The 57,671-nt window shown below is 48.9% G+C and carries 53 protein-coding genes and 2 tRNA genes (2 of these 55 only partly in view); 23 read left to right on the forward strand and 32 right to left on the reverse strand.

Going from position 1 to position 57,671, the window contains the following annotated elements:
• Positions 1–148 carry the 5' end (the start) of an STAS domain-containing protein gene (locus HQN79_RS11400; RefSeq protein ID WP_173286651.1) on the reverse strand. Its footprint begins 167 nt before the window's first position, so 148 of the gene's 315 nt are visible here — the first part of the coding sequence; the start codon lies at positions 146–148; the stop codon falls past the left edge of the window.
• A 372-nt stretch (positions 149–520) separates the two neighbouring features.
• Here HQN79_RS11400 and HQN79_RS11405 point away from each other — a divergent pair, with 372 nt between their 5' ends.
• Positions 521–1,567: an NADP(H)-dependent aldo-keto reductase gene (locus HQN79_RS11405; RefSeq protein WP_173286653.1), complete on the forward strand. Its 1,047-nt coding sequence runs from the start codon at positions 521–523 to the stop codon at positions 1,565–1,567.
• Between the two features lie 119 nt (positions 1,568–1,686).
• On the opposite strand, the gene HQN79_RS11410 is transcribed toward HQN79_RS11405, so the two are convergent.
• Positions 1,687–2,538: a sulfurtransferase gene (locus HQN79_RS11410; protein ID WP_173286655.1), complete on the reverse strand. Its 852-nt coding sequence runs from the start codon at positions 2,536–2,538 to the stop codon at positions 1,687–1,689.
• 410 nt (positions 2,539–2,948) lie between these two features.
• Here HQN79_RS11410 and HQN79_RS11415 point away from each other — a divergent pair, with 410 nt between their 5' ends.
• Entirely contained in the window at positions 2,949–4,742 is a 1,794-nt protein-coding gene (locus HQN79_RS11415; protein ID WP_173286657.1) for a hypothetical protein, read from the forward strand.
• 4 nt (positions 4,743–4,746) lie between these two features.
• Here the strand turns inward: HQN79_RS11415 and HQN79_RS11420 are convergent, their stop codons facing one another.
• Positions 4,747–5,166, reverse strand: a complete 420-nt coding sequence (locus HQN79_RS11420; protein ID WP_173286659.1) for a hypothetical protein — start codon at positions 5,164–5,166, stop codon at positions 4,747–4,749.
• A gap of 137 nt (positions 5,167–5,303) precedes the next feature.
• On the opposite strand from HQN79_RS11420, the gene HQN79_RS11425 reads away from it, so the two are divergent.
• On the forward strand, positions 5,304–5,783 hold the full coding sequence (locus tag HQN79_RS11425) for a hypothetical protein (protein WP_173286661.1): 480 nt from the start codon (positions 5,304–5,306) through the stop codon (positions 5,781–5,783).
• 126 nt (positions 5,784–5,909) lie between these two features.
• Here HQN79_RS11425 and HQN79_RS11430 read toward each other — a convergent pair.
• From HQN79_RS11430 to HQN79_RS11440, 3 genes are all read right to left on the reverse strand, one after another.
• Positions 5,910–5,993: transfer RNA gene (locus HQN79_RS11430), tRNA-Leu, on the reverse strand.
• Between the two features lie 5 nt (positions 5,994–5,998).
• Positions 5,999–6,074: transfer RNA gene (locus HQN79_RS11435), tRNA-Phe, on the reverse strand.
• Positions 6,075–6,290: 216 nt separating this feature from the next.
• A complete protein-coding gene (locus tag HQN79_RS11440; protein ID WP_173286663.1) occupies positions 6,291–6,716 on the reverse strand; it encodes a response regulator in 426 nt (141 codons plus the stop codon).
• Positions 6,717–7,123: 407 nt separating this feature from the next.
• Between HQN79_RS11440 and HQN79_RS11445 the strand changes: the two genes are divergently transcribed.
• Positions 7,124–7,744 (forward strand): Hpt domain-containing protein, encoded by a 621-nt coding sequence (locus HQN79_RS11445; RefSeq protein WP_173286665.1) that lies wholly within the window; start codon positions 7,124–7,126, stop codon positions 7,742–7,744.
• A 47-nt stretch (positions 7,745–7,791) separates the two neighbouring features.
• On the opposite strand, the gene HQN79_RS11450 is transcribed toward HQN79_RS11445, so the two are convergent.
• Positions 7,792–8,658, reverse strand: a complete 867-nt coding sequence (locus HQN79_RS11450; RefSeq protein WP_173286668.1) for a response regulator — start codon at positions 8,656–8,658, stop codon at positions 7,792–7,794.
• A 259-nt stretch (positions 8,659–8,917) separates the two neighbouring features.
• Between HQN79_RS11450 and HQN79_RS11455 the strand changes: the two genes are divergently transcribed.
• The 4 genes from HQN79_RS11455 (at position 8,918) to HQN79_RS11470 (ending at position 11,963) form a co-directional block, all read left to right on the forward strand.
• Positions 8,918–9,505, forward strand: a complete 588-nt coding sequence (locus tag HQN79_RS11455; protein ID WP_173286670.1) for a helix-turn-helix domain-containing protein — start codon at positions 8,918–8,920, stop codon at positions 9,503–9,505.
• 262 nt (positions 9,506–9,767) lie between these two features.
• On the forward strand, positions 9,768–10,106 hold the full coding sequence (locus tag HQN79_RS11460; protein ID WP_173286672.1) for a P-II family nitrogen regulator: 339 nt from the start codon (positions 9,768–9,770) through the stop codon (positions 10,104–10,106).
• Between the two features lie 52 nt (positions 10,107–10,158).
• Entirely contained in the window at positions 10,159–11,412 is a 1,254-nt protein-coding gene (locus HQN79_RS11465) for an ammonium transporter (RefSeq protein ID WP_173286674.1), read from the forward strand.
• A 104-nt stretch (positions 11,413–11,516) separates the two neighbouring features.
• Entirely contained in the window at positions 11,517–11,963 is a 447-nt protein-coding gene (locus HQN79_RS11470) for a GNAT family N-acetyltransferase (RefSeq protein WP_173286676.1), read from the forward strand.
• A 73-nt stretch (positions 11,964–12,036) separates the two neighbouring features.
• On the opposite strand, the gene HQN79_RS11475 is transcribed toward HQN79_RS11470, so the two are convergent.
• From HQN79_RS11475 to cynS, 15 genes are all read right to left on the reverse strand, one after another.
• Positions 12,037–12,729: a type 1 glutamine amidotransferase gene (locus HQN79_RS11475; RefSeq protein ID WP_173286678.1), complete on the reverse strand. Its 693-nt coding sequence runs from the start codon at positions 12,727–12,729 to the stop codon at positions 12,037–12,039.
• An 85-nt stretch (positions 12,730–12,814) separates the two neighbouring features.
• A complete protein-coding gene (gene folD / locus HQN79_RS11480; protein ID WP_173286680.1) occupies positions 12,815–13,684 on the reverse strand; it encodes a bifunctional methylenetetrahydrofolate dehydrogenase/methenyltetrahydrofolate cyclohydrolase FolD in 870 nt (289 codons plus the stop codon).
• 6 nt (positions 13,685–13,690) lie between these two features.
• The gene (locus HQN79_RS11485) at positions 13,691–15,010 is read right to left on the reverse strand and encodes an FMN-binding glutamate synthase family protein (RefSeq protein ID WP_173286682.1); all 1,320 of its coding nucleotides are present in this window, start codon (positions 15,008–15,010) and stop codon (positions 13,691–13,693) included.
• 31 nt (positions 15,011–15,041) lie between these two features.
• A complete protein-coding gene (locus tag HQN79_RS11490; protein WP_173286684.1) occupies positions 15,042–15,719 on the reverse strand; it encodes a GltB/FmdC/FwdC-like GXGXG domain-containing protein in 678 nt (225 codons plus the stop codon).
• A 38-nt stretch (positions 15,720–15,757) separates the two neighbouring features.
• The gene (locus tag HQN79_RS11495) at positions 15,758–16,657 is read right to left on the reverse strand and encodes a class II glutamine amidotransferase (protein WP_173286685.1); all 900 of its coding nucleotides are present in this window, start codon (positions 16,655–16,657) and stop codon (positions 15,758–15,760) included.
• Between the two features lie 12 nt (positions 16,658–16,669).
• Entirely contained in the window at positions 16,670–18,004 is a 1,335-nt protein-coding gene (glnT, locus tag HQN79_RS11500; protein WP_173286687.1) for a type III glutamate--ammonia ligase, read from the reverse strand.
• A complete protein-coding gene (locus tag HQN79_RS11505; RefSeq protein WP_173286689.1) occupies positions 17,985–18,491 on the reverse strand; it encodes a hypothetical protein in 507 nt (168 codons plus the stop codon). Before HQN79_RS11505 ends, glnT begins: the two co-directional genes overlap by 20 nt.
• Entirely contained in the window at positions 18,488–21,373 is a 2,886-nt protein-coding gene (locus HQN79_RS11510; RefSeq protein WP_173286691.1) for a 2Fe-2S iron-sulfur cluster-binding protein, read from the reverse strand. Before HQN79_RS11510 ends, HQN79_RS11505 begins: the two co-directional genes overlap by 4 nt.
• Positions 21,363–21,632, reverse strand: coding sequence for a sarcosine oxidase subunit delta (locus HQN79_RS11515; protein ID WP_173286693.1), 270 nt, complete (start codon positions 21,630–21,632; stop codon positions 21,363–21,365). Before HQN79_RS11515 ends, HQN79_RS11510 begins: the two co-directional genes overlap by 11 nt.
• Positions 21,633–21,653: 21 nt before the next feature.
• The gene (locus HQN79_RS11520) at positions 21,654–22,895 is read right to left on the reverse strand and encodes an FAD-dependent oxidoreductase (protein WP_173286695.1); all 1,242 of its coding nucleotides are present in this window, start codon (positions 22,893–22,895) and stop codon (positions 21,654–21,656) included.
• Positions 22,896–22,904: 9 nt separating this feature from the next.
• Positions 22,905–23,756, reverse strand: coding sequence for a formyltetrahydrofolate deformylase (gene purU, locus HQN79_RS11525; protein WP_173286697.1), 852 nt, complete (start codon positions 23,754–23,756; stop codon positions 22,905–22,907).
• 468 nt (positions 23,757–24,224) lie between these two features.
• Positions 24,225–25,280: an ABC transporter ATP-binding protein gene (locus HQN79_RS11530; protein WP_173286699.1), complete on the reverse strand. Its 1,056-nt coding sequence runs from the start codon at positions 25,278–25,280 to the stop codon at positions 24,225–24,227.
• On the reverse strand, positions 25,273–26,898 hold the full coding sequence (locus tag HQN79_RS11535) for an ABC transporter permease (protein ID WP_173286701.1): 1,626 nt from the start codon (positions 26,896–26,898) through the stop codon (positions 25,273–25,275). Before HQN79_RS11535 ends, HQN79_RS11530 begins: the two co-directional genes overlap by 8 nt.
• A 44-nt stretch (positions 26,899–26,942) precedes the next feature.
• Positions 26,943–27,977 (reverse strand): Fe(3+) ABC transporter substrate-binding protein, encoded by a 1,035-nt coding sequence (locus HQN79_RS11540; RefSeq protein WP_338065235.1) that lies wholly within the window; start codon positions 27,975–27,977, stop codon positions 26,943–26,945.
• Between the two features lie 279 nt (positions 27,978–28,256).
• Positions 28,257–28,700, reverse strand: a complete 444-nt coding sequence (gene cynS / locus HQN79_RS11545; protein WP_173286705.1) for a cyanase — start codon at positions 28,698–28,700, stop codon at positions 28,257–28,259.
• Positions 28,701–29,060: 360 nt separating this feature from the next.
• Here cynS and HQN79_RS11550 point away from each other — a divergent pair, with 360 nt between their 5' ends.
• The 3 genes from HQN79_RS11550 to HQN79_RS11560 all read left to right on the forward strand — a co-directional run bounded on the left by HQN79_RS11550 (position 29,061) and on the right by HQN79_RS11560 (position 32,175).
• On the forward strand, positions 29,061–29,603 hold the full coding sequence (locus tag HQN79_RS11550; protein WP_173286707.1) for an OsmC family protein: 543 nt from the start codon (positions 29,061–29,063) through the stop codon (positions 29,601–29,603).
• Between the two features lie 61 nt (positions 29,604–29,664).
• Positions 29,665–30,759, forward strand: coding sequence for an acyl-CoA dehydrogenase family protein (locus HQN79_RS11555; RefSeq protein WP_173286709.1), 1,095 nt, complete (start codon positions 29,665–29,667; stop codon positions 30,757–30,759).
• 39 nt (positions 30,760–30,798) lie between these two features.
• Positions 30,799–32,175: an FAD-dependent oxidoreductase gene (locus HQN79_RS11560; RefSeq protein ID WP_173286711.1), complete on the forward strand. Its 1,377-nt coding sequence runs from the start codon at positions 30,799–30,801 to the stop codon at positions 32,173–32,175.
• Positions 32,176–33,109: 934 nt separating this feature from the next.
• Here HQN79_RS11560 and HQN79_RS11565 read toward each other — a convergent pair.
• Both HQN79_RS11565 and HQN79_RS11570 read right to left on the reverse strand, forming a co-directional pair.
• Positions 33,110–34,333, reverse strand: a complete 1,224-nt coding sequence (locus tag HQN79_RS11565; RefSeq protein WP_173286713.1) for a hypothetical protein — start codon at positions 34,331–34,333, stop codon at positions 33,110–33,112.
• A 316-nt stretch (positions 34,334–34,649) separates the two neighbouring features.
• Positions 34,650–36,311, reverse strand: a complete 1,662-nt coding sequence (locus HQN79_RS11570) for a sigma-54-dependent Fis family transcriptional regulator (RefSeq protein ID WP_173286715.1) — start codon at positions 36,309–36,311, stop codon at positions 34,650–34,652.
• A 79-nt stretch (positions 36,312–36,390) separates the two neighbouring features.
• On the opposite strand from HQN79_RS11570, the gene HQN79_RS11575 reads away from it, so the two are divergent.
• Positions 36,391–36,594, forward strand: coding sequence for a Rho-binding antiterminator (locus HQN79_RS11575; protein ID WP_173286717.1), 204 nt, complete (start codon positions 36,391–36,393; stop codon positions 36,592–36,594).
• 98 nt (positions 36,595–36,692) lie between these two features.
• On the opposite strand, the gene HQN79_RS11580 is transcribed toward HQN79_RS11575, so the two are convergent.
• From HQN79_RS11580 to HQN79_RS11595, 4 genes are all read right to left on the reverse strand, one after another.
• Positions 36,693–37,526 carry an ABC transporter permease gene (locus tag HQN79_RS11580; protein ID WP_173286719.1) on the reverse strand — a complete coding sequence of 278 codons (834 nt, stop codon included), beginning with the start codon at positions 37,524–37,526 and terminating at the stop codon, positions 36,693–36,695.
• Complete coding sequence (locus HQN79_RS11585) at positions 37,523–38,782, reverse strand: ABC transporter substrate-binding protein (protein ID WP_173286721.1); 1,260 nt, start codon at positions 38,780–38,782, stop codon at positions 37,523–37,525. The genes HQN79_RS11580 and HQN79_RS11585 overlap by 4 nt, the downstream gene beginning before the upstream one ends.
• Positions 38,783–38,857: 75 nt before the next feature.
• Positions 38,858–39,700 (reverse strand): ABC transporter ATP-binding protein, encoded by an 843-nt coding sequence (locus tag HQN79_RS11590; protein ID WP_173286723.1) that lies wholly within the window; start codon positions 39,698–39,700, stop codon positions 38,858–38,860.
• 277 nt (positions 39,701–39,977) lie between these two features.
• Entirely contained in the window at positions 39,978–41,867 is a 1,890-nt protein-coding gene (locus HQN79_RS11595) for a sigma 54-interacting transcriptional regulator (RefSeq protein ID WP_173286725.1), read from the reverse strand.
• 283 nt (positions 41,868–42,150) lie between these two features.
• Between HQN79_RS11595 and HQN79_RS11600 the strand changes: the two genes are divergently transcribed.
• From HQN79_RS11600 to HQN79_RS11610, 3 genes are read left to right on the forward strand one after another with little or no spacing between them, the layout of a single operon-like run.
• The gene (locus HQN79_RS11600; protein WP_173286727.1) at positions 42,151–43,626 is read left to right on the forward strand and encodes a CmpA/NrtA family ABC transporter substrate-binding protein; all 1,476 of its coding nucleotides are present in this window, start codon (positions 42,151–42,153) and stop codon (positions 43,624–43,626) included.
• Positions 43,627–43,645: 19 nt separating this feature from the next.
• On the forward strand, positions 43,646–44,476 hold the full coding sequence (gene ntrB, locus HQN79_RS11605; RefSeq protein ID WP_173286729.1) for a nitrate ABC transporter permease: 831 nt from the start codon (positions 43,646–43,648) through the stop codon (positions 44,474–44,476).
• A gap of 30 nt (positions 44,477–44,506) precedes the next feature.
• The gene (locus HQN79_RS11610) at positions 44,507–45,352 is read left to right on the forward strand and encodes an ABC transporter ATP-binding protein (protein WP_173286731.1); all 846 of its coding nucleotides are present in this window, start codon (positions 44,507–44,509) and stop codon (positions 45,350–45,352) included.
• Between the two features lie 67 nt (positions 45,353–45,419).
• On the opposite strand, the gene HQN79_RS11615 is transcribed toward HQN79_RS11610, so the two are convergent.
• From HQN79_RS11615 to HQN79_RS11630, 4 genes are all read right to left on the reverse strand, one after another.
• Positions 45,420–45,749 (reverse strand): NifB/NifX family molybdenum-iron cluster-binding protein, encoded by a 330-nt coding sequence (locus tag HQN79_RS11615; RefSeq protein WP_173286733.1) that lies wholly within the window; start codon positions 45,747–45,749, stop codon positions 45,420–45,422.
• A gap of 14 nt (positions 45,750–45,763) precedes the next feature.
• On the reverse strand, positions 45,764–46,165 hold the full coding sequence (locus tag HQN79_RS11620) for an acyl-CoA thioesterase (protein WP_173286735.1): 402 nt from the start codon (positions 46,163–46,165) through the stop codon (positions 45,764–45,766).
• An 8-nt stretch (positions 46,166–46,173) separates the two neighbouring features.
• Positions 46,174–47,139 (reverse strand): SLAC1 anion channel family protein, encoded by a 966-nt coding sequence (locus tag HQN79_RS11625; RefSeq protein WP_173286737.1) that lies wholly within the window; start codon positions 47,137–47,139, stop codon positions 46,174–46,176.
• A 264-nt stretch (positions 47,140–47,403) separates the two neighbouring features.
• On the reverse strand, positions 47,404–49,272 hold the full coding sequence (locus tag HQN79_RS11630) for a pyruvate kinase (RefSeq protein WP_173286739.1): 1,869 nt from the start codon (positions 49,270–49,272) through the stop codon (positions 47,404–47,406).
• Between the two features lie 376 nt (positions 49,273–49,648).
• Here HQN79_RS11630 and HQN79_RS11635 point away from each other — a divergent pair, with 376 nt between their 5' ends.
• From HQN79_RS11635 to HQN79_RS11670, 8 genes are all read left to right on the forward strand, one after another.
• Positions 49,649–50,047 (forward strand): SCP2 sterol-binding domain-containing protein, encoded by a 399-nt coding sequence (locus tag HQN79_RS11635; RefSeq protein ID WP_173286741.1) that lies wholly within the window; start codon positions 49,649–49,651, stop codon positions 50,045–50,047.
• A 143-nt stretch (positions 50,048–50,190) separates the two neighbouring features.
• Positions 50,191–51,381 (forward strand): formate-dependent phosphoribosylglycinamide formyltransferase, encoded by a 1,191-nt coding sequence (purT, locus tag HQN79_RS11640; protein WP_173286743.1) that lies wholly within the window; start codon positions 50,191–50,193, stop codon positions 51,379–51,381.
• 238 nt (positions 51,382–51,619) lie between these two features.
• Complete coding sequence (locus HQN79_RS11645) at positions 51,620–52,039, forward strand: flagellar export chaperone FliS (RefSeq protein ID WP_173286745.1); 420 nt, start codon at positions 51,620–51,622, stop codon at positions 52,037–52,039.
• A 267-nt stretch (positions 52,040–52,306) separates the two neighbouring features.
• Positions 52,307–53,137 carry an RNA polymerase sigma factor RpoH gene (rpoH, locus tag HQN79_RS11650; RefSeq protein ID WP_173287114.1) on the forward strand — a complete coding sequence of 277 codons (831 nt, stop codon included), beginning with the start codon at positions 52,307–52,309 and terminating at the stop codon, positions 53,135–53,137.
• A 105-nt stretch (positions 53,138–53,242) separates the two neighbouring features.
• Positions 53,243–53,956: a YoaK family protein gene (locus HQN79_RS11655; protein WP_173286746.1), complete on the forward strand. Its 714-nt coding sequence runs from the start codon at positions 53,243–53,245 to the stop codon at positions 53,954–53,956.
• Between the two features lie 36 nt (positions 53,957–53,992).
• Complete coding sequence (ovoA, locus tag HQN79_RS11660; protein ID WP_238843379.1) at positions 53,993–56,188, forward strand: 5-histidylcysteine sulfoxide synthase; 2,196 nt, start codon at positions 53,993–53,995, stop codon at positions 56,186–56,188.
• Entirely contained in the window at positions 56,173–57,405 is a 1,233-nt protein-coding gene (locus HQN79_RS11665) for a MalY/PatB family protein (RefSeq protein WP_173286748.1), read from the forward strand. Before ovoA ends, HQN79_RS11665 begins: the two co-directional genes overlap by 16 nt.
• A gap of 159 nt (positions 57,406–57,564) precedes the next feature.
• On the forward strand, positions 57,565–57,671 hold the 5' portion of the coding sequence (locus tag HQN79_RS11670) for a hypothetical protein (RefSeq protein ID WP_173286750.1). The gene runs 1,060 nt beyond the window's last position; the window shows 107 of its 1,167 coding nt (coding positions 1–107); its start codon is at positions 57,565–57,567; its stop codon lies off the right edge, out of view.

A 57,671-nucleotide genomic window follows, 5' to 3' on the forward strand; every position in this document is an offset into this window, starting at 1 on the left:
CGACCCTGGCAAAATCAAGCATCAGCAACGTTTTAGGGCCAACTTGGTCACCCAGCAAACCTTTCAACTTACGACAGAAGGTGTTATCCAGAGAATCTTTAAGATCAACCTTAAGCAGATTGGCGTTTTTTTGGTATTCGATCTTCACAAACTTTTCTCCCAAACACCCTGAAAAAACCAAAACAAATACAATTTCAACTTAAAATACCGCACTAAATCAGCATTTAAACCGCATTAGTATCATACACGCAAAAACGCAATATAAAACACCAAGTAGCAATTTTTTACGATAAAAAGTCAATTTGCACGTGATATACAGCATTTCCCAGCGATTCAAAACCGTCAATATTGATCGGCAAGGTACTTTCAAACTATAAAAAAAACGGCGTTTTTTACAAGCCGTCGCCGGCAGTTTTCACAAAACAATCTCAGTTCCGTAACCTTTCATTCATCCCCTCTTTGGGTTTGATAAGATTGTTTTCACAACAAGATTTACAGCAAGTGACACAGGACAATCAGCATGCGTTATACAACTCTCGGAACAACGGACATCAAAGTCAGCCAAATCTGTCTGGGCACCATGACCTGGGGCGAACAGAATACTCTCGATGAAGCTTTCCAGCAGATGAACTTCGCCTTGGATCGCGGGGTTAATTTCTGGGATACCGCCGAACTCTACTCAGTTCCGCCGAAAGCGGAAACCTACGGTTCGACAGAAACCATTATCGGCGAATGGTTTGCCAAACACGGACGACGCGACGAAGTCGTACTGGCCTCGAAAATAGCCGGGCCGGGCGAATTCGTCGAACATATCCGCGGCGGTAAAACCCGTTTTAACAAAGAGATGATTGAACAGGCACTAAACGCATCACTCAAACGCCTGCAAACCGACTACCTCGATCTTTATCAACTGCATTGGCCAGAAAGAGAAACCAATTTTTTTGGTCAGCTCGGTTTTGCCTACCCGCAAAAAACCCAAGACGACCTGACGCCGATGGCCGAAACCCTGGAGGCGCTCTCCGAACAGGTTAAGGCCGGTAAAATCCGTACTATCGGCCTATCCAATGAAACCGCTTGGGGAACCATGAACTTCCTGCATCTGGCCAAAAGCATGGGACTGGAAAAAATTGTCACCGTGCAGAACCCCTATAATCTGCTCAACCGCAGCTACGAGGTCGGACTGGCGGAAATCGCCCATCAGGAACAGGTCGGGCTTCTGGCATACTCCCCTCTTGCGTTCGGCGTACTGGCCGGAAAATACCTGAACAATCAGCGCCCTGAAAATGCTCGTATCACGCTTTTCCCGCGCTTTGACCGGTATTTCAATCCGCAGGCGGATGCAGCGACTAAAGCCTATGTCGAACTTGCCCAGCAACACGGGCTATCTGCGGCGCAGATGGCACTGAGCTACATCAATTCGCGTCCGTTTGTCACCGCCAATATTATCGGCGCCACCACAATGGAGCAGCTGAAAGAGAATATCGAGTCGATTGATGTGGCACTAAGTGACGAGGTCCTGGCGGAAATCGAACAAATACATCAACGCTACACCTATCCGTCGCCATAAGCCAAATAAGCCGACATAAGCACAAAAATGCCAAGCCCGAATGAATCAGAGCTTGGCATCGCTTATCATTCCATTGCAGACACCCTGCAAGTGGGTGTCCTCTTAGGTAACAAATTCGATTAGAAAGGTTTGCCTTCTTCGATCGGCAACTCAGGGATTCTCGACCACTCGTTCCAGGAACCGAAATACAGCTTAACATTTTCGATTCCGGCCGACTTCAGAGCCACCAGAGTATTCGAAGCGCGCGCGCCCTTGAAGCAATATAGATAGACTTCGCTGTCCTTAGTGATCCCCGCCGTTTTACACTCCGCCAGAATTTCATCCGGAGTCTTAAACAACGGAACCAGTCCCGGCTTCATCATACGATACCATTCGATCCAAACCGCACCCGGCAAACGTCCTTTGCGTGGACAGAAATCTTTACCGTATGGCGATGAACTGTCCGCAACCCATTCGTCAACGTCGCGAACATCCAATAGAATCTTGTCGCTATCCAACGCGGATAGAACATCCTCCTTGTCGATCATCAAGCTGTTTCCGGTATCTTTAAGCGGGAAGGTTTTCGCTTCCGGCGTCGGCGTTTCCAGACTGATTTCAAATCCTTCTGCATGCCACGCCTGATAGCCGCCATGCAAAATCGACACATCTTCATAACCCAGGTAGTTCAAAAGAAAATAACCGCGACAGGATTGGCCGAAACCGGTGTTCATTGCATCTTCATACAGAACCGCCGTTTCAGCACCGGAAAGACCGGCTTCACCGAAGGTCGAAGCGAAATTCTCTTTCAACTCTTCAATCCCTTCCGGGGTCGAGGTTGCCAGAAAAGTAAAAATAGAATGAATATTGACCGCACCGGGAATATGTCCCTGTTCGTAGGCCTCCGGTGAACGGGTGTCGATAATGACAACAGGCGTGTCACTTGAGAGCATTTCATTAAGTGTAGCCGCATTGACAAGTAGTGGACTTGGCATCTTGTATCTCCTTAAGCGTAGGTTTTCAGTAGCGAAAGCGTTTATCAAGACGCATAAAATGTACTTATCAAAAAAATAACAACAAATACAACAACTTAACTAACTTTAAGGCTTAATTTCCTCTTGGCAAACCCCGACTTTTACTCATAAAAAAACACAATAAGCACCAAATTCAATCAATTAAACGGTGCATGCGATTCCAGAAATGAGCGACTTGCAAGCTCAAGCAAAAAATAAAATATTCTGCTTACGTCGAAATGTAAAACTCCTATACTTACTTAAAGTAAAAAAATCACATAATATATTTATTTGCTAAAAAATAGTCTTTTAAGAAACTATTCAGTCACAAAAGTTCTTCATCGTAAGATTTAGTTCTGTTTGATTCAGCATTAATTTCGGGCATACACTCAATGAAATCAACCTCTTATCGCAACCGGTTCTTTCGGCAACGCGGTTCCATCACCCTAATGGGGGCAGGCGCCATTATTTCCGCCCTGTACGCCTTCAGCCTAGTCATGGAGTATTCCAAATTAAAAATCATTGATCATGAGCTGGATAACTATGCGAGAAGCATCGCCGAAACCGCACTCCGCTCGGAAATGGCCTTGACCCTGAAAGGTTACCAGGAAGGCAGCATGGACCTACAGATCTCCGACTACCTTTCAGAAAGTGTATTGCACACCCTCGGCTACAATTCCGACGAAGCGCCGTCCGACCGGGTTATTTACAAGGAATTGACCTACGGAAGAATAGAAGCCGACGGCGCTTTTTACGCCCTGGGGGACGAAAACCCTTACTACAGCGCCAGCAGCACACTAACGACGTACCGCAACAATCCCCGATTGGCGCTGGAAGAAATCGCCAGTGGCGACATGACGCCGGAAAATTTGCCTAAATTCAATGCCGTTGCCGTACAACTATGGACCAACGATAACTTTTTGAACCTGTACACGCCTGAAGGCCGGGCGATATTCGGAGCCGATCCGAGTAACCAGAAGTGCTACTGCGATATCCGCTATGAGATGTGCATGAATGGAGAACTCAGCAAACAGGATATTCTTGATGGCTTATACCCCAAAGATATCGAAAAACTCAAAAATCAGGGAGTCGTAAAAGTCCTGTTAAACGGCTTGCTTGATTTTGCGGCCATCCCGGCCCATTCATTGACCGAAGCGCAAGCCGATGCACTTGCCGAAGCCATTGCCGACCCGGCCTCCGAAGCGCGCAGAAATTATTGTGAATACGGCTTTACGGCAACACATCCGAGTCTTTCCGACACCACCAAATACCCTTATATCGACTTTTTCAAACGTCAGGGCTGGATCGGCATCGAACCCTTTGTCGAAAATAACGGCATCATCGGCAACCTGCTGGTTGAGAGCAACTTCTCAAAGGGCGACTATCTGCGGGCCGTAGGTCAGCTTCCGGTATTTGTGTATGATGGCGCCGATACACTAGCGAACGACGCCGGACTGGTGACCACCGTCGATGAACTGCTCCTACTTCTAAACCCCCTTTCGGGCGACGGCTCGATGCACCCGAAAAGTACCGACGGCGACAATTTGCAGAAAGGCGATCTTCTGGCCACAACCTTTAACGGACAAGGTTACCGCTGCTCGCTGCTGACCGTTAATGTCGATGTTACCCTGCTGAACTGGCTGACGGATTTTCTAGGTCTCAGCAACCAGGTCCTAGCGATGCGGTGCGACGACCTCCTCAACAGTCTGCTTACGGTCGTTGACTCAATTGTCAGCCCCGTCCTCTGGCTCGTTTTAAAAATCCTCCCACTGGACTTACTACTCAACTGGCTGCTGGAAAATATTCTGGGATTCGGCCCGCTTGGAGACACGCTCATGAACCTGCTGGACCCGGATGTGGTTGTTCATGATCCAATCTATATCGGCCGCTCCGGCACCTGCATTTACGGTACCGATTCGAGCAACCTTAACCCTCAAAGATGTCTGTACAACGCTAACGACAGCGCCTACCAAAGCTGTAATTATCTGCTTTCCGCTGAAGATGAAAGCGGCCTGCCCAAAATTGAGGCGCCGAATCTGGTCAACCGGTTAAGTATTTTCCTTTTCGGCCCGGTGAAAGATTTCTCCGCCGGGGTGGAAAGCCTGAACTGCGAAATGCGTTACTTGCGCTATTCACCGACAAACCGCTGGGGGCTTGGCTCAGGCGGCTGGAAAGAGATCAATTAATCGCCTACCGGTTCTTTGCCGGAGTCATTCCCGAACGTCTGCAGAAAACCCGCGCGCCGATAAGTGCCGACGGAATGCCAGCAATACTGATCCACAGGATCAGTTCGGGGTGCTCTTTATTGGTACTCAACCAAACCGCCAGCACAAGAATGACTGTCGACAACCCATAAACTGCTGCGCAATTAAGCCCTCCACGCTTCTTCACGACAAAGTAAAACGGTACACCGATAAGCATCGCAACGACCAACGCCATCACTGAACCGAGAATGGCAACAAGCAGCGAAATCACAAAATATCCAGAAAAATACGTGCTGATATCGGAACCTGCAATCAATAAGACCGTCAGTACTGTAAAAAACAGGGTTACGCCCGCCGCCAGGCTGGCAAGAGCAATATTCGCGACGACTTTCTTAAACTCATCCATAAGTTATCCCTCAGGCCTTGTACAACAAGCGTTCCTTTTGTCGGCAAAACATTATTTTTCGCTTCCCGAGTAAACACGGAGGATGTATTCTAAGTTATTCTTTCATACCCCCACAACTCAACGAGGAACAGACATTAATGCCCCCGAAACGCTCTTTCAGCAAACTTAATCACTATCTCCAAAATCAAGCGGAAAATACCCTGTCCCAGAGCGTCACGCTCCTCAGGCTGATCTTTATTATCTTCATGGTCATCTATCTCGCCGCCTGTCTCGTAAGCATCTCCAGTAAATTATTCGAATTCACCGTAATCCAGGGCATTCTGGATTTTCCTTCGATGAAGATTTTGCTCACCGACGCGCTGTTCACTCTGATCGTACTCGCTATCGTCAAAGCCCTGTTTATACACAACAGCTTCGACTACGCTCTGACATTTCTTGAAATCGCTTTCGTGGTCATTATCCGGAAACTGATTCTGCTGGATACCGTTCCCGAAGAAAACTGGACTCTGCTGATTCTCGGCGTGATCTCAACCGCGTTTTTCGTTTTGATCATCTATATCCATAACCTGAAACGTAAATGGCTGCTCGAAAAGCGCATTGAGGACAAGGACGAATAACCTCCGTCTGTTAGGGCAAGTGATGACAAACCGCATGGCTTGCCAAAAAGACTATCGACTCCGAAACAGGGAATTTCGGGCAATAAAAAAGCCCGAGTTGAAAACTTCAACTCGGGCTTAAGAATATGGTGCGAGCGGAGAGACTCGAACTCTCACACCAAAGGCACCAGAACCTAAATCTGGCGTGTCTACCAATTCCACCACGCTCGCATTTGTGGTGGTCGCACCTGGAATCGAACCAGGGACACATGGATTTTCAATCCATTGCTCTACCAACTGAGCTATGCGACCTGAACTTGATGGCGCGTAGTATATAGAGCGCCCTGATAGCTGTCAAACAATTTTTAAAAAAAAGTGTAATTTTTTAAACGCGTCGATTGACTGATCCTTAAGAAGGATATTTACCTCAATCACAAATAATTCATCTACCAACATCTACCAACGCTAAGTGATATGAAAGGAGGCTCTGATCATCTAGTGGCAATACAAATTTTGACTTGAGGCGCGTTATCGCATTAATCGAGATGTATTTTGCATTTTAGATTCAGCAAAGATTTTTTTAATCTTCATCTGCAAAACAGCAGGCTGGAAGGGTTTCACGATGAAATCTGCTGCCCCTTTTTGAAGAGCCTTATTTAGGCTATCCCGACTTGCATCTGCAGTTATCATGATGACATGAGGCGGAAATAAGATGGGTAATGAGTTGATTTGATCAAGAACATCTAAACCATCCATGCCTTCCATATTGATATCCAGCAGGACAAAATCGAAATCTTTTTCTTTAAGTAGCGCCAACGCTTTTTCTCCACTGGTGGAAACAGAAACATTTTTCCATCCAAAATCATGGAGAATTGAAGAAAATAGTGTACAGATATTAGGCAAATCATCTACCACTAAAAATCTTAATTCAGAAATATTAAATCCGGTATTCATCGAACTTCCATGCTCAGCTATCCAGAGTAAAAAAAATCACTGAAAAGCACTATAAAACAACAGGTTAGAGCCCTTAAAAAACAAAAACCCTTCAATTGATACCAGTATAGCAAGCTTTGCATCCATTTCAATCAAGTTAAGTCGTCTTATTTAACAAGATCAGCGAAGCTTATTGTGGCGTACTTACCTTGCAAAATTAGCCGCTGATACCTGCAAGCGAGCACGGAACACAGTCACGCCAGAGGTTTGAATCATTAGGCGAATTTTAAGCAAGCTTCAGGGTGTTTTTGCTGCCACCATGCTTTAACCATCATTTCTTTGATATCATTCTGACAAATGTAGAGCTCGTTTTAATCAAGATCCCTTAAGGATCATTAATTGCACAAGCCAATATGGGAAAGCTAAGTATGCCGGACAATGATAAGGCGATTTTTAACAAAGAAGTCGCACTAAAAATGATGGGCGACTCTGAAAAATTACTTGTCGCAACATTGGAAAAATTTGTAAAAAAATATGGCAATATTACCGATGAATTAAATGCCCTTTTAGCAGAACAAGATATCGCCGCTTTAACACGATTTGTCCACTCCTTAAAAGGAATGGGAGCCACTATAGGCGCCGAAAAACTCTCATACCTGGCCGACTCCATTGAGCACTGGTTAACAAAACATCGCGAAACATGGCTGGAGCATGAGCAGTACGAACTCGAATTAAGACCCCTTTTAAAAAGTCTTGCTGCAAACTATTCACTACTTCATATCGAAATAGATGAATACCTTCGAGTTAAATGCGAAAAAAATGAAACGCCACTTAACAGAAAAATCGATAAGGAAGACGTTCTCAAAGAGCTCACTGTTCTGAAACAGATGTTAAAAACGTTTGATGCATTTACATATCAATACTGGACGGAACGCTCCGCACAATTTCAACATTTACTTGGCACTTCAAATTTTGAGCAATTTGACCAACTCATCGAGTGCTTTGATTTTGATATCGTTTTAGAACGATTAGAAAGTCTGAACCTGTAAACCCTCGATTGCGTTTTCCTCTTTTCACCCTCGGTATTCTCTTAAATTTATGCTTCTCGATTTTTGAGTAAAACCGCTTGTTCGATATGCGCTCGAGACGCGAGGAAAACCTCGGTTACTTTCTGAAGCAAAGATAAGGTTATTGGTAAATTTTCTCCGGCCGCTGCGCTTTCTAATTCCTCAAACACGGTTTGCATTTCAACAGCACCAATATTTTTCGCGGTTCTCTTTAAGGTAGCCGCCAGCTTTTGGACGCTCTCTAACTCCCCTGAATCAACCATATTTTGTAAAAAATTAACCGTATCTCTATCGTAAAGTTTCAGAAATTTCTCCAGAACTTTGATATAGATTAAAAAGTCATTATTAAATCGGGAAGTCGCCCCTTTAACATCAAATCCCTGCAAGATATCGATGAGTTCTTCCTGCGAGATTTGGAGTGGTTTAGCGACTTTGCAAAGGGTTGGAATGTTCTTTTCTGATGATGTTACCCAGCGTGAGAGCGTCGAATAGAGTCTTTTCGGATCAATGGGTTTAGAGACAATATCATTCATTCCTACATTCAAACATTCCGTATTGTCGCCGTTCATCGCACTTGCCGTTAACGCAATAATAACCATTTTTGAAATGCGAGGGTCACTGCGAATTAATCTGGTGGCTTCATAACCATCCATCACTGGCATCTGTACATCCATTAATACCGCATCAAATTTGGTTTCAAGAATTTTGTCAATTGCCTCACGGCCATCATCTGCAACACTGACAATTAAGTTGACGTGTTCCAGCAATTCTTTTACAACATCCTGATTAATTTTATTGTCTTCTACTAACAACACATGAATGCCGCGGAATTTCTCTGCATACCAGGCTTTATCATAAGATGCACTCTCGGCAACGACGGTCTTTTCTTCTTGCATAAAACAACAACACTGATGATTTTTTTCATCATACCACCTGAACTAAAAACCAAAATAATTTCAGTTTTATATCTCGAATTCTACTCGTCTTGATTCTGTCTTTTTAAACATGACCTGCCAATTCCATCACCACAGGACTTTATCCTCTTAATTCACGTATTAATCCCCGCGGATTTGATTTGAATCTGGCAGCGCCCACGGCAATAGGATAAGATTTGACCTAAATAATTGCTGAAATACAAAAGATACAAGAAACCCTATGGATAAACACACTAACCTGGACGCATTCATTGGCCGCACCATCCATGAATTCCGTAAAAAACAAGGTTTGACGATTGCCGAAGTTTCCGAACAATCGAATATCAGTCGCGGCATGTTGAGCAAGATTGAGAACGGACAGGTATCTCCGAGTCTGGATTCGCTTTTAAGAATCTCTCAGGCGCTGGGCATCCCGATTTCGGCATTGTTCAAAGAATTCGATACCGAGGGTGAAACCGCACAACACGTTAAAGCAAACGAACGCCTGGAAGTCGTCAGAAGAGGAACCAAAGTAGGTCATACCTATCATCTTCTGGCCTATGACTCCGGTCCGAAAAAACTTTTCGAGCCTTTTCTGATCTCTCTGGATAATCAAAGCGAGATTTTTCCGACCTTCTCACATGAGGGAAAAGTGTTTATGTTCCTGCTTGAAGGAGAACTGATCTACCGACACGGAAAAACCAAATACCATATGAAGCCCGGCGACTCTCTGACTTACGATGCCAAAGTCTCTCACGGCCCGGAAGAACTCATTAAAGTGCCGATTAAATTCCTCAACGTTGTCATCTATGACAACCCTGTCGCTTAATCTCCAAAAAACCGTACCTTTCTCCCTATTCAGTACGCACCAAAACAAATAATTTTCCCGCCATTGGTGCAATAAAAAGTTTCTTAAAAGGAACTTTTTATTCCTGAAAAATCACAAGTTATTGAAATATAAGAATTTTATTTTACTGGCAAGAAACTATCTAATGGCTAGTCGGTATACTTGTTCCATACCAATGTTTAGAGGGCAATCCATTTGCCCTCTTCTTTAATGAATTAGACATTTTTCCTCATGGAGGTCGCTTATGAAACAAATCAAAGCGATCATAAACCCTCACAGATTAACTGATGTACGTGAAGCTCTAACAACGTTAGGAATAAACGGCCTTACAGTGACGGAAGTGAAGGGATATGGTCGTCAGAGAGGGCACAAGGAGATCTATCGTGGTACCGAATACGAAGTCACATTTGTCCCTAAAATCATGCTTGAGCTGGTCGTTCTCGATGAGCAATTGGAGGAGATTATCACAACCATTTCTTCCAGTGCCCATACAGGCAAACTCGGGGACGGAAAACTCTTCGTATCCCCGGTCGAAAACGCGATCAGAATCAGGACCGGTGAGTCTGGCGAAGCCGCTTTATAACTTCACTTCTAATTTCAATTATGAGGGAACAAATTAATTGAGGTAAAACTTTATGGAAAGCAATTTTTTACAATTATCTTATGCACTGGATACCTTTTATTTCTTAGTCAGCGCCGTTCTTGTTATGTGGATGGCGGCCGGCTTTGCAATGCTTGAGGCCGGTCTGGTGCGCAGCAAAAACACCGTTGAAATTCTCACCAAAAACGCCTTGCTATACAGTGTGGCCTGTACCGTCTATCTATTCGTCGGTTACAACGTCATGTATCCGGGCGACCCGATCAGCGCTTATCTTCCTAACCTGAGCTTCCTGCTGGGTGCGGATAATACCGTTGAAGCGGTTATTGCCGGTGGGGACGACGCGCCTTACTACTCTGGCATGTCGGACTTCATCTTCCAGGCCGTATTTGCGGCAGCAACCATGTCCATCGTATCCGGTGCCATTGCCGAACGTATGAAACTGTGGCCATTCCTGGTCTTCGCAGTTGTCATGACGGCGATTATCTATCCTATGGAAGGTTACTGGAAATGGGGTGGCGGCTGGCTAGATCAGCTTGGCTTCCAGGATTTCGCCGGTTCCGTCGTGGTTCACATGGCCGGTGCAGCAGCCGCTTTAGCAGCCGTCATTATGGTTGGTCCTCGTATCGGTCGCTACGGTCCGAACGGTGAAGTCCGTGCGATTCCGGGTGCCAATCTGCCAATGGCGACACTGGGTATGTTTATCCTGTGGATGGGCTGGTTCGGTTTCAACGGCGGTTCAGAACTGAAAGTTGCCAACGTTGACGAAGCGAATGCGGTTGCAAAAATCTTTGTTAACACCAATGCCGCTGCCGCAGCCGGTATGATCGTTGCCGCTCTGCTCAGCAAGTTCAAATTCGGTAAAACGGATCTGACTATGGTCATTAATGGTGCTCTGGCCGGTCTGGTGGCGATTACTGCAGAACCGCTTGCTCCGTCTCCGGGTCTAGCAGTATTTGTTGGTGCTGTTGGTGGTGCGATCGTATTCTTCTCGGTCATGTTCATGGATAAAATCCGCATTGACGATCCTGTCGGGGCGATTTCGGTTCACGGTACGGTCGGTATCTGGGGGATTTTCGCAGTGCTGTTCAGTAACGGTGACGCGACTTTCACCGGTCAGCTGATTGGAACTCTAGCCACCTTTGCATGGATGTTCATCGCTTCAATTATTGTCCTGTTTATTATCGATAAGGTAATGGGACTTCGCCCTTCAACAGAAGAAGAGTTGGAAGGTATGGACATGAAAGAGTGCGGTATGGAAGCTTATCCTGAGTTTGATCACAAACAATAAGGTTAAACGTCTATAGCCCACAACAAAAGGCCGCATATGCGGCCTTTTGCTTTTAAATGCTTTAATCTTGTATAAATATAATTCGCATTGACCAAGGATAAATCATGAGCATCAGCATTCAACACGCACAGCGGCAAAACATTGCACAAATGACCGAACTGCTGCGCATCCTCTTTTCCATCGAAGCGGACTTCGAGTTTGCTCCGGAAAAACACCGTTCCGCACTGCAGAAAATTATCGAACAGCCCGACTGCGGCGCTCTAGTCGCATTGGACGGCGATGAATTAATCGGAATGTGCACGGCACAATGGGTCTACTCGACAGCGACAGGACAGAAATCCGCATGGATTGAAGATGTTATCGTGCACCCTGAATATCAGGGTAAAGGGATCGGTACACAGTTAATGAACGCACTGAAAGAATGGTGCCGGGAAAACGGCTGCAATCGAATGCAACTGGTTTATGACCTGGAGAATCGTCCGGCAATCGATTTTTATCGGAACCAGGGATTTACGAACACTCGACTCGGAGTTTTTTCCAAAGCGATTTAAAACAGACCAAAACCAGGGCGCTCAATCGCCCAGCCAATAACTCGGCGATGATTACCCCCGACCGAGGACAAAATCAGGCAGGAGCAGTTAAATACGCCAAAAGATCGAACAATACCGGCCTGACGGTAAGCACTTTCCGATCAGCGTCATCCAGCATTTCCGACGGACTCTGAACATAATCCCCTTCGACCATCTGCCCGCCGATTTCATCCACCCATTGCTGAATTTCTTGAGCGCGAACTTCCGGATGGCACTGCAAACCGATGATACGCCTGCCGATCTGAAATCCCTGATTCTCACAAACCCGGCTACGCAGCAAACGCACCGCACCTTGCGGCAATTCAAACGTCTCGCCATGCCAGTTGAAAATCTCCATGCTTGGCGGAAATTGAAAAACGTCTGCGGAATTCGAAGTTCGTTCAACCTGATGCCAGCCGATTTCCGTTTCAGGATTCAGGGTGACACTGGAACCCAGAGCGGTGGCGATCAACTGCCCGCCGAGGCAGATTCCCAGCAACGGGATATCCGCCGCAACCACTTCGCGGATATACGCCTTCTCGCTGACCAGCCAAGGGTATTTATCCTCTTCATTAACACTCATGGGGCCGCCGAGCACGATTACCAGATCGGTCTCCTCCAATGGTGGATAAACGGCGTCCTGCTGATAAAGCAGCACTTCATGAATTACCGCCGAGCGTTGCTCAAGCCATAGGCGGATCTGCCCCAGTCTTTCAAAAGGCGCATGGATTAACACCGCAACATTCATAAATTTAAATCTCCAAAGCAAAAAAGCCATGTGTCTTAGCGATCAACATGGCAAAACGAAGTGAGTGAGTCAACAAAAATTAGTACTAAGTAGAAAAATACGGACTCTGCTGATGTCTTTCACAGGCAAGCAGCGTATTCTCCAGCAGCGTTGCAATGGTCATAGGACCGACACCACCGGGAACCGGCGTGACGAAGTCAGCGATCTTCATCGCTTCCTTATCAACGTCCCCGGTCAAAGAGCCGTCTTCCAAACGGTTGATACCGACATCAAGCACGATGCAGCCCGGCTTGAGCCATTGCGCCGGAATGAAATTCGGCTTTCCGACCGCCACTACCAGAATATCGGCCATGGAAACATGCGTTTGCAGATCAGCGGTAAAACGGTGGCAGACCGTCGTAGTCGCCCCCGCCAGAAGCAATTCCAGCGACATAGGCCGACCGACAATATTCGACGCTCCGACGATCACTGCATGCTTGCCCTTGGCCGACAAACCGTAATGCTTTAAAAGCGTCATACAACCGTAAGGTGTACAAGGGCGTAAAGTCGGCATCCGTACCGTCAAACGCCCGATATTGTATGGGTGAAAACCGTCAACATCCTTATCCGGATGAATCGATTCAATCACCGTTTCGGCTTCGATATGCGCCGGCAGCGGCAGCTGAACCAGAATTCCGTCAATCGAATGGTCTTCGTTCAGCTCTTTGATCAGGGCCAGCAGTTCTCCCTGCGTCGTGGTCTCCGGCCAGTGCCAAGACTTGGAAACGAACCCGACTTCCTCGCAGGCGCGTTTCTTGTTATTGACGTACACCGAAGACGCCGGATCGTCGCCGATCAGAATCACCGCCAGACCGGGAGCACGAAGCCCTTGTGACAAGCGCTCGTCCACCTGGCTTTTGATTTTCTGCCGGACGGCCTTAGAGACCGTCTTACCATCAATGATTTGCGCACTCATGACGGCTTAGAACTCCTTACCCGGAATCCAATTGGTTCCGGCCAGAGGCACACCTGCCATTGCCGCCGCTTCTACATTCAAAGCAACCAGATCTTCCGGCTCCAGATTATGCAGATGCGATTTCCCGCAGGCACGCGCCAGAGTCTGCGCTTCCAGCGTCAACACATTCAGGTAATTGGCCAAACGACGACCTGCATCGACCGGATCCAAACGCGATGCCAGATCCTGATCCTGAGTGGAGATCCCTGCCGGACACTTGCCTTCGTGGTAATCGTCATAGAACCCGGCGGCCGAACCGATCTTCTGATACTCTTCATCCCATTTCGGGTGGTTACAGCCCAGCGCCACCAATGCTGCCGTTCCGATCGCTACCGCATCGGCACCCAGCGCCATACATTTAGCGACATCGGCCCCACTGCGAATACCGCCGGAAACAATCAACTGAACCTTGCGGTGCATGCCCATCTCCTGCAGCGCGCGAACCGCCTGCGGAATTGCCGCCATGGTCGGAATTCCGACGTGTTCGATAAAGACGTCCTGAGTCGCCGCCGTACCGCCCTGCATACCGTCCACGACGATCACATCGGCACCGGCTTTCACCGCCAGTTTGACATCGTAATAGGTACGCGTCGCACCGACCTTGATATAGATCGGCACTTGCCAATCGGTAATCTCGCGCAGTTCCTGAATTTTGATCGCCAGATCATCCGGGCCGGTCCAGTCAGGGTGACGACAGGCACTACGCTGGTCAATTCCCTTCGGCAGGGTACGCATCTGGGCTACACGATCGGTGATTTTCTGTCCCAGAAGCATTCCGCCGCCACCCGGTTTCGCACCTTGCCCCAACACCACTTCGATGGCATCGGCTTTACGCAAATCGTCCGGGTTCATACCGTAACGCGAAGGCAGATACTGGTACACCAGCGTTTTCGAGTTCTGGCGCTCTTCCGGCGTCATCCCGCCGTCACCGGTGGTGGTCGAAGTACCGGCAATGTTCGCGCCGCGCCCCAAGGCCTCTTTGGCATTGGCTGAAAGTGCACCGAAACTCATCCCGGCAATGGTGACTACCGTATCCAGTTTGATCGGCTTTTTCGCGAAGCGGGTTCCCAGCGTCACGTCCGTCCCGCATTTTTCGCGATACCCTTCCAGCGGATAACGGGACATACTCGCACCTAAGAAAAGCAGGTCGTCAAAATGCGGCACTTTACGCTTGGCACCGAAACCGCGGATATCATAAATCCCGGTATCCGCTGCACGTTGAATTTCATGAATCACATCGCGACTAAATGTAGCCGACTCGATTAATCCTGGTTTTTCCATTGTCATAACAGACTCCTTAATTCTTGATCGGCTAAATTTAGTAAGCAGAAGTATTGTCGACTTTAAAGTTGTACAGCTGTCTTCCGGAACCGTAACGGGTAAAGTCTTCAGGGTTATCGTCACAGCCCGCTTCTTTGAGCAAAGCGGACAACTCTTCAAGGTGCTCCGAACGCATCTCTTTCTGGATACAGTCCGCGCCCAGAGATTCCACCTTGCCTTTGACATACAGGTGAGCTTCATACAGAGAGTCGCCCAGGGCTTCACCGGCATCGCCGCAAACGACCAGACAACCCGACTGGCCCATAAACGCACTCATGTGACCGACCGAACCTTTAACGACGATATTGACGCCTTTCATCGAGATACCGCAGCGCGCCGCCGCATCGCCGTCCACGACCAGCAATCCGCCGTGCGCCGTGGCTGCCGCCGACTGGCTGGCATTACCTTTGACATGTACCTTGCCGGACATCATGTTTTCAGCCACCCCTTGACCGGCATTGCCGTTGACAATGATTTCCGCTTCTTTATTCATTCCTGCGCAGTAATAACCGGCATGACCGTTCAGAGTGATCTTGACCGGATGATCCATCCCGACCGCAAGGTTGTGGTCACCGCTGATACCGTTAATCTCGACTTCCGCCTGCTTATCCTTAGGCAAATCGTGCAAAGCCTGATTCACCTCACGGACCGTTTGTGTTTTTAAATCAAATTTCATGGCAAATCCTTTCTATTTCGCTGCTCTGTCTTTCACACTTAACCTTTACCCCAGAAATAAACTTTTCCCGGATCCGGTTCCCACAACTTGGCATTTTCGATGCCCGGCAGGGTCGACAGTGCGTGGTATTCCGAGGCCATAGCGACATAATCCTCTGTCTCCGCCATAACCGCAGGCTTACAGGCAATCGGATCGCGCACGACTGCAAAGCCGTCTTTGGTTCCCACCGTAAAAGTAAAAAAGCCGTCAAGATCTTCAATCGCGCCTTCCAGCGCTTCCTGAACGCTTGCCCCCTGACGCAGACGCCAGGTCAGGTAACCGGCCGCCACTTCGGAATCGTTTTCCGTTTCGAACTGAATCCCTTCTTTCTGAAGTTCTTCACGCAAACGGTTATGGTTAGAAAGCGAACCGTTATGCACCAGACACAGATCCATTCCGGTCGAGAATGGGTGCGACCCTTCCATGGTGACGCCACTTTCGGTCGCCATACGGGTGTGACCGACAATATGCGAACCTTTCATGCCGGACAGCGTAAAACGCTCGGCGATCTGTTCGGGCAAACCGACTTCTTTAAGGATTTCGATAGAACGCCCGACGCTCATAATGCGAATGCTCGGATCAAACTCCGCGATGGTTTCACGAACCGATGTCTCATCCGCTTTGAGTTTCAGTACCGCGGCATTGGCGTTATGCATGACTGAAACATCCGTCTTGAACTCCTCTTCCAGCTTCTCGGCCAGAATATGCCAGGGATAATGCTCATCTTCATGCTGAAGCGTCAGCTTGATCATGTCCTCGGAAACTTCATCGCCGTAAATAGCAAAGCCGGCACTGTCCGGACCGCGTCCGGTCATAGCGATCAGCATCGGCTCGAACAGTTTCCCGAGCTGGCTCTCCAGTGCGCTATTTTTTAAATACAACCCTACAATTCCACACATGAGCCTTCTCCTTTAAAAATACTCTGCATATCGGTTTAACTCCCAATCAGACACGTGACGCTGGTACTCGACCCACTCCATGCGTTTGATATCGATAAACTCTTTCAAAAAATTACTGCCAAACTGCTCTTCAAACAGCGGATCTTTTTCCAATTCGTCCAAAGCTTCGGACAGAGACTGCGGCAAGGTATCAATGCCTCGCGCCTTGATCTCTTCAAGCGACAGACCGTAATGGTTGATATTGTGCGGCTCGCCCGGATCCAGCTTGTTGGCGACACCATCCAGACCGGCGGCGATAATCGCAGCCGTCACCAGATAAGGGTTCGAACCAGTATCGGGCAGACGGAATTCCAAACGTCCATAAGGAATGCGGATCATCGCCGAGCGGTTGTTATCTCCATAACTGATAAATGCCGGCGCCCAGGTGGCTCCGGACAGAGAGCGTCCGACCACCAGACGCTTGTAAGAATTCACGGTCGGCGCAGCAAAGGCGCACAAGGCTTTGGCATGATGCATCAGGCCGCCGAGGAAGTGATAGGCCAACTCCGACAATCCCAGATTGTTGCTATCGGACTCGTCTTTGAACAGGTTATTTCCGGCATCATCGGTAATCGACAAATGGAAGTGAAAGCCGTTTCCGGTACGGTTGGCGTTCGGCTTCGGCATAAACGAACAGATCATGCCCATCTCGTTGGCAATCTCGCTTCCGGCCATGCGCACGAACGTAATGCGATCTGCCGAAGTCTTGGCATCCGAATAGGTATAGTTGATTTCAAACTGACCGTTGGCATCTTCATGGTCGATCTGATAGACATCAAAGCCAACCTGCTGTAGAGAATCGACAAACTTTTCCAAAAACGCTCTGGAGCGCGATAGCCCTTTGTAGTCGTAACATGGCTTGTCCAGAATATCGCTCTCATCATGCGGAACCAGATGGCCTTTTTCATTGCGACGCAGCAGACTGAACTCCGGTTCGATCCCGGTATTGAGCGTCCAGCCTTTCTCGGATAAGCGCTCGATCTGTTTCAGCATGATATGACGGGTGTCGTATTCGTAAGGCGCTTCATTGACATAGCCGGTACAAGCGACGCGGGCATAACCGGGTTGCCAGGGAATAATGCTTAAAGTACTCAAATCGGCTTTGGCCATATAATCCGCATCATGCGGTTCCATCCCCATGCCCCAGACGGCAAACCCGGCAAATCCGGCACCGTCTTCAACAATGGATTCCAGACAGCTTGCGGGTACCGACTTGGTCTTTGCGACCCCGTGAATATCGACAAACTGCGCCAGAATGAATTTGATCTGGTTTTCTTCGAGAAATTTCTTAGCTTCTTCTATCGTCATTTTCGAGCTCCGTTTTTAGAAAAGGCGACTTTTCTATTTGCTTAATTAAAGTTTCCTGAAAGTAGTGCCCATAGGTCGGGTCACATCCTAAAATGAGCGGTTTATCGGATTCTGGAATCAGTAACCAGGCCGATATACCGGCAATCGATACCATCAGGAAATCCCCCGGCCGACATTGACGAAAGTCGTAAATACAGACTTCAGACAGCAACGCTTTCCAGTTTCCCGACAATTCAAACGCAGCATCTCCTCTTGGAAATGCATATTGATTTTTTTCCTCCGCAAGCTCTACGGATGGCTCTACACTGACATACAGCTCGTCAGCACCCAGCTTGGCGACAAATTGCCCATCGCCCAACTGGCGATACTGGAAAATCTCCAGTGAGTCCGCGCCGAACGACGCCAAAATTTCATTCACGCCCTCTCCGCGAAGATGCAGCAAATTCGCCAGGCTCTTCGGTGCCAGTTGTACAACTTGATTCGTCATGCAGCCTCTCCTTCCTTCGATTCATCCGGCTTCTGCAGCAATCCCTGCGGATCGTAAAACGGGGTCTTGATGACCTTGGCATCAACAAAACGACCGTCGGTCAATTTAATCTTCAACACCTGATTCTCTTCCGAGAAGGCCGTCTCGACCATTGCTAGACCGATGACCTTGTTCAGGGTTGCACTGCGGCCGATACTAGTGACTCGACCGATCATTTCGCCGTTTTCTATCAGCAGATTCGATTCAAGCGGCATATCCTTTTTCGATTGTGAAAGCAGTTCAAAACCGACCAGAGTCCGGCTCTGCAGGGTTTTCAGCTTCACCAGGCTGGGCTTGCCGAGGAAATACGGTTTTTTGAGATGAACCGACCACGGCATATTCGCTTCGAACGGATTGGTCAGACCGTCGGTATCCTGTCCGACAATAATGTGCCCCTTCTCCAGACGCAGCAGACGTTGCGCTTCCACGCCGAACGGCTGGATACCGTAATCGCTGCCGATCTCCATAATCGACTCCCAGATTTTCAGTGCCGACTGCGAATCGGTATGAATTTCATAACCCAACTCGCCGACAAACCCGACACGGATCAAGGTCGCCTCAACGCCGCACACCTGCGCACGACGCATCGCCAGATACGGAAAGCCTTCGTTCGATAAATCCAGGTCCGTCAGCTGAGACAGAATTTTGCGACTGTTCGGCCCGGCAAGGTTCATGGCGCCGATTTGCCCGGTACGATTGAGCACGGTCACTTTCAAGCCCCACTCGATAACCTTCTTCTGGATCAGGCGATAGGCCGAATCGGAAGTGGACGTCGTGGTAGTGACATAGAAATGTTCCTCGGAATAGCGCACCGCAACACCGTCGTCGATCACCACACCGGTCTCGTCGACCATCAATGCATAGCGACTGGCGCCGACATTCATATTCGACATGCGCATGGTATACAGGCGATCCATCAACTCGCCGGCATCGCGGCCGAAGACTTCGAGCTTGCCGAGCGTAGACACATCGATCAGCCCGACGGAATTTCTTACTGCCGACACTTCCGCGGCAATCGAAGCTTCCCGCGTCTCTGCCGTCGGATAATATTCCGGTCGCAGCCAGCTTCCGGCTTCCATGAAACAGGCATTGCGCTGCTGATGAAAAGAGTGCATCGGCGTCAAACGCTCCGGACGAAAACGCATTCCCGCCAGATGCGATACCGGCGTCGGATGGAACATCGGTCTGGCGGTAGTTGAACCGGTTTGATCAATGGTTTTTCCGGTCATTTTCGCCAGAATACGGATTCCGTTCATATTGCTGTGTTTGCCCTGACTCGGCCCCATGCCGATGGTCGAGAAACGCTTCATCAGTTCAATATTGTCAAACCCCTGCGCGATGGCACCTTTCAGATCCTTGACCTGAATATCCTCATCGAAGTCGACAAACTCTTTGCCTTTCGGATGCGGCCAGATCGGATAAGGGTTGGAGTGCGCCGACTTGGCGGTATAGTCAACAGGCGCAATCGCCACCTTGCCCAACACCGTCTGCGCGGCCGCGGTTCCCGCCTGTTCACCGTCTTTGATGCGATCCTCAATCTCGAACACCCCGTTAATGCGTCCGCAGGCAAAAACGCCCTCTGGCAATTCAACCGGAAGCAGCTGCTCAACCGTATAGTTGTAGCTGAACTTGGCTCCCGCCTGATAAAGCGGCGCTCCGGCAGGTGCCCAACCGACACTCATCAGCAAACCGTCACACGGCAGATGATGTTGCACACCACTGACTTCGAAAGTGACGCCTTGCAGCTGCTTGCGCCCTGTCGCTTCAACAATCACGGCATTCTCAAACACCGGGATTCCTGCACTCTTAACCTGAGAAACCCATTCGCCGACGGTTTTCCCGGTATCCAGAATCGCTTTCACAACCAGGCCGTTTTTATGCAGATCCAATGCGGCACGATACCCCTCTGGATTGCTCGTCAGAATGACCGCCTCTTTACAGGGCGCCACCGCATAACGCGCCATTAAACGTTGCGCCGCCGAAGCGTTCATCACCCCCGGAAGGTCGTTATTACGAAACACCGCTGGCTGCTCGAACACACCGCTGGCGACGACAACCGCTTGTGCCGATAGCTTAATCAGTCCGTCCGGCGTATTGATCCCCAACCAGTGGTCGCCGTAATAGCCGGCTGCATAGGACGACGTAATAACCTGAATATTCGGCATGGACTCAACGGTTTCTTTCAAATACTTACGATTGAGTTGCTGGCTGTCGTCATTCACATACTGATAATCCAGTGAACCGCCTATATAGGGGTTCTCGTCAACCAGGCAGACATCCACGCCCTGTTTGGCTGCCGCGATCGCCGCCGCCATACCCGAAGGACCGGCACCGATGACCACCACATCGCAATGCAGGTAACGTTTGGGTTTACGCTCTTCGCTCCAATCGGTATCCACTTTGCCCAGACCGGCCATCTCCCTAATCAGTCGCTCCCATTTCGGGAACAGAAACTTCGGCGAATAAAATGCCCGGTAATAAAATCCGACCGGCAGGAATTTGCCGATCCACTCGACCAGCGCACCTTTGTCACTTGCCAGAGAGCCGAAGGTATTGACCGCGGTCAGCGACATACCATCTTCAGCCGGAACAACATCGGCACGGACATTCGGACGATCATCCGCCTGCAACAGCGCATTGATGTCGTGATTCGCAAAACTCAACAGCCCACGGCGACGGTGATATTTAAAACTGCGACCGACGACCTTGCTCCCTTGAGCCCAAAGCGCACTGCTGATGACATCTCCCTTAAAGCCGGAAACCGTTTGACCTTCAAACGTGAACGAAACGCTGGTTTTTCGATCGATCCATTCCAATGGCTGCGGTGCAAGTCTAAGCTTCATTTTCGATCCCTCTATTGGCAAATTCGACCCGGGTAATGCGGTCGGTCAAAGTGTTACGCTCAAACAAAAACCAGATGCCCGTCGGACGGTGATACCACCACTCTTTCAAAGTTTGCGGCGCGCCATTGCGGTAAAAAACATAATCCGTCCACGCCTTTTCCGAAACGCTTTCCTGATCCGGCTCTTTTTCCAGTCGGCCGCCGTAAGTGAACTCGCTCAGCGCTCGGCGCCCCAAACTCGGACAAGTAACAAATTTCATAACTCTTCTCCTGCGCTTCGCTCAGTGGCCGACCGAAGCCGCGCCTTTTTCGCCGACCAGTTTGAAGTCGGTGTAGCGCGACAGGCTGAACGGCTTAATGAGTTCGTGCGGCGTGTCGTTCGCCACGGTATACGCCATGGTTTTTCCGCTGATAGGCGTTGCTTTGAAACCCCAGGTTCCCCAGCCGGCATCAAGATAGAAGCCCTCTACATCGGTTTTACCCATGATCGGCGCAAAATCCGGCGTGATATCGCTCATCCCTGCCCACTGGCGCATAATTTTGAGACGGCTGGTAAACGGAAACAGGTCCATCATCTGATCGGTCAGACCTTCAACAAAGTCCAGTGTTGAACGTGTCGAGTGCAGCTCTGCCGGATCGACGGATGCCCCCATGACCAACTCGCCGCGCGAAGACTGGCTGACATAGACATGCAGGCTTCCAGACACCACAATCGTGTCCATAAAAGGCTTCACCGGCTCAGTGACACAAGCCTGCAGAGGGAAAATCTCGATTGGCGTCTCAATCTCCAGCATCTCGGTAATTCTCGGCGTCGATCCCGCCACCATGGAAATCACCTTCTTGGCTTCGACAAAGCCGCGATCGGTTTCCACCCCGACCACTTTCCCACCTTTGGTTTTAATATCCGTGACCCGGGTTTTCTGATGAATCTCGACACCGCGCTGTTGCGCGCCCCGAGCATAGCCCCAAGCCACCGCATCATGACGGGCAACCGAGCCCGGAGCGTGGTACAGCGCGCCCATAACGGGATGCTGCCCGTTACAGCTCATATCCATATAGGGCACTTCTTTTTGAATGGTTTCGACATCGACCACCTCACTGTCAATTCCGTGATGCTTATTGACCTCGGCACGCCATCTCATGGTGCGCATCGCACTATCCGTGTGCGCCAAAGTGAAATGACCGCGCGTCGAATAAAAGATGTTTAAATCAAAGTCGTCGCTCAGATCTTCAAACAGTTTCAGACTCTCGTCGTAGAACTTCACCCCTTCCGACGTCAGGTAATTGGAGCGCACGATCGTCGTATTTCGACCGGTGTTTCCGCCGCCGATATAGCCCTGCTCAAGCACCGCAACATTGGTGATACCGTGTTCTTTCGCAAGATAATAAGCACAGGCCATACCGTGGCCTCCGCCTCCGATAATGACCACGTCATAGGCTTTTTTCAGCGGCTTTTCATCGGGGAAAAAACGCGGTTCGTCTTCGGATTTTTTCCATGCATATTTAAGTAATCTGAGCGGCATTCCAGTCTCCTAAGCAAACACGACGGTCTTATTGCCGTGCACTAACACACGATCTTCCAAGTGGTATTTCAAACCTCGTGCCAAGACGTTCTTCTCGACATCTTTTCCGAGCACCACCATCTGCTCCGCCGATTCGCTATGCGAAACGCGGGTCACGTCCTGTTCGATAATCGGTCCGGCATCCAAATCCTGGGTCACGTAGTGACAGGTCGCCCCGATCAGCTTGACCCCGCGCACAAATGCCTGATGGTAAGGTTTGGCACCGATGAAAGACGGCAAAAAACTGTGGTGAATATTGATGATCTGACCGGGGTATTTTTCGCACAGCGCCGGCGGGATAATCTGCATATAGCGCGCCAGCACAATCGTATCCGCTTCGTAGTGTTCGACCCACTTGACCACTTCGGCAAATGCCTGCGGCTTGTTATCCGGCGTAACCGGAATATGGATATAAGGAATACCGTGCCATTCGACCAGCGCTTTCATATCCAGATGGTTGGAAATCACACATGGAATATCGCAGCCCAATTCGCCGCTGCTCCAGCGATAAAGCAAGTCGGCCAGACAGTGATCCTGTTTACTGACCATCAGTAAAACGCGTTTTTTGACGCAGGTTGAGTTCAACTGCCACTTCATCTCAAACTCTTCGGCAATTTTCGAGAAACCTTCCCGAAACGCCTCATCCGAGATTTGAATATCGGTAATTTCATTGCGCATAAAGAACATGCCGGAATGCGCATCCGCATGATGATTGGCTTCCGAGATCATGCAATTGTTTTCCGCGAGAAACGCCGAAACCTTGGCGACAATCCCCACGCGATCCGGGCATGAAATCGTTAGAACATAAGAATTTTTTTCCATTTAAAGTTTTCCTCTCAAGAAACTTTGATTCACATATTAAACAATTCGTTTTTTCATGACAAGAACTTTTTTTTAACTTTAGTAATTATTTTTTAATATCGGGAAACCTTTAGCCTCAGACAACGGTCTGCAGCAAACAAAAATGGCTGTAACGGAGAATAGAGAGAAGAGGTGCTAAGAAGCGAAAACAGAAGTTCGCTCTGGCGACCAAAATCAGAACAAGAGTTAATTAATATAGAGTGAATCCGACTCCCGCCAAGGGAAAACCGCTATGAAGGCAGACTGCAGCGAGCGTTGACGCCTGTATAAATAAAAGGAGCGAGGAAGTGATGCGCGACAATCCGCAGGCAAGCCTCCCCTTAAAAGAGGGACAGATTTGGTTTTTTGGATTTGACGCCTAAACCTGCAACGGCAAGAAAGCCTTGCAGGAGGGATAAAGCAATAATGTATGCAAATCGAATTTTTGTGCTATTCGCCCGAGAGGGCTTTTGGAAAGACCACGGCATGATCCATTTCCAGCTTGATACCGATTTTCGAACCGACCGGATGGTCGTGATGCGACTGGCTCATACACATTACCTTTTCGCCGCTCGGCAGCTTCAGGGTAAACAGGAAATGCGAACCGCGGAATGCGCGGTTAACCACTTCCAGTTTCCAGTCACTGCTATCGTCATGAATAATGTCGTCCGGACGAACCAGTACCGAAACTTCCTCACCGGACTCGGTGCCGAAAGGCAGATGGGTTTTTAAGAGGCCAAGCTCGGTGTGCACCGCGCGGCAATCGCAGACACGACCGCTGATTAACGACCCCTGACCGATAAAATCGGCAATAAACGGATGCAGAGGCTGATGATAGAGGTTATAGGGCGTATCCCATTGCAGCAGTCTACCGTCCTTTAAAACCCCCACCGAGTCGGCCATCGCAAAGGCTTCATTCTGGTTATGTGTGACCATCAGAGCGCTGATTCCCTCAGATTTCAAAATTCCGCGAACCTCTCTGGCCAGCGATTCGCGCAATTCGACATCCAACCCGGAAAACGGCTCGTCCATTAACAGCATCGTCGGGCGCGGAGCCAAAGCTCTGGCCAAAGCAATGCGCTGCTGCTGGCCTCCCGAAAGCTGATGCGGATAACGATCGCCGACCTGCGGCAAGCCGATCAATTCCAGCAGCTGCTGAATACGCTCGCGCTTCAGCGCCGCCGGAAACTTATCCAAACCGAAAGCGATATTGTCGTACACGGTCATGTGCGGAAAGAGCGCATAATCCTGAAAAACCATGCCGATTTTGCGCTTCTCGGTCGGCACATTCACCCTGTCCGACGCCATTAACGTCTCGCCGATACGAATTTCACCACCGCTCGGCGCATGCAACCCGGCAATCGTCCGCAGCAAAGTGGTTTTTCCGCAGCCGCTGGGGCCGAGCAGACAACCGATCTCGCCCTCGCGCAATCTGAGGTCGATACGATTCACCACGGTATGCGCCTGATGGCTGGCTTGGACTTGATGGAGATTCAATTCAGGCATGAGATTTATCCATTAACTTACTTAAGATAATAACCGGAATCAGGCCGGTAAGCACAATCAGCAGAGCCGGCAGACCGGCGTCGGCAAGCCGCTCATCCGCCGCCATTTCATAGGCACGGATTGACAGAGTATCAAAATTGAACGGTCGCAGGATCAGCGTCGTCGGCAGCTCTTTCAAAACCTCGACAAACACCAGAATCAACGCGGTCAGCAGGCTGGTTTTCATTAACGGCAAATGAATGCGTCCGAGAATATTCCACGAAGAGGCGCCCAGCGTACGTGCCGAATCATCCATACTCGGTTTGATGCGCTGCAAACCGGATTCCACCGACTGCAAGGAGACCGACAGAAAACGCACGCTGTAGGCAAACACCAGCGCAAACAAAGTCCCCGAGAGCAACAGTCCGGTAGAAATCTGATAATTTTCATAAAAGAAATCATCGATTGTTTTGTCCAGCCACGCCAATGGAATCAGAATAGCGATCGCCAAGACCGTTCCCGGAACCGCGTAACCGAGATGCGCCAGCTGAACCGTCTGCGAAACGGTTTTATTGGCACTGATCCGTTTGGCGTACGCCAAAATCACCGCCAGAATCACCGCAACGACTGCCGTAATGAAAGCGAGTGAGAAGCTGTTCCAGGCCAATTCAAAGAACTCATTATTCCAGCCAGTCTCGGCGGTGGTGACCGTCCAATACAGCAGTTGACCGCTCGGCACCAGAAACCCGAACAGAATCGGCAGGAAACAGACCGCAAACGCCGCCATTCCTCGACGGCCGGAAAGCACAACCCGTTCAACTGCATCGCCTTTCGCATACCCGCCAAAATAGCGCTGCTGCTTACGCGACCAGCGCTCAACCAGAATTAGAACACCGACAAATGCCAGCAGCACCAGCGACAACTGTACCGCCGTTGAGGTATCGCCCAACCCGGACCAGGTTCTGTAGATCCCGGTGGTAAAAGTATCCACCCCAAAATGCTGCACTGCACCGAAATCAGCCAGCGTCTCCATCAGCGCCAAAGTCACCCCGGCGATAATCGCCGGCCTGGCCATCGGCAAGGCGATACGCAGGAAACTTTTATAAGGGCCCGCGCCCAAAGTACAACTGACCTCAAGCGCATGCTGACTGGCCCCGCCGAAAGCACTGCGACTGAGCAGATAAACATAGGGGTATAAGACGAACGAGAACAGCAGAATCGCACCGCCCACCGAGCGGATTTCCGGGAACCAGAGTGAGACACCGTTGCCGAAAATCTCTCTGAGTGCCGACTGAACCGGCCCTTCGAACTCCAAGAGCCCGGTATAGGTGTAAGAACTGATATAGGCCGGCATTGCCAAAGGCAGCAGTAGCGCCCAGTGCAGCCAGCGACTGCCGACGAACCGGTAATGGCTGATCAACCAGGCGGCAGGCACCCCCAGAAGCAGGGTGCCGGAAGCCACCCCGATCATCAGAAGGATCGAGTTCAGGATATAGTCGGGCAGCAACGTATCCATCAGATGCTGCCAGTTATTGCCTCCTGACTCAAAAACAAAAGAGACCAGCACCCAGATGGGTGTGGTCATCACGAATGCAATCAGAATGGTAATAAAAAGCCAAAGCCTTGGCGATTTTGTCATAAATTTCCCATTAAAAACCTATCCTGCAGAGAGCGCCTTTTTCCTTAACGCCAGCCTGCGCGATCCATAATCTTGACCGCAGCCGGGTTCAGCTCGCCCAGCTTGGAAAGATTCAAGCTGTCGCTATGGAAAGTTCCCCAGGATTTCAGGGTATCACTGACCTGCACACCATCAAGAACCGGATATTCATTATTGGTTTCGGCATACCACTGCTGCGATTTTTCCGACAACAGGAATTTAATCAGTTTATTGGCGTTGGCGGTATTTTTCGACGATTTGGTAATGGCGATACCGCTGACATTAATATGCGTACCGCGATCCTGCTGATTTGGCCAGAAAACCGCGACCTTGTCTGCCGCCTGACGCTGCGCCTGATCCTTGCCGTTTAGCATCTGTCCCAGATAATAGGTGTTCACGACGGCCAGATCACACTGTCCTGCTGCAACCGCCTTAACCTGATCGCGATCGCCGCCCTTTGGCTTACGCGCCAGATTCTTCACCAATCCCTCGGCCCATTGCGCCGTCTTTTCCTCGCCTTGATGCGAGATCATCGACGCCACCAGCGACTGGTTATAGATATTGTTAGAAGAGCGGATACAGATCTTATTTTTCCATTTAGAATCCGCCAGAGCTTCATAGGTCGAAAGATCCTTTGGATCCACACGATCTTTGGCATACACGACCACGCGAGCGCGAGTGGTCAGTCCAAGCCAATAGTTATCCTTATCCCGAAGATTCGCCGGAACCTTTTCCAGAAGCTCCCGATCGATTTCGGCCTTCAATACACCGGACTCTTTCGCCCGGTGCAAACGCCCTGCATCCGTCGTAATCAGAATATCGGCAGGCGAACGACGTCCTTCCGATTCAAGGCGTTTTAAGAGCGCGTCCGCTTTACTGGTAATCAGATTAACCGTAATCCCGCTTTCTTTGGAAAACTCGTCCAGCAAAGGCTTTATCAACTGGGCCTTACGGGCAGAATAGACATTAACCACCTCTTCCGCACTGGCCTGATGCACTGGCATCGCCAGAGTCACCGCCATAAAAAGCGTACTGAATAGTGTAAAGTTAAATCGTTTCATCCGTTTCATCTCCCTGGGTAAAACACCCTCTGTTTTTGAAGGAAGGACAAATATAAACCGAAACCCAACTGTAAACAATAACAATTCTTATTATCTTTGAATATTTTTTCGAGCTTAAGATAATTGTAGGTGGATTATTAACAGAATCTACATACCTTAAGTAAAACAAAGAGTTACCGTTTTAGAGATGCCAATCAACAGGCAAAAAAAAACCTTTGAACCACCAAATGGTTCAAAGGCTTAAAACAAAAACTAATTAAGGAGTTTTACAACAGTCTGTTACCAGGCTTTGTAAGGTAGGAATTTACCGTTCATGGTTACCACAACGCGGTCACCTAGTGGGTTCTCTTCTTTATCGATATCCATCGAGAAATCGATCGCACTCATAATACCGTCGCCGAATTTTTCGTGAATCAGCTCTTTCATCGTCGGACCGTAAACACCGACGATTTCGTATAGACGATAGATCAATGGATCTGTCGGAACCGCTTTTTCCCAACTCTTATGCGGGAATGCCTGCAATGCTTCAGCAACATCGGTTCCCAGACCGAGTAATTCTGCAACTTTGGTTGCTGGCTCTGCGTCCAGGTGGTTCATACCTAAACAAGCAGAGGTGGTATAAACTTCACTTAGGCCTGCTGCCGCCGCGATATCAGTCCATCCAAGGCCCTTTTCATTTTTAGCCAATACAATTGCTTCAGTCATTGCTACTTTAGTTAACATAGGTTTATCTCCCTCTTTGTATAAAATCGTTAAAAGCACTGACCTTAACGCATTTCTCGTGCCAACTCTTTAAGAAGACTTATAACCTACTGTTTTTTATAAAGTTTATTAATATCCCCTCAATTTCTTTCCCCATTCACTACTTACATTGTCAGACATTGTTAACCATTCAACACTCCAAACCTTACATTTGTATTCAATTGTAACTATTTGTAATGCTTCAAAAAAACACAAATTAAATAAGTCGTTGAAAAATAAGTGCTTTTAAATTTTTGGTATTCCGGACGCTATGTGTAAAGCATATTTCACAGTCGAAATATGACTTTGTAAAACCTTGAAAAATCCAATTAGGAGAAAAAAATGTCTGATGCAGCAGTAGTTATTCCATCATGCCTACGTCCAATCGATACTGACGGTCTAAACAAACTGGGTGAAGCGGGTAAAGCAGATCCAAATGCCGTTAAAACGCTAAAATCAAAAACCGTTCTAGAAGGCCAGTTCAAAAACTATAACTACATTCGCGACCTTCCTGCGATTGTTGTTGACGAACCACCTGGACTACTTGGTGAAGATACTGCACCAAACCCTTCTGAAATGGCCCTACTTTCTCTAGGTTCATGTCTTTCTGTTGGTGTTCAGGCGAACGCTACTAACCAGGGCATCCCTCTAACTAAACTGGAAGTTGCACTTGAAGGTGATATCAACATCACTGCGGTTTGGGGTACTGGTGACCTTGATCCTAACAAACCTCTAGGTGTAACCGAAGTACGCGCTTTCTTCACAATCGAATCTCCTGGTACGCCTAAAGAGAAGCTTGAAGAGCTTGTCGCACACGCAATGAAATGGTCTCCAGTAGCGAACACCTACATGAACCAAGTCAAAATGTCAGGCGAATTAGTCTAAACACGATTTAGTTTGTGTACCGGTCTCAGCATCGGTACACAAAATTCACAAGGAGATCATCATGATTCAAGAAGTGGTCCAAAAAACATTAAAACCTCTTACAGTCGATATCGACCACGGGAAATACACCACCGAGGTGCTATCCGAGCTGGGTAAAATTGATGCCTACAGCCCGCATATCCCTTCGCAAAACGGTGGCAAGCTGGATCTGTTCAAAACCATTCACAACATGGCCTTGGTATCCGAAGAGTGTATGTCGACCGGCTTTATGATGTGGGCACACACGGTCTGCGCATGGTATATCGAAAACGCGGACAACGAATACCTGAAAACTGAAATCCTGCCGAAAATGATGACAGGTGAACTATTCGGGGCAACTTCACTTTCCAACCCGATGAAATACTTTGCCGGTATCGAACCGCTGAAAATCTCCGCGATCGAAACCGAAGACGGCTATATCCTAAACGGCGCTTTGCCATGGGTATCCAATATCTGGCCGGAATCCGACAAACATTTCTTCGGCTCGATTTTCCACGTACAGGACGAAGAAGGTAATACGCTTAGAGACGCGATGGCATTGATTCCATGTGATCTTGAAGGCCTGACACTGCAACAGCAAGTTGAGTTTGTCGGCATGGAAGGGACGGGAACTTTTGCGATGGTCTTTGACAACGCATTCCTTCCGAAAAAATATCTTCTGGCGGATCCAGTCGGACCTTATCTGCAAAAAATCAAAGCCGGTTTTGTCCTTCTGCAAGCAGGTATGGCCGTTGGCGTTATCCAAGGCTGTATTAACGAAATGAACCAATCCAACCTGTCACAAAGCGCAATCAACCAGTATCTGGACAATACGCCAGAAGAACTGCAGGAAGAGCTGAATGACGCAGTGGAAATTGTTAAAGAACTTTGTGAGACACCTTACACACCTGGCGATGAATTTTTCCGCTCCGTTTTGGAAGCCCGCCTGTTGGGTGCAGAGATTTGTAAACGCGCGGCAGACTCGGTTATGCAGCATGCCGGTGCAAAAGGCTACATCGTTGATGCACCTGCACAGCGCAAATGGCGTGAAGCCTATTTCGTGATTATCGTCACACCATCAATCAAGCATTTACGTAAAGAAATTCAACGTCTGGAAGTCGGTCTGGAAGCCGCTTAAAAAGCAGCTGAGGCAAGGGCGTTTCAAAGGAGTAAAGTTATGACCGAAGAATATCGCAAGTACATCTGTAAAGTATGCGGCTTAATTTACGATGAAGAAGAAGGTGATCCGGATTCAGGGCTTGCTCCTGGAACGCGTTTTGAAGACATTCCTGATGATTGGTACTGCCCTCTATGCCTTGTCAGTAAAGCCGACTTTATTCCACTGGATCAATTGCCTAAGGCGGTTGCGGATGGCGATTTACCGAAACACAAAGTCAGTGATTATGCCGACGTCATGATCATCGGTTCCGGCTATGCCGGCTGGCAGGTTGCCGAATCGATTCGTCGTGAACTGCCTGATGCCGTTATCACACTGATTACCGCAGATGATGGCGTAGTTTACCCTAAACCGTCTTTGTCTATGGCGCTACGCCAAGACCGTTCTGCCGATGACCTGAAAGAGTATAGCGCACAGCAGAAAGCCAGCGAGCTCGACATGGGTGTAAAGACCTTAACTCGTGTTATGTCGGTTAATGAAAAGCGTAAAAAAGTAATCACCACCAAAGGGAATTTTCATTACGACAAACTGATTATTGCTACGGGTGCCAAAGCGCTGAAGCCTGAAGTAGGCGGTAAAGTTGGTCATGAAATGATTACCCTGAACGATCTGCCAAGCTACCGAAAATTCCGTAAGTCCATCACGGAAATCGACCACGTTACCATTATCGGCGGCGGTCTGATCGGAACGGAAATGGCAGAAGATCTGGCGGAAGCCGGTATGTCGGTCACCATGATGGTTCGTGAAGAGCAATTAATGCCGGGCATGCTACCTGAGACAATCGCCAGTGACCTGGCCGATAAACTGACTGCAAAAGGCGTTGATATCCGCTTTGGTCAAATGGTTTCTGAAATGAACGGGACAAGCGGAAGCTATGAATTGAAACTAGATTCTGGCGAGCAGCTCAATACCGGCATGGTACTGTCTGCAATTGGTATCGCGCCAAATGTCGGACTGGCCAAAAAACTTAATCTGGAAATCAACCGTGGCATTAAAATTAATGACTATTGCCAGACCTCAAATCCGGATGTGTATGCAATTGGTGATTGCGCCGAGTCTGAAGCGGGCGTTCAAGCCTTCTTGGAACCGATTCGACGTCAAGCAACCGCTATCGCTGCGCATTTAAAAGGTGAGAAGGATCTTCCATTCCACGCGGTTTCCCCATTGATTAAAACCAAAACGTCAACCCTGTCGATTATGCTAAGCCTGCCACTTGGTGCAAATGACCAGGAAGGCTGGGAAACGGAAACCGACATCGGTGAAAATCATAAGCTGGTGTACAAAGACAACGAAGATCACCTCCTTGGTTTCGCCTTGAGCGGCGATCTGGTTAATCAGGCCAATACCCTGTACAAACAGATCAATCCAAACAGCTAACTCACGTCCGGCACTTAGTACGGACTCCCCTAAACCTCCTCTCTCCCCTACGAGGAGGTTTTTTTATCTCCGCTTTCAAAATCCCCCCTATTTACTCGCATTCACTGCCAACAGGCTACATCCCCTGCACCACCTTAATCCGACAGAGACTTGATCACAGTAAAATTCATTCATGCTTTTTGGCGCAGATATTGAACACTTGTCGAATGCTCAGCTCTCACAAAACTTTGCAAATCGCATGTAGCGTTGTTGTCGCTAAGTTACAATCTTATTGCTGAACTCAACGCTTCATCAGACCGAGGACAATATTCCTCTTGCCGGGTAACGGAATAGGCAAAGCAGCACCAACGCAGCCCTTCTCAGTGGCCGTTGGCCGCTACAGACCATGGCCCTTCTTTCACGCCCTTCTCTTATAAACTTCAAGCCGCCAGGACCAATCAATTCAGCCTGCAAAGGAGCGGTTTACGGCAGAGAAAAAGATAACGGGGTCGGTACGGGATATGGAAAAGGAAAAACTTCAAGCCGGAAGAAATGATCCGAATTACAGGCCATGCAGGCGCTGGTTATACAAAGACAAATTGATTAGAGAAGAGACTGAATGACCAGATGCGCATCTCTGCGGAACGATTAAAATTTAAACGCGAACACCATCAGAAAAAAAGTTTAAATATTTCGGAAAGTTATTAACAGAATAGCTGTTTAACATTCAATTCTTAGAGAAAGAAAAACTCATAAATAATAAAACCAAACATACTTCATTTTAAAGCGCCTTAAACAATCATTATTTAATACAACATATTCCCCAAAAATTAACTTCGAACGCCATAACAAATAAACCCTAATCGTTAAATACAAAAAAACCCGGTTCATAAAAGAACCGGGTTGGCATAAAAACTCTAAAAGAGGAAATTAATCTGCTTAGTTTATTTCATCCTTAGAATTTAACTTCACCCCAAATCCATAGCTTGTCGGTATCAACCGCATATTCGTCTGCTGAATAAGAAGCATACTTAACACCTACAGTATAGTTTTTGCTCAGCTTTTTCGCTGCCAAAAGGTCGTATTCCGTACCGTAGTCTGTGTTACCCACATCGGAGCTGAAATCATGATATGCGGCAGCCAGCTTCATACCGAATGCTTTACCAGATACTTTCAGGTAGTTGTCAACCAGACCGTCTGCAGGCGTTCCACCAACAGGACCGATAAACATATCCGCCCAACCGTTATACAAGTGAACTGTACCAAGAGGCGTTTGGAATGCGCTTGTACCGTCACCACCCAGTTTTTCCTGACCGGCTAGAACCGTAATACCTTTCATAGCAAGACCCAATTCTGCACGCGTGTAGTCGCCGCCAATATCAAGGTCTTCGCTGTCTTTGTACTCTTGCTGATCAGCATATTCCAAATGGTAAACAAGCTTCATGCTTTCACTCAAAGCGGTTTTGCCGGCAAAACGAATACCCATGGTTTTGCTGTCCGCACCGGTTTCATAATCCAGGAAGTAGCCGTATGCACTTAGCTTACCGAATGGAATGCCTGCAAAATCAATTTTACCCGCATGGCTTTTCATCTCAATATCCGCACCAACCGGATTGAAGACATTATTGATGTAAGCATAGTTCAGGTTGATTTTCATCGGTAGAGTCGCATTCAGACTCGCCCCAGTATAAACCTGCTCTTGCTGGCGCCAGCCAACATTACCCAGGAAACGCGTATCCATAATGATTCGCTGCTTACCGGCTTTGATTTTAAGTCCGTCTGTTTGATAACCGACCCAGTACTGGTTCATAGTCGTCATATCCGGATCAAGAACCACGGCTTTTGTGTTGTCACCACCCGCTTCTGGACCCGCCGGTACAAAGTAATCACTACGATCATAAGCCGAAGTATTCGACATTTCGACAAAGCCGTTAAAGCCTTGATAGGTACCGGTCAAATAGCCTAAACGGGTACGCAAAGTCAAAGCACCTGCATCGTCTTTACCATCCTGCTCGACACCTTCATAACGAAGACGTGCATCGATGCTCGGCGTTCCGCCTGTCAAAGCTTCGGTGAAGCTCTCTGCCGCCGCCATATTCGGCGCCAAAAAAAGTGAAGCACTTAAAGTTGAAAGACCCAAAACAGAGTACATGTGTCGGGTAAGAGTGTTTTGTTTCATAGCTGTCTCCTGGTTAAAACTAACTATTTAAATAGCCCTTTAGATGCCAAAAACAATATTTCCTTATAAATCAATAAAATAGCTAAATAACAGGAGTTCAATAGGTTTTATATTACAAAAACACGCCTATCTTTGTAGTAATTTGTTATACAAAGTGGGTTCACTTTGTACGCAAATGACTATAAAAATGATGGATTGAATAAAATAAAAATATAAACTCAATACAACTTTAATTAAAACTTAAAACAAGATTTTAAAAATAAAAAAGCCCGGGTAAAAAACACCCGGGCTTTTTTATTTAATTTCGGGATTTAGACTAACCCAACCCCAGTTTTTTGAATCGATAATTATACTGCCTCGGCGTCATATTTAACATCCTTGCCGCATGACTTTTATTACCGTGTGCTCTCTCCAGAGCCTGCAGCAGAATATCTTTTTCAGATTCACTGACTTTCCAGTAATTGCGCTTGATTTCATCGCTGCCGTTTCTGGACATAACCTGCGGAGCAAATGTCGCCTCATATTGTGGCTGCGGTTCCATGCGCGTCGATATCTCGTCGTTCACCGAAATCGCTTTGACCTCCTCCGGCTGCTCGGTCGCTTCGCCATTAAAGACAATTCCACTCTCCTCGCGGATAATGCGTCGAATCAGTCGGTCGGTAATCATCTGACCGTCTTCAGCCAATAACACCGCCCGCTTGATAATATTTTCCAGCTGACGGATATTCCCCGGCCACTCATAAGTTTCCAGGAACGCAATAGCCCCGCGATCAAAAATCACATTGGTGTGATACTCCTGATTAGCCTGATTTAGGAAATGGCGGGCCAACAAGCGAATATCCCCGTCACGCTCGCGCAGAGGCGGCAACTCGATAGGAAAGACATTTAAACGATAGAATAAATCCAGACGGAAGTTGCCCTCGTTCACCGAGGTTTGCAGGTTTTTATGCGAGGCGACGATGATTCGCACATCGACCGGTATCGGCTTGTTTGAGCCGACGCGGGTAATAGTTCTGTCTTCAAGTACACGTAGCAGCTTAGCCTGCAAGCCGAAATCCAGATCCCCGATTTCATCCAGGAACAAGGTTCCGTGATGCGCCATCTCGATTTTCCCCGGCTTGGTCTGAGTGGCACCGGTGAAGGCACCCTTTTCGTGCCCGAAGAGCTCAGATTCCAGCAGTTCCAGCGGAATCGCCGCACAGTTAATCGCGATAAAAGGTCCGTCTTGGCGGTTTGAAGCCATATGCAGCATACGCGAGAACTTCTCTTTACCGGTTCCGGATTCACCTTTCAAAAGCACCGTCACTGAAACATTCGCCGCACGCGCCGCCTTGCTTAAGGCGCCCATCACGGCAGGGCTTTCACCGATAATACCGTATTGACTTCCCTGACTGAGCGCCACAGCACGCAGCTGCTCATTCTCTTCTTTGAGAACCTGAGTCTGCTTTTCAAGCATGGCATTGACCGAAAGAATCTCACTGATAAAAATGGCAATCAACTTAAGGATGCTCAGATCTTTATCCAGCGCACGAGAGCGGTTTTTCAGACGGTTAACGGCTAAAACCCCGATGGTTCTCCCTTTACGGAGAATCGGCACGGCGATAAACGCGACCGGTTCCTGCGGCAGCGTCGAACGGTCGACCGTACGGCACAGGTAATCCTCTTCCAGATCGATATTGGGAATAATAATCGGCATTCCCATTCTCATTACCTTACCGGTAATCCCTTCGTTGTCTGCAAACCGGCTGCGGGCGATTTCCACTTCGGTCAAACCAAACGCGTAAGCGGTATAGAGAATCGGTTCACTCTTCTCTCTCAGCAGTACCCTGCCGCGGTTCAATCCCATCTGACGGGAAATCAGACTCAAAATGCGCACTATCGCCTGTTCCGGTTCATTGGCGCGCTCAATCTGTTCAGCGGCTTCCTTAATCACCACATATTCAGAATGTTCTGCAATATCGAGTGCTTCCAATGCCATCTTTGCCTCCTATCCTTTTGTTCTCTGCCTGAGAATTTGTTATATCATTTGTCCGGTTAATTTAACGCAAGGAGCCTTTATGCCTATCGCCTGCGATCTTTACAGCCAACTGGAACTCGCTGCTATGCGCGGCCAAACCGTTGAACTCTATGCCAACAATGATCTGCGCTATAGAGGACCCATTTCCACGCTTGCCACTGAAAAGGGCAAGGAGTACCTGGTTACCCCCGAGCAACAGAAAATCCCGCTTGAGGAGATCGACCGAATTGAAACCTTAAATTAAAAAACCGCGACTTTTAATAACAAAAAAGGGCCTGCGCAGGCAGGCCCAACCTCAAAAGAGCACAACACGTAAATCGTTAATCATTCTATTTCGACTCATCAGCTTGCATGCCATGAGTAACGTTTGATCAGGAATACCGCGATCGCATCCAGCAGGTAACCGATCACACCGATTACCACAACCATTGCCGCCAAGGTGTCATATGCCAGAGTGTCACGCGCATCGTTGATTGCGTAACCCAGACCCGAGGTAACCCCCAGATACTCGGCAGGTACCAGGACAACCCATGCAACACCGACCGCCAGACGAATCCCTGCAAACACATCCTGTGCGATTGCCGGCATAATTACTCTGCGCAGCATCTGGAAGCCATCCGCACCCAGGTTACGAGCGACACGGAACCAGTTAGGGTCGATACGCTGCACACCGTGCGCCGTACCGAATACAATCGGCCAGACCGTCGCCATAACAATCAGGAAGATAATCGCACCGTCCCAAGTATCATACGCCAGTACCGCGATCGGCATCCACGCCAGTGGGCTGATCATGCGCAGGAACTGGAATGGCATATTAGCAACCTGACGCATCCCGACGAAGTACCCCATCAAAACACCTAGAGGCACCCCGATTACAATCCCCCAGAACAAACCATAGATGATTCGTTCCAGACTGGAAATAATGGTATCGTTCAGAAATTCCGTACCAATCAGCGCCCAAAGCGCGCTCAGGGCTGGGCCCGGAGCAAAATCCGCAAACGCTTCGGTATCCGGGTTGTTAGCGATCAGAAGCCCGCCGATCCACCACATAAACAGCAGGATCGACATACCCAGAATGGAATTAATTGTACTTTGCGCCCATACAGGCATCTTTTTAAAATTCACCGATAACTGAGAGAAGAACTCAGCCGGCATACTTATTTGTGCCGTACTCATAGTTCAAACACCTCTTGACGGACGGTTGGGTTAGCAGGATCAACGCCCTTAACCTTATCCCAAACACCGAATTTATCCATTGCGTTCTTAACATAGTCGTAGTTGACCAGGTCTTTGGTTACAAAATCGGTATCCAGATTCTGCAAGAAAGTGGTGTCACCGGTAACCAACGTCTCTTTCAGCTGATCGACGATAAACTTGGTCGCTGAAGGATATGGATACGGGTTAAAGTCAATACGACCCACATCCCAATCTTCGTGTTTGATCGCATCAGGATTCTGGTAAGAAGCCGGGTTGTAGTCCGTCATCGCTTTAATAACCGCTTTAGCCGGCATTGGTAGGTAACGCTTACCTTCACGAGACAGCATCTTGGCAACTTCTTCTTTATTTTCCTGAGCGTAAACAGAACCACGAACAACCGCATTCATTACTTTCTGCGACCACTCTTGCTGCTGCTGAACATGCTCGTCGTGCATACAAACAACACAACAAGGATGGTTTTTCCAGATATCGCCGGTAAAGCGCAGCATCTTCGCACCCGCTTTCATTTCACCGAAGGCATTGAACGGCTCGGCTACGATATAAGCGTCGATTTTCTTCGCCGCAAGTGCAGGAGGCATATCCGGTGGAGGCATGATCTGCAGGTTAACCTGATTTGGCTTAAGCTTATCAGTCTGATCCTGAATCACTGGCTCAAGACCGGCATTTTTCAACGCCATCTGTAGCACGATATTGTGCATTGAATACCAGTAAGGTACCGCAATCTGCTTACCACCAAGATCTTCGAATTTATCTACGCCAGTGTGCTTACCGACAACCAGACCGGAACCGTTAGTGTGCGCCCAACCGGTAATGGTGACCGGGAAATTATTGTTATAACGCATCCATACAGGAATCGGCTTCAGGAAGTGAACCAGGTTAAATTTGTGTGCCGCAAACCCTTCAATCAACGGCGACCAACCACGAATCAAAGTCGGCTTCTCAACCTTAAGACCTTCTTCTTCAAAGAAGCCCATACCGTGAGCAACCAATAGCGGGCTGGCATCGGTAATCGGCAGGTAACCGATCTTGACCACTTCGTCAAAAGGCTTGTCTGCAGCCATCGCCTGGCTCGACATACTCATTCCACCCATCGCGGCGGCTAGACCACCGGCAGCGGCCATAGAGTCTAGAATAAACTCACGACGACCCTTCTCAGGGTTAAAAACGTAGTCGTGGTGTGACATAGGGTTATCAGGGCTGCAATATTGACACATAAAATCTCTCCTAAAGTTTGACGGCAAATGCTGAAAATCCAGCTGACATAAAATTAAAAAACAGGTAAATAAAAATTAAGACGCTTGCTGTAACGAGTCGTCAACCGGTGGTTTTACTTCGCGCTTAGGCACTTCCAGACGCTCGAATGGTTTTTTCTGTTTGGCTTGATCGATCTTTTCGAATTCGGCAAACAGCTCGTCTTTAAGGGTGATAAATTCGCCGCTGTTGCGGTCACGAGGGTAATCAAGCGGAATATGTTTTTCTCCAACGATCTGACCCGGGTTGTGGCTCATGATGACAACCTGATCGGCCATGGCTACCGCTTCTTCGATATCGTGGGTAACCAATACCATGGTGATATTCTGATCGTGACAGATCTGCGCTACTTCGGTTTGCAGAGCGGTACGGGTAAAGGCATCCAGGGCAGAGAAAGGTTCGTCAAGCAACAGAACTTCCGGCTCGGTTGCCAGTGAACGCGCCAAAGCAACACGCTGCTGCTGACCACCGGACAGATCCTGAACGTTTTTATCTTTATGCTCACTTAGACCGACCATATCAAGCAACTCTTCCACTCGATCTTTTTTGTGCTTATAGGTTCCGGCGAAAACCAGACCCAGAGCGGCATTTTCACGCACTGTCATCCATGGATACAGGGAAGGCTTCTGGAACATCATGTTCCATTTAGCGCTTGGCTTGGTTACAGTATGCGCGCGGATACGCACAGCGCCTTCGGTCGGCATTAATAGACCCGCAACCATTTGCAGCAAGGTGGATTTACCACAACCGCTTCGGCCGATAAGAGCAGTCAATTGTCCCTGAGGGATCGAAAGGTTGATGTCATCCAGGGTCGGCATTTCCTGTTTGCGGTTGTAATAATGCGTCAGGTCGGAAATCCAGATGGGAGATGCGGTTGACATAGAAGTTCTCCTAAAATTTTCATTCAATAACAGAGAGATACAAACATATGCCTTACCAAATAATTTTTATACCTTTTAAATCAACAACTTAATAATTACAAACCCCGTTATTTAACAACATTGCCAACAGATATAGTGCAAACATGCACCAATATATACATTTATTTACAATTTTGTATAAATTGAATTGAATTGTTTATCTTTGAATGTCTTTTCTCTGTGACTCGCCAGAAAGCACGCATTTATGCACCTGAAACAACCTCTGAATAGCCCCAAATCAGGACGCCTTAAAGCCATACTTGTCGATATTGAATTTTTTAAGCTTGGAATTCAGGGTCGTTGGATTAATCTGCAGCAATTCCCCGGCGCCGCCTTTACCGAATATTTTGCCTCCGGATTGTTCCAGAGCCTGAATAAGATTCTCCCGCTCCCGACTGCGTAATTCGTTATAGGTGAGCACCCCCTGAGTCTGATCCGATACGCCATCCCCATCCGATACCTGAGTGACGGGAGAAAAATCTAAATTAAAAACCAGCTGCCCGTCGTGCGCGAGAATAACCGCCCGTTCAATAACATGAATCAGCTCTCGAATATTGCCGGGCCAGTGATACGCCTGCAGCTGATAAATATGCTTCACCTTCAACTGCAGACCGACCTTGGCGTATTTCTCGCAGGCCAGTTTAAGAAAGTGCTGAGCAAGTACTGGAATATCATCTCCTCGCTGTCTGAGGGGAGGGGACTCTATAGGAAAGACATTCAAGCGGAAATACAGATCTTCACGAAAGGCTTTACGTTTGACCTCTTCCAGCAAATTTCGGTTGGTCGCGGCAATAATGCGCACATTCACCTTACGTGTACGGGAGTCGCCCAAGCGTTCAAACTGCTGCTCCTGCAACACCCGCAACAACTTGCTTTGCAGTTCATAAGGAATCTCACCGATCTCATCCAGAAAAATCGTCCCGCCATCGGCCAGTTCAAAGCGCCCGACCCGATCGCCAACCGCTCCGGTAAAAGCGCCCTTGGCATGCCCGAAAAACTCGCTTTCAAACAGGTCTTTCGGAATAGAGGCGCAATTTACACGAATCAACGGCCGATTCTTGCGCAAGCTGTTTTCATGGATTGCGCGGGCAATCAATTCTTTACCGGTACCGGATTCACCGGTAATCAGGACATTAGCATCGGTTGGACTGACCAGGCGAATCTGCTCGACAATTTTCTGCACCGCCTCGCTGGTACCGACAATTTCGTTGAAGTGATAGACCTCTTTATAGGCTTCCTGCAAATAGGCATTCTCCAACTCCAATCTACGCTTCAGCTCCTCCATCTCTTTGAGCATCTGACCGATTCTCGCTTCAGCTCTTTTGCGCTCGCTCACATCCCTGAAAACAATCACTGCTCCGACGACCTGCCCTTCATCCATAATCGGCGTACTGACATATTCGACCGGAAAGGCTTTTCCCTGCTTGTTCCAGAAATACTCGTTTTGCACCTGTTTGGTCCGCCCATCCTGAAAGGCCGAATAGATATGACAGGATTCCACATGATAATGCGAGCCGTCATGATGGCTGTGGTGGATCATCCGGTGCATGTTTTTCCCAATCAACTCATCCGCTTTCCAGCCAAGTATCTCTTCGGCTACCGGGTTCAGAAAAGTCGCATTTCCGTTGATATCGACGCCATACACCCCCTCTCCGACAGCGTTCAGGATCAGACTATTGGTCAGTTCGAACTCTTCAAAAAATCGCTCAACAGTCTTCCACTCCTGCAACCCTTTACGATGCAGTTCATTTACCGTCAGAAACCGGTTTTGATTCTGCAGCGCCTGCTTGGACAGCAGACGCAATAGAATATTGCGCTCCCGCCCCTCTATCAGACTTGCCGCAACCAGCAACTCTTGCTCATCTCCCTTTTCGGTACGAATCGAAAGATCACCCGACCAGGCCGTTTTCTTATGCAGAACCTCCTGAGAGAAAACGATAAATTCCGGCCAACATCCGGAAAAAATCCGATCCGCAGAGATACTCCGCGACGCCCCCTGTCGCGCCTCAAAAGCGAGTAAATTGCGCGCTTGAGCATTAATCAACTGCACCTCGTTATCTTCAGGATCGATCAATATCAGCGCGTCCGGACTCTGCTCGAAAAGTAAAAGCTCCAGCGAATTTCTCATTGCGTTATGACTCCGAAATGAATACCGACTCACCTACAGCAACCAGCAAACCAAAACTACGAAATTTCCGAAATCCGACTATGAAAATTCCCAAAATCATGAAATTTCGTAATTAGACGAGGACACGACAAAGTGACTAAAATCCTGTCCTTTCAAACACTTAAAAAAAATTCTATGCAATGGCACACGCACTGCTCTATAGAGAGCACGCTTTAATGCAAACCTTCGATGTTTGCACTGAATTAGTAATAAATGATTTATTTGAGTGCGAGGTTCTAAAACAATGTCTTTCAAAAGCTTGAACAACCCATTTGATGCCAACAAAAGTTTGCTTCATACCTCTGACTGCAGCTGCCCTATGTGCCAGGCGGAAAAAGCCGGCCCTGCGATGAGCGAAAAAGAGAAACAGGCGTTTATCGAACAGAAAGCCGATCAGTCGGTACAGATAAAACAGTCGGCGGACCATAACGCCGTAGACGATTCTATGCCGAGCAATTCGGAAGAGATGATCGATCGCGCAGTGGAAAGCGCCGTCGTTCGTTCCGTATTCGGTCACAACGATTTCCAACGCCGTTCTTTCCTGAGCATGATCGGAAAAGGAACCGCTGCCGCGGTACTGGGAAGCGTATTCCCGATGGAGGCCGCCAAAGCCGCAATGAAAGAAACCATGGGACTGGGCAAGCTGGAGAAAAGCAAACTGAATATCGGTTTTGTCCCGATTACCTGCGCAACGCCGATCATTATGGCCCACCCGATGGGCTTCTATGAAAAATACGGCCTGGATGTCGATGTCATTAAAACCGCCGGTTGGGCAGTTGCACGCGACAAATCTCTGGCAAAAGAGTACGACGCCTCACACATGCTGACCCCTATGCCGCTGGCGATGTCGATGGGTGCCGGTTCAACAGCCAAACCGTTCATCATGCCGACGGTCGAAAACATCAACGGCCAGGCGATCGTCCTGCATAACGACCACAAAGACAAACGCGATCCGAAACAGTGGAAAGGGTTCAAGTTCGGTGTTCCGTTCGAGTATTCAATGCACAACTTCCTGCTGCGCTACTATGTCGCCGAACACGGATTGGATCCGGATAAAGATATCCAGATTCGCGTCGTTCCGCCGCCGGAGATGGTCGCTAACTTGCGTGCCGGTAACCTGGATGGCTACCTGTCACCGGATCCATTCAACCAGCGTGCCGTATGGGAAAAAGTCGGCTTTATCCATACTCTGACCAAAGACATCTGGGAAGGCCACCCTTGCTGTGCCTTTGCCTGCTCGAAAGAGTTTGCCGTACAAAACCCGAACACCTACGGCGCACTGCTGCGTTCGATTATCGATGCCACCGAGTACTCGGCCAAGCCGGAAAACCGCAAAGAAATTGCCGAAGCGATTTCGCCAAAGAACTATCTCAACCAACCGGTTCCCGTCGTTCAGCAGGTTCTCACCGGACGCTATGCCGACGGTTTGGGCAGCGTAATGAACATTCCTGACCGCATCGACTTTGATCCGTTCCCATGGCACTCGATGGGCGTCTGGATTCTGACGCAAATGAAACGTTGGGGCTACATCAAGGGCGATGTCGATTACCAGAAAATCGCCGAAGAGGTTTATACCGCTGCCGAAACCGGTCGCGTTATGAAAGAACTGGGATACGAGCCGCCGGCCAAAACCTATGAGAACTACACCATTATGGGTAAAGAGTTCGATTACACCCAGCCGGAAGCCTATATCGACAGCTTCAAGATCAAACGCACCTAACCTCTAAAAGGAAAGCATTATGTTGAAATCCCTAAAAGTGAAATCTGCGCTGCTTTCCATCATCTTTCTTGTCATTCTGCTTGGAATCTGGGAAGGCGCCAACCAGGCGCCGACCGATACCAAGCCGCTAACGGAATATGAGATGTTGATGGGAGGCGCCTCTCAGGAGGCCCGAGTACCGCCGCCATCGGAAGTAATCGAACTCGGATTCAAAGAACTCAGCGACCCTTTTTATGATGCGGGTCCGAATGATAAAGGGATCGGCATACAACTGGGCTACTCTATCTACCGGGTTATGGTCGGCTTTCTGCTGGCCGCGGCGATCGCCATCCCGATCGGTTTTCTGATCGGCATGTCGCCGCTGATGTATAACGCCTTGAATCCATTTATTCAGGTGTTACGCCCTATTTCGCCTCTGGCATGGATGCCGCTGGCACTGTTTATCATTAAAGACTCGGAAATCTCGGCGATTTTCGTTATTTTCATCTGTTCGATCTGGCCAATGCTGATCAACACCGCCTTCGGTGTAGCGAATGTCCGCAAAGACTGGATCAACGTGGCTCGCACTCATCAGCTCAGTCCGCTGCAAACGGCTATGCAGGTCATCCTGCCTGCTGCTGCACCGACTATTCTGACCGGGATGCGTATCTCCATCGGGATTGCCTGGCTGGTTATCGTTGCGGCAGAAATGCTGGTCGGTGGAACCGGTATCGGTTATTACGTTTGGAACGAATGGAACAACCTGGATCTCGCGAGCGTGATTTTCTCGATCTTCATGATCGGGGTAATCGGCATGCTACTCGATATGATGCTGGCTTATGCAGCCCGCTGGGTAACTTATCAGGAATAAACAGGAATAAACAGGAATAAGGGAGTATCCATGAAACACCACTTTTTACAGATCGAGAATCTCAAAAAAAGCTACCCGGGGCCGGATAAAGACAGTGAACTGGTCATTTTCGAAAACGCTAACTTCACCATTGATAAAGGTGAATTCGTCTGCGTCATCGGTCACTCAGGTTGCGGTAAATCCACGATTCTCAACATTCTCGCCGGACTTGACGAGGCCAGCGACGGCATCGTTATTATGGACGGTAAGGAAATCTCCGGCCCGAGCCTGGAAAGAGGCGTGGTTTTCCAGAACTACAGCCTTCTTCCGTGGCGAACCGCTCTGCAAAACGTCACCTTCGGCGTTCAGGCCCGCTGGCCTGAATGGTCCAAAGAGAAAGTACAGGAACACAGTCTGAGATTCCTTGAACTGGTCGGACTGAAAGGTGCCGAAGATCGCAAGCCATCACAGCTTTCCGGCGGAATGCGTCAACGGGTCAGTATTGCACGCGCCTTTGCGACCCAGCCGCAGCTGTTATTGATGGACGAGCCTTTCGGTGCACTGGATGCCTTGACGCGCGGTGTCATTCAGGAAGAGTTGATCAAAATCTGGGAGGAGAGCAAACAGACCGTGTTTATGATTACCCACGATGTCGATGAAGCGATTCTTCTCGCGGATCGGATTCTATTGATGACCAATGGACCGAAAGCCAGAATTGCCGAATCGGTCAAAGTCAGCATTCCGCGTCCGAGAAAACGCACCGAGATTATTCACCATCAGGACTATTACAAGATCCGTAACCATCTGGTCGACTTTCTGGTCGATCGCTCCAAGCAGGACATCTCCGTCCTCAATCCCAAAGACGCCTCTCCTAAAATCATTGATCTGGCCAGTTAATCTGGCTGCAATAAAAAAGCGCCGAGTTTCCCCCGGCGCCTTTTCTGTTATCCCTGCCAATTGCAGCTCAAGCTTCAGACGCTTGTTTCACCTTGATAATCCGTTGCACAATCTCGTCCGGATTACTCTCTTCAGTCACCAGCACGCGAATCCCTTCTTGAGCCAGCTTCCGTTGCAGGCCGTCACCCAAAGACTGGGTAATAAAAAGCTGCACCCCATTAAGCGGATGATCTGCAAGCGATCCGGAATAATTCCTGAAAACCTGTTCTTTGCTCAGTTTGATACGTTCTTTCGAAACGACTTCATCACCTGCAATATCATAGACCAGATAGCCGGGGCACTTCCCGGCATGGCCGGAAATCGTCTTACCGTTCGGACTGGTAAATGCGACTTTCATACAATGAAACTCCTTTAATAACTGAAAACGGACAGCGGCGTCCGTTTAATCGGTCGATAGCGATGATCCGTGGTAATGACTGTTGTCTTGGCTCGACTCAGCCGCTTACCGGTAGAGGCCTGCAGAATTTCCTGATGGAATTCGTAACGGATCTTGCTCAGCGGCTCCACCTGTACCGTAATCGCAAAACGGTCATGCGCCTGAATCGGCGCAAAATACTCAATTTCGATCTTCTGCACCATCAGGTTGATTCCCTCTTTGGCCAGTGCGGCGAAATCAATACCGTTTGCCTTGAGAAAGCTGTGCCTGGCGTGCTCGAAATAATGCTGATAATGGGCATTATTGACCACTCCCTGAATATCACATTCGTGATCGCGGGCCTCCATATTGACCTGATAAGTCGCGTGATGTTCCATTAAGACCTCTAGTGATCGACGCAGATTTTTCGGTGTTTGACGGCCATCAGCGTCTTATACACCAGATACAGAATCAGAACGGTTAGCAGCGCATGCAAAACATAACCAATGTACTGGTAAGTGCCATGTCCGGTCTGGGCCGCCATGACATAGCTGGCGATCACGATAGCCGCAACCGGGAAGGTAAATGCCCACCACGACAGCGCAAAAGGCAGCTTGGCAAATTTATGGATCGAAACCAGCATCAAAGCGGTCATGGCCAGACCGAAGAAGTACAGGATCATGGCAAACTGGTTTAACTGCTGATCGTTCAGCGCCAGATAGGAAATAAAGCCTACCGCCGGCGGTGCGATAAAAATAAACAGCGTCGGAATCAGTCGTTCCTGCATAGGGGCGTGAAAAATAATACGGTTAACCAGTACCGACTTCACCACAATCCAGAAAACCAGGCCGACCGAAAAGAAGAACCAGTTCAATTCCAACGGCGCATGATGCACGCCGGCGATCGGCACGATAATATTCCCGACAATCGGAATGAACCATGCTGGATTTGAATGTTCCGGCGTGAAGAAATCATGATGAACCCAGTTGTACAACACCCAGTAGGTCAGAGAAATCTGCGACACCGCGCCGATCACCCACAGCCATTTGGAAATTCCGCTCAGGCCAAGGGCGTAGAAGGCAATGCTGAGCAGCAACAAGCTGATACTGATTGCGGGAATAAAATTCATCTTGATCGGATGCTTCATTTCCGCTTTGACTTCGGGAAAGAAGCGCACGACTTTAAAGAGGTAAGCCAGACCGAGGATAACCATTAAAATGACGGCGATAGCCACATTGTAGGTCGCTACCGAAGAGAAGGAAGGAACGCTTTTACTGAGATGGAGAAAGGCAATACTCAGGCCGGTCACCCCCATAATCATCCCAAAGAAACTGGCCGGCAGATAAGCAATACTCTGAATTCTATCATTCATACTTATACCCCTATAAAGTAATTAAATATAGATTATATTCCTAGCAAAATAGTAAGAATATGAAAAAAGTCTTAAGAAGAAAGAAGCGCGAACTGATCCATCCCCTCTTTTCTCAAGACAGGACATTCAAAAAGACAAAAGGATTCTAAAGCAATTAATTATTGAGCTCTTAACCAAAAATAAGCTTTATTTAAAAAAGAGAACAGACAACCGCCAGACTTTTCCTCCCGGCGTACTCAGAAAATCCGCACTAATAGGAACTCTTCAGAGCTCATCCCACTTTAGAGGCTTCAAAAGGCTGACTTTTTTATGGGTACGATTCTGCATATTGCTCAGAATATCACTTAAAACCCGCACCGCATCGGTAATATAAGGACCCTTATTGAGCATAACGCATTCAGCCCGGACGCTGACGGCGGCATCCGTCAATTCGGGGCGCGAAGTAACACCTTTTTTCGCCAGGGTTTCCAGAACCTGAGTTGCCCAAACTACCGGCACATGGGCCGCTTCACATAACGAGAGTATCTCTTCCTGCATTTCTGCCATGCGCACTGAACCCAGTTCCACAGCCAGATCGCCACGAGCAATCATAATTCCCAAAGGGTGGCGCCCGAGCGTCTGCAGCAAAATTTCCGGCAGATTGTGCAATCCCTTCGCCGTCTCAATTTTTGCCAGTATCGGAACCTGCTCCCGTCCTCTTACGATCAACTCGTCGATCAGTTCATCCATATCCTGCTGCGTCTGGACAAACGAAAGGCCGATCAAATCGGCATTTTCAGCAATCCAATCCAAATTCTGGCGATCATCGTTGCTCAAACCGCTCATACCCAATTCGGTCTGCGGGAAATTAATCCCCTTGTCCGCTTTGAGCTTCACGCCTCCCTGACCGGCCTCGGTGACTTGCAGAATCACGCCCTCCTCGGTTAGAGCGGCAACCCGGGTTCCGACTTTACCGTCATCAATCCAGACCGGATCACCCATTTTCAGGTTCTGTAAAGGTTGCGCCACCTGACAGCCGATTCTGGCCATCTGCCGCCACTGACCGTTGAACTTGACCTGTCCCCAATCAGCCGGCTCAGCGTCTTTGGTCAGGTAAATATGATCTCCGCAGAAAACCCTGAGCTGAACCTGAGTTCCGCTAAAGTGGGACAGCGTAAAAGACTCCAGTAACTTATAGCGTTTATGCTTGCTCTTTCTTTTCCACTGCACTTCGGTATCCGGTTGAATGTACGCCGGCTTAAAGCAGATCGCTTTCCAGAAAAAAGGGCCGTGACCTTCAACCAGCACAATTTCCCGACGCTTGCCGCGACTGTCTTGGAAAGACAATTTATCGCCGGATTTAAAACGCGTCAGTAAACGATCGGGAACAGGCAGCAGCTGGTATTCCGCCAATTCTGGAGAGGTCTGCCGTAGAAGGCGGGACTCACCATGCAACAAAACCTTGCCGGGTTCGGTTGTCACGCCGAGCAGATTGCGTTTTACCTTGATATGCAATGCACTCGGCTCGTAAGCCAACGGTCCGGTGCGCAATTTGGGGCCGGTTAAATCGACCATAATCTTACACGACTTATGCTGTACCTTACTCAAGCGACGAACCTGATCCGCCATCGCCTGCCAGATTTCAATATCATCATGCGCGGTATTAATGCGTGCGATATTCATGCCGTTACTGAGCAATTCCTTAACCAGCTCATCACTCCAGGCCGCTTCGCTGGGCAGCGTCACCATAATACTGGCCTCGCGCTCCCGCGGTGTCGGCCCGAACAGATTCATACTGCGCTCCCTTAGAATCTTGGAACTGTCGACATCAATCATGCACACTGAATCTTCTCGGCAGGCCGCTTCCGCTTCAATGTTCAGCGCCAATCGCAATAAAGCCAGCATGGAATCCAGCGTGTACATCACGCCGGGTTCAAGCCGACTCAGCGAAGCTAAGCCCGCTTTAATCAATCTCGGCTGGAACTCGCTCAAATCATGGGCACGAAGATGCAGGTAATCAAGAATATTCAAACGGCTCAAGCGAACCTGAGTATCATCCACAGCGGGCAACAGCGCATACCGCTGCCCGGTCTTTTGCGCGACTGTTTTCTTCAAGTCCAACAACTCGTCATAAAGCGTCTTCAGGTCGTGCATCCTTTTCCCCTTACAGAATCCGACCCGTCTAATCTTACGCTTGCCTTATGAACATTAAATGAAGCTTTGCGCAATCCAAGTGCACGTATGAAGCCGCTTCTATCGCTCGCTGTACCGAACAGCAAAACGCCCTGTAACACCATACGGTAAAGCGCTTTCAGCATGAAAAACCGGAAAGTGACAAAACGTAAAAAGGCATGAAATTGACAAAATTTTTACATATAAAGATATAAAAATATTACCAATAGATAAACAATTCCTATTATTCATCTGCGATTCCAGCCAGTAATATGTGCAAGCTTTTTTAGAGACCCTGCGTTATCCCGGCCCGAAATGCGCCGAGGATCAGAATCAAATAATACAAAGAGGTTAGAAAATGGCAGAACTATTCTCGGAAGAATGGATGAACCAACTGAAAGATGCCTGGAATAACGACCCTGAAATAAAGGACAAGCTCGCTGAAATCAAATTTAACTCCGTCATTACCTGCGGTTACCAATCCGAAGAAAAACCGACCAGCGTCTTTGTGGTCAAAAACGGCGAATGCATTCACGCCGGCAACTGGAAAGACGAAGAGTCTGACTGGGACATGCGCGCCGATCTCAGCAGCTGGAAAAAATGGATGAAAAAACCGCTTGGCCTGAGCGCCATGGGCATGGCAGTCGCAACCGGAAAGTTGAAATTCAATAAAGGCGACTACGACAATATGATTAAGAATCCTTCCATGGCCGGCCCCTTTATCAGAAGTTTCTCTCTGATGTCTCAAATCGGCTGAATGGCTGTCGAAAGCCAACCCGAAACGCAAGGCAGGTGAAGATTCCCTGCCTTTTTCTTTTCCCGCCCCATTCTTTGCATCCTCTTTTATAATAGCGACAAAACTGCCACTTCTCGGCATCCCGTTTTACTCAAGGAGTCATTATGTCAACGATTGGAACACCTTTTTCAGCAACCGCCGTTCGCGCCCTGCTTTGCGGCTCGGGCGAACTGGGTAAAGAAGTCGCCATTGAACTGCAACGTCTCGGCGTCGAAGTAATCGCGGTAGACCGCTACGCCAATGCTCCGGCAATGCAGGTTGCCGACCGCAGCCACGTGATTGACATGCTGGACGGAAACGCTTTAAGAGCTCTAATCGAGCAGGAAAAACCGGACATGGTGATTCCGGAAATCGAAGCGATTGCCACCGATACTCTGGCAGAGATGGAAAAGGAAGGTCTGCGCGTCATTCCGAACGCCCGCGCCACTCAGCTGACGATGAACCGGGAAGGCATTCGCCGCTTGGCCGCAGAAGAATTAGGCTTGAGTACCTCCCCTTACGAGTTTGCCGACCAACTTGACGACTTTACCGCTGCGATCGAGCGCATAGGCATGCCCTGCGTCGTTAAACCGATTATGAGTTCATCAGGGAAAGGACAAAGTGTTGTTCGTTCAGCCGATGATATTCAGAAAGCCTGGGACTATGCTCAGGAAGGCGGCCGCGCCGGTAAAGGACGCGTAATCGTCGAAGGATTTGTCGATTTCGACTACGAAATCACCCTGCTTACAGTGCGTCACAAGGACGGCATCAGCTTCTGTGAACCGATCGGTCACTATCAGGAAGACGGCGACTACCGCCAGTCATGGCAACCGCATCCGATGACGCCAATTGCACTGGAAAAATCGCAAGAGATCGCTTCAAAAGTAACGAACGCATTATGTGGCGAGACCGGAAGAGGGATATTTGGAGTAGAACTGTTTGTTAAAGGCGATAACGTCTATTTCAGCGAAGTATCGCCGCGGCCGCATGACACCGGACTGGTAACACTGATCTCTCAGGATCTTTCCGAATTTGCCCTGCACGTTCGCGCCATTCTCAACTTGCCGATTCCGAATATTCAGCAGCACGGTCCGAGCGCCTCTTCGGTAATCCTTCCGACTGGCACTTCGACACAGACGGCTTTCGGTAATCTGGATCAGGCGCTATCCGAAACCGATACCCAGATTCGTCTGTTCGGTAAACCGGAAATCGCCGGTCGCCGCCGGATGGGTGTCGCTCTGGCTCGCGACACTGATACCGACAAAGCGATTGAAAAGGCAAAACGCGTCGCCAACGCGGTCGAAGTCAGCTTCTAATTCTTAACCTTGCCGCTTGGAAACCCTCCTTTTTCTCAAGCGGCAAGATTTGCCAAAACACTGACGTCCCCTCATTCACCCCTCTCCCACACAGACACTTATCCCCTTGAAAAGCCCATAAACAAAGGCTTTGAAAACAGTGGCACACTTTATGCTTATCTGCAGATAACGCGAAAACTTGAATGCTTTTTACAAGTTTCTGCCACATAAAAACGCTAAACACACAGGGGAATGAGTTATGACTGCCAATGATATGTCATTAGAGACGCAAAACTCGCTATTAAACGATTATCCGCGCAACTCGGAGCAGGAAAAACAGCTTTCGATGAATCCGGAATACGCCATTCTGCTTCTTTTACAGGGTGCCATTGATAAGGGTAACCTGGCCTTGGCTTGCCATCAGAGTCGCTCAATGACGGAAAAAGGCTTCCATATCGGTCGTATGACCAGCATTGTCGACGCGCTTCGCGACCGCCTGGATTTCAACTACAAGATCGCCTACGATCTGGAAACACTTTACTTCTATATTGATAAATGCCTGCAGGAATCGGTATTCGAACAAGGCACCGAAAACCTTGAAGCCGCCTTGCAGATGCTTGAAGAGATCAAAACCGCTTGGCAGATCTCTATGGAAAGCGCCGAGGAAATGACCGCCTGACCGTATCATCTTTAGCGGCAACTCCCCGAACCGGCAACGCAAAAAAACGCGTTGCCGGCAAACTTAAAAACCCTCTAAGTTAATGTTTTAAAACGATTTGTTAAAAATATTAACAAATCATTAAATAACATTGGCACTCTCTTGCAAAGACTGCTAAATATCAGTATATTGTTTGCCATAAAACTGATTATTTGGAGTCCATTAGGTATGTCAGAGAGCTTCTCATTAGCACAAGCTAAAGTCTCTAAAAAACTTCCCGCCGCGCAAATGTCGGCACTTGATTTAGCCCCAGGACAGAATCTGGAGGCTTATTTGCGCACGATTCAAAGTATTCATCAGTTAAATGCAGACGAAGAGCGTAAATTGGCCGAGCGTCTGTACTATAAACAAGATTTGGAAGCTGCGCGCCAACTGATTCTTTCATCTTTGCGTTATGTCGTTCCGGTTGCCCGATCTTACAAAGGTTACGGTTTGCCTCTGGGCGATATTATTCAGGAAGGCAATATCGGCCTGATGAAAGCGGTTAAACGCTTCAATCCGGAAGAAGGCGTTCGTTTGATGACGTTTGCCGTGCACTGGATTCGTGCCGAAATCAACGAGTATGTCATCCGTAACTGGCGCATTGTGAAAACCGCCACCACGAAAGCACAGCGTAAGCTGTTCTTTAAACTGCGTAGCAGCAAGAAATCTTTGGAATGGTTCGGCGACAAAGATGCCGATCGCGTTGCCGAAGAGTTAGGTGTTACCCGTAAAGACGTTCTGGAAATGGAAAGTCGTCTATACGGAAAAGACATCTCGGTCGATATGCCTGACGACGACGATAACCAGAACACGACTTTTCCGGTTCTGATCAGCCAGGAAGCCGATCCGGCTCAGGCGTTGGAGCAGGAAGACCAGGCGGCCTATGAGATGCAGCGCATGCAGAAAGCCCTTGCAACGCTGGATGACCGTAGTCGCGACATCTTGCAAAAACGCTGGTTGAGCGAGAAAAAGATCGGTTTGAAAGAGCTTTCGGAAGAGTACGGCGTCTCCATGGAGCGTATCCGTCAGGTCGAAAAACAGGCATTGAACAAACTGAAAAACCAGCTTGTAGCGTAACGACCCGCCTTAACGCTACAATAATAGAAGGCCGTAAGATGTCAGCATTCTTGCGGCCTTTTTCGTTTCCCTGAATTTTATTACGAGCTTGCACGACGAACTACTATGCCCTATCCAGTACGGGAAAACATCGATACCGAAAACGCCGACGAATTGAAGTTCTCGGTACGCAAACTGATGCTGATCGGCATGATCATGGCATCCATGGCAGGCTATATCAACAGCGCCATGCTGATGGAATTCGGCATACCGGTCAGCCAGATGACCGGCGTTGCTTCACGTCTCAGTGAGGCCATGAGCCATATGAATCTTGATGCGCTGCTAATTCCGCTGTCGATCCTTATCGGCTTTCTGATCGGTGCAATTCTCTCCGGACTGATTATCGGGCGGGCGCAATACAAGACCAGCGCCAACTACGGACACGCCTTGCTACTAAACGGCGGGCTGCTCGGCTCGGCAACGCTTTTCAGCTTCTACCACTCGGAAACCTCGCTGTTTTTCAGCGCGGTTGCCTGCGGTCTGCAAAATGCTTTGGTCGCCAGTTACCGCGGCCAACAACTGCGGACCACCCACATGACCGGAACCGTCACTGATATCGGGGTGCACATTGCATTAAAACTCAAAACGCGTCAGCCCTGGCCGTGGCAAGCGAATCTCCTGCTGGTTCTGCTCGGAAGCTTCCTTGTCGGCGGAATTCTCGGTATCTTCGCCTTCCAGAGCATTCCTTACTGGTCGATGATCCTGCCCTGCATCATTAATATCCTTCTGGGCACACTCTATCTGACAAACTACTATCGACAAGAATCCCTAAATGGTTAAGATGATAGGACAATGCTTTTAACTCAGGAGTAAGTAATGCAACACCCGGCAACCTCTCGCATGCAGACCGACAGACCATCTATCGCGCAGACAGAGAACCCCTGGGGGTTGAACAGGAAAGATCTGATCAGTCAGACCCCGCTCCTGACTCAAGGTTCGGTTGAAGAGAAACGCGCCGAAATCAAACGCTACTTCAATCTCACCTATGACAGCTACGAAGCACTGTTTACCACGCTGAAAGCCGACGAAGCCTACTACCTTCGCCCATGCTCGCTACGCCATCCTCTGATCTTCTATTTCGGACACACCGCGACTTTTTTCACCAATAAACTGGTTTTGGCCAAACTGCTGCCACAGCGCATCAACCCGAAAATCGAATCCATGTGCGCTATCGGCGTCGACGAAATGTCATGGGACGACTTGAATGACGCGCATTACGACTGGCCGAGCGTGCAAGAGGTGCGCGACTATCGCGATCAGGTCCGAGCAGCGGTCAACAAGCTGATCGATGAAGTCGAATTCACTCTGCCGATCGACTGGCAGAGTCCGCTTTGGCCGGTGATGATGGGCATAGAGCATGAACGCATTCATCTGGAAACCTCCTCGGTTCTGATCCGCCAGCTACCGATAGAAGAGGTGCAGTCCAGCCCGCTTTTCCCTGTCTGTCCGGACAGCGGCGAGGCGCCAACGAATGAATTGCTGACTGTTTCAGGCGGTGAGATCAGAATCGATCATCAGGATCCCGCCCCCTACTACGGCTGGGACAACGAATACGGTCAGCATCAGGCCGAGGTCAGTGAATTCAAAGCCGCAAAATACCTGATCAGCAATGCCGAATATCTGCAATTTGTCGAAGCCGACGGCTATCAAAACGCCGAATACTGGGATGATGAAGGTAACCGTTGGCGTGAGTTTACCCCCGACAAACATCCGACTTTCTGGGTTCAAAAAACGGATGGCTGGTATCTGCGCTGCATGACCGAAGAGATTCCGATGCCGTGGAACTGGCCGGTGGAAGTAAACTTCCTCGAAGCCAGCGCCTTCTGCCGCTGGAAAGCCGCACAGACCGGTAAACCGATCCGGTTGCCGAGCGAAGATGAATGGCTGCGTCTGCTCGACCATTCAGAAGCGATGCAACACAGTGAACGAGCCAACTGGAATCTGCAGCAGTTCGCATCTTCCACGCCGGTCGACCAATTTTCCAGCAACGGATTTTACGATGTCATCGGCAATGTCTGGCAGTGGACGGTAACGCCAATCTACCCGTACGATGGCTTTAAGGTTCATCCGCTGTACGACGATTTCACCACACCGACCTATGACAACAAGCACAACCTTTTTAAAGGTGGCAGCTGGATCTCTACCGGCAACGAAATCAACGGCCATTCACGTTATGCTTTCCGCCGTCACTTTTTCCAGCATGCCGGTTTCCGCTATATCGAATCCAATGCCGAAGTACAGACCGAGTTTTCAACCTACGAAACCGACAGTCTTGTCGCTCAGTACACAGAGTTCCACTATGGCGACGAATACTTCAAGGTGCCGAACTTCGCCAAAGCCTATGCGCAATACGCTATAGATGCAATCAGCGCCGATAACGACTTTGCCGGACGCAACGATCTGCGCGTTCTGGAAGTTGGCTGTTCGGTCGGGCGTGGTGCCTTTGAAATGGCTAAACACTTTAACGAAGTGACGGCTCTGGATTTTTCGGCGCGCTTTATCCGCATCGCCAACCAGCTGCAAACCACCGGTTCAGTGCGTTACACCATTCCGCAGGAAGGCGAAATTATGGACTTTAAGGAAAAGACGCTTGCGGAACTGGGTCTGCACAACACAGCCGGAAAATGCGAATTTCTGCAGCAGGATGCCAGTAATATGAAGCCAATCTTTACCGGCTACGACATGATTGTTGCGGTCAACCTTCTGGATCGTCTGTACGAGCCGAAGAAATTCCTTCTGGATATCAGTCACCGACTGAATCATGGCGGCCTGTTGTTGCTGGCTTCGCCTTACAGCTGGGATACCGCGCATACCCAGAAAGAACACTGGCTTGGCGGTTATAAAGACGCTCAAAGCGGCGAGAACGTAACAACACTGGAAACACTGCAACAACTGCTGGCGCAAGAGTTCGAAATGCTGCGCGATCCGGAAGACATGCCGTTTGTCATTCGCGAAACACAACGCAAATTCCAACATACCCTGTCACAAATGACCCTATGGAAAAAACGCTGAAGCACATAAACACCAACCGGCCTGACTTTGATCAGGCTATCAGCCGCGAAAACACGCATGCCGAAAAATACGATCTGCGGCGCAAGCTGTTCGGCACCGACGACGTCCTGCCGATGTGGGTCGCCGATATGGATCTGCCGACCCCGCCGTTTATAATCGAGGCGCTGCAAAAACGTCTGCAACATCCGATCCTCGGCTATCCGCACACTCCCGACAGCGTTTATCAGGCAATTATCGACTGGCAGGCGCAGTATGGACTGGAGGTCAAAAAGAGTGAGATCGTGTTTACACATAATGTCGCCAATGGCTTTATGATGGCGGTCGGCGCCTATACCGCTCCGGGCGATGCGGTTATGCTGATGCCGCCGGTTTATCCACCTTTTTTCGATGCCATCAGCCGCCACCACTGCCAAACAGTCGAAGCCCCGCTGGTGTTGCAAGATAATCGCTATTCGATTGATTTCGCCGCTCTGGAAGCGAAAATCGAACAGTTTCACGTGAAACTGCTGCTTTTCTGCCACCCGCAAAATCCTTCCGGGCGGGTGTGGACGACACAGGAACTGACACAGCTGGCCGATATCTGCGTTAAACATCATGTGACGCTCGTCTCAGACGAGATTCATGCCGATCTGACCTTTGCACCGAACCGGCATATTCCTCTCGCATCACTGGAACACCCGATCCGCGAGCAGACGATTACCCTTTCCTCTCCGGGTAAAACCTTTAACCTTGGCGGACTGCAAACCGGCTATGCCCTGATTGCGAACCGCAAACTCAAACAAACCTATCTGGAGTATGCCAAAGCGAACGCCATTTACGATTTGAATCTGTTTGGACAGATCGCCTTGGAAGCCGCCTACAGCGAACAGGGCAGACAGTGGCGCGATCAGTTACTACAGCACTTTGCCGAGAATATCGAACTGCTGGAGAGCTTTTTCAAAACCCATCTGCCCAACGTCAGGCTGATGAAACCTGAAGCCTCATTTCTCGTCTGGCTCGATTTCCGGGAAATTTTCGACGACCATCAGGCGTTAAAGAAATGGCTGATTGAAGATGCCAAACTCGGATTCAATGACGGTGAAAGCTTTGCCGGAGCCAGTCAGACCGGAACCGGATTTATGCGCGTGAATATCGCTGTTTCAAAAGAGACTCTCAATCAGGCGATCATGCAAATTAACAACGCAATCGGTAATTTAGCTCCCAGACAAAATAAATAGCCCCTCTTCTGATCAAGCTTTTGACTCCTTTCCTTAACTAAACTATTAATAAATTTGCAGTAGGTCAACTTCGCTCTCCCTTTAAAGTTGTTTAATAACCTAGATAAGCGCGATAAACGAATTAATCCAAAACCTAATTTGATCTAAAGGAGCCTGGCGATGCGACAGATAATTTTATTTATCCTATTGATACCAGCGCTCTTTAGTTGCGCCATACCAACCGTTCATCAGAGTTATTACAAACCGGTCGTACAGGGTGAAGAATT

Source organism: Thiomicrorhabdus xiamenensis, from assembly GCF_013282625.1.
In the GTDB taxonomy this organism is placed as follows: domain Bacteria; phylum Pseudomonadota; class Gammaproteobacteria; order Thiomicrospirales; family Thiomicrospiraceae; genus Thiomicrorhabdus; species Thiomicrorhabdus xiamenensis.

Bases quoted from the DNA above. Each gene is read 5' to 3' on its own strand.
- HQN79_RS11460 (WP_173286672.1), top strand. From the start codon at position 9,768: ATGAAACAAATCAAAGCGATCATAAACCCTCACAGATTAACTGATGTA.
- HQN79_RS11450 (WP_173286668.1), bottom strand. From the start codon at position 8,658: ATGCAAGAAGAAAAGACCGTCGTTGCCGAGAGTGCATCTTATGATAAA.
- HQN79_RS11630 (WP_173286739.1), bottom strand. From the start codon at position 49,272: ATGCACGACCTGAAGACGCTTTATGACGAGTTGTTGGACTTGAAGAAA.
- rpoH (WP_173287114.1), top strand. From the start codon at position 52,307: ATGTCGGCACTTGATTTAGCCCCAGGACAGAATCTGGAGGCTTATTTG.
- HQN79_RS11550 (WP_173286707.1), top strand. From the start codon at position 29,061: ATGTCTGATGCAGCAGTAGTTATTCCATCATGCCTACGTCCAATCGAT.
- HQN79_RS11570 (WP_173286715.1), bottom strand. From the start codon at position 36,311: ATGGCATTGGAAGCACTCGATATTGCAGAACATTCTGAATATGTGGTG.
- HQN79_RS11470 (WP_173286676.1), top strand. From the start codon at position 11,517: ATGAGCATCAGCATTCAACACGCACAGCGGCAAAACATTGCACAAATG.
- HQN79_RS11415 (WP_173286657.1), top strand. From the start codon at position 2,949: ATGAAATCAACCTCTTATCGCAACCGGTTCTTTCGGCAACGCGGTTCC.
- purT (WP_173286743.1), top strand. From the start codon at position 50,191: ATGTCAACGATTGGAACACCTTTTTCAGCAACCGCCGTTCGCGCCCTG.
- HQN79_RS11490 (WP_173286684.1), bottom strand. From the start codon at position 15,719: ATGAAATTTGATTTAAAAACACAAACGGTCCGTGAGGTGAATCAGGCT.
- HQN79_RS11420 (WP_173286659.1), bottom strand. From the start codon at position 5,166: ATGGATGAGTTTAAGAAAGTCGTCGCGAATATTGCTCTTGCCAGCCTG.
- ntrB (WP_173286729.1), top strand. From the start codon at position 43,646: ATGTTGAAATCCCTAAAAGTGAAATCTGCGCTGCTTTCCATCATCTTT.
- HQN79_RS11575 (WP_173286717.1), top strand. From the start codon at position 36,391: ATGCCTATCGCCTGCGATCTTTACAGCCAACTGGAACTCGCTGCTATG.
- purU (WP_173286697.1), bottom strand. From the start codon at position 23,756: ATGGAAAAAAATTCTTATGTTCTAACGATTTCATGCCCGGATCGCGTG.
- HQN79_RS11665 (WP_173286748.1), top strand. From the start codon at position 56,173: ATGGAAAAAACGCTGAAGCACATAAACACCAACCGGCCTGACTTTGAT.
- HQN79_RS11425 (WP_173286661.1), top strand. From the start codon at position 5,304: ATGCCCCCGAAACGCTCTTTCAGCAAACTTAATCACTATCTCCAAAAT.
- HQN79_RS11475 (WP_173286678.1), bottom strand. From the start codon at position 12,729: ATGAATGTTGCGGTGTTAATCCATGCGCCTTTTGAAAGACTGGGGCAG.
- HQN79_RS11445 (WP_173286665.1), top strand. From the start codon at position 7,124: ATGCCGGACAATGATAAGGCGATTTTTAACAAAGAAGTCGCACTAAAA.
- HQN79_RS11560 (WP_173286711.1), top strand. From the start codon at position 30,799: ATGACCGAAGAATATCGCAAGTACATCTGTAAAGTATGCGGCTTAATT.
- HQN79_RS11610 (WP_173286731.1), top strand. From the start codon at position 44,507: ATGAAACACCACTTTTTACAGATCGAGAATCTCAAAAAAAGCTACCCG.
- HQN79_RS11590 (WP_173286723.1), bottom strand. From the start codon at position 39,700: ATGTCAACCGCATCTCCCATCTGGATTTCCGACCTGACGCATTATTAC.
- HQN79_RS11530 (WP_173286699.1), bottom strand. From the start codon at position 25,280: ATGCCTGAATTGAATCTCCATCAAGTCCAAGCCAGCCATCAGGCGCAT.
- HQN79_RS11600 (WP_173286727.1), top strand. From the start codon at position 42,151: ATGTCTTTCAAAAGCTTGAACAACCCATTTGATGCCAACAAAAGTTTG.
- HQN79_RS11520 (WP_173286695.1), bottom strand. From the start codon at position 22,895: ATGCCGCTCAGATTACTTAAATATGCATGGAAAAAATCCGAAGACGAA.
- HQN79_RS11645 (WP_173286745.1), top strand. From the start codon at position 51,620: ATGACTGCCAATGATATGTCATTAGAGACGCAAAACTCGCTATTAAAC.
- HQN79_RS11505 (WP_173286689.1), bottom strand. From the start codon at position 18,491: ATGACGAATCAAGTTGTACAACTGGCACCGAAGAGCCTGGCGAATTTG.
- HQN79_RS11455 (WP_173286670.1), top strand. From the start codon at position 8,918: ATGGATAAACACACTAACCTGGACGCATTCATTGGCCGCACCATCCAT.
- glnT (WP_173286687.1), bottom strand. From the start codon at position 18,004: ATGACGATAGAAGAAGCTAAGAAATTTCTCGAAGAAAACCAGATCAAA.
- HQN79_RS11515 (WP_173286693.1), bottom strand. From the start codon at position 21,632: ATGAAATTTGTTACTTGTCCGAGTTTGGGGCGCCGAGCGCTGAGCGAG.
- HQN79_RS11580 (WP_173286719.1), bottom strand. From the start codon at position 37,526: ATGAGTACGGCACAAATAAGTATGCCGGCTGAGTTCTTCTCTCAGTTA.
- HQN79_RS11615 (WP_173286733.1), bottom strand. From the start codon at position 45,749: ATGAAAGTCGCATTTACCAGTCCGAACGGTAAGACGATTTCCGGCCAT.
- HQN79_RS11440 (WP_173286663.1), bottom strand. From the start codon at position 6,716: ATGAATACCGGATTTAATATTTCTGAATTAAGATTTTTAGTGGTAGAT.
- HQN79_RS11405 (WP_173286653.1), top strand. From the start codon at position 521: ATGCGTTATACAACTCTCGGAACAACGGACATCAAAGTCAGCCAAATC.
- HQN79_RS11595 (WP_173286725.1), bottom strand. From the start codon at position 41,867: ATGAGAAATTCGCTGGAGCTTTTACTTTTCGAGCAGAGTCCGGACGCG.
- HQN79_RS11585 (WP_173286721.1), bottom strand. From the start codon at position 38,782: ATGTGTCAATATTGCAGCCCTGATAACCCTATGTCACACCACGACTAC.
- HQN79_RS11535 (WP_173286701.1), bottom strand. From the start codon at position 26,898: ATGACAAAATCGCCAAGGCTTTGGCTTTTTATTACCATTCTGATTGCA.
- HQN79_RS11620 (WP_173286735.1), bottom strand. From the start codon at position 46,165: ATGGAACATCACGCGACTTATCAGGTCAATATGGAGGCCCGCGATCAC.
- HQN79_RS11635 (WP_173286741.1), top strand. From the start codon at position 49,649: ATGGCAGAACTATTCTCGGAAGAATGGATGAACCAACTGAAAGATGCC.
- ovoA (WP_238843379.1), top strand. From the start codon at position 53,993: ATGCAACACCCGGCAACCTCTCGCATGCAGACCGACAGACCATCTATC.
- HQN79_RS11465 (WP_173286674.1), top strand. From the start codon at position 10,159: ATGGAAAGCAATTTTTTACAATTATCTTATGCACTGGATACCTTTTAT.
- HQN79_RS11495 (WP_173286685.1), bottom strand. From the start codon at position 16,657: ATGTGTGGAATTGTAGGGTTGTATTTAAAAAATAGCGCACTGGAGAGC.
- HQN79_RS11410 (WP_173286655.1), bottom strand. From the start codon at position 2,538: ATGCCAAGTCCACTACTTGTCAATGCGGCTACACTTAATGAAATGCTC.
- HQN79_RS11565 (WP_173286713.1), bottom strand. From the start codon at position 34,333: ATGAAACAAAACACTCTTACCCGACACATGTACTCTGTTTTGGGTCTT.
- folD (WP_173286680.1), bottom strand. From the start codon at position 13,684: ATGAGTGCGCAAATCATTGATGGTAAGACGGTCTCTAAGGCCGTCCGG.
- HQN79_RS11540 (WP_338065235.1), bottom strand. From the start codon at position 27,977: ATGAAACGATTTAACTTTACACTATTCAGTACGCTTTTTATGGCGGTG.
- cynS (WP_173286705.1), bottom strand. From the start codon at position 28,700: ATGTTAACTAAAGTAGCAATGACTGAAGCAATTGTATTGGCTAAAAAT.
- HQN79_RS11625 (WP_173286737.1), bottom strand. From the start codon at position 47,139: ATGAATGATAGAATTCAGAGTATTGCTTATCTGCCGGCCAGTTTCTTT.
- HQN79_RS11510 (WP_173286691.1), bottom strand. From the start codon at position 21,373: ATGAAGCTTAGACTTGCACCGCAGCCATTGGAATGGATCGATCGAAAA.
- HQN79_RS11655 (WP_173286746.1), top strand. From the start codon at position 53,243: ATGCCCTATCCAGTACGGGAAAACATCGATACCGAAAACGCCGACGAA.
- HQN79_RS11555 (WP_173286709.1), top strand. From the start codon at position 29,665: ATGATTCAAGAAGTGGTCCAAAAAACATTAAAACCTCTTACAGTCGAT.
- HQN79_RS11485 (WP_173286682.1), bottom strand. From the start codon at position 15,010: ATGACAATGGAAAAACCAGGATTAATCGAGTCGGCTACATTTAGTCGC.